This window comes from Streptomyces sp. NPDC090022, assembly GCF_044748145.1.
Taxonomy (GTDB): domain Bacteria; phylum Actinomycetota; class Actinomycetes; order Streptomycetales; family Streptomycetaceae; genus Streptomyces.
In genome coordinates this window covers 1-54,583 of record NZ_JBIVFN010000028.1, presented here as the reverse complement: position 1 = coordinate 54,583, position 54,583 = coordinate 1, and the positions used below count along the sequence as shown (strand labels likewise).

Genomic DNA, 54,583 nt, shown 5'->3' with positions numbered 1-54,583 from the left:
GGTCCGCCTGGTTCCCCCGGCTCTGCACGGCCGGGGGAACCAGGCGGTAACATCGCTGGCGCCATGGAGATGAATGCGTCTTACACCAGTTTCGTCGCGATCGGCGACTCGTTCACCGAGGGCATGTCCGACGCGCTGCCGGACGGCTCCTACCGGGGCTGGGCCGATCTGCTCGCCGCCCGCCTCGCGGCGCGCGAGCCGGGCTTCCGGTACGCGAACCTCGCCGTGCGCGGGAAGCTGATCGGACAGATCGTCGACGAGCAGGTGGACGCCGCGGCCGCGATGGGTGCCGACGTGGTGACCCTGGTGGGCGGGCTGAACGACACGCTGCGGCCCAAGGTCGACATGGGCCGGGTGCGCGCTCACCTGGAGGCGGCCGTGGAGCGGCTCGCGCCCAGCTGCAAGACGCTGGTCCTGATGCGCTCCCCCGGGCGCAACGGGCCGGTCATGGAGCGGTTCCGCCCGCGCATGGAGGAGCTCTTCGCCATCGTCGAGGAGCTCGCGGCGCGGCACGGCGCGCTGGTCGTCGACCTGTACGGGGCTCCGGTGCTCGCCGATCCCCGGCTGTGGGGCGTGGACCGGCTGCACCTGACGGACGAGGGCCACCGGCGGGTCGCCGAGGCCGTCTGGCAGACCCTGGGCCTGCCCGCGGCCGAGGACTGGCGGGCGCAGCTGCCGCCGGCGACGGCGCCCGGCTGGGCCGTACGCCGGGCCGACGACGTGAAGTTCGCCCGCGAGCACCTGCTGCCGTGGGTCGGACGACGGCTGACGGGCCGCTCCTCGGGGGACGGCCTCGACCCCAAGCGCCCGGAGCTGCTGCCGTACACGCCCTCGCACTCGTAGCAACGCACAACCTGGGGCGGGGCGCGGAGCTGCGTAAACGCACAGCCCGAGCGCAAGTAGAATCCCTACACGTGACAGCCAAGCCCCGCATCCCCAATGTCCTGGCCGGCCGCTACGCCTCCCCGGAGCTCGCCGTCCTGTGGTCCCCCGAGTACAAGGTGACGCTGGAGCGGCGGCTGTGGCTCGCCGTGCTGCGCGCCCAGAAGGACCTCGGAATCGAGGTCCCGGACGCGGCCCTCGCCGACTACGAGCGTGTCCTGGAGACCGTCGACCTGGCCTCCATCGCCGAGCGCGAGAAGGTCACCCGGCACGACGTGAAGGCCCGCATCGAGGAGTTCAACGCCCTCGCCGGCCACGAGCACGTCCACAAGGGCATGACCTCCCGGGACCTGACCGAGAACGTCGAGCAGCTCCAGATCCGGCTCTCGCTGGAGCTGGCCCGCGACCGTACGGTCGCGGTCCTGGCCCGGCTGGGCAAGCTGGCCGGCGAGCACGCCGAGCTCGTGATGGCCGGCCGCTCGCACAACGTCGCCGCCCAGGCCACCACCCTCGGCAAGCGTTTCGCGACCGCCGCCGACGAGCTGCTCGTCGCCTACGGCCGTCTGGAGGACCTACTGGGCCGCTACCCGCTGCGCGGCATCAAGGGTCCCGTCGGCACCGCCCAGGACATGCTCGACCTGCTCGGCGGCGACGCCGGCAAGCTCGCCGACCTGGAGCAGCGGATCGCCGCCCACCTGGGCTTCGGCCAGGCCTTCACCTCCGTCGGCCAGGTCTACCCGCGCTCGCTCGACTACGACGTGGTCACCGCCCTGGTGCAGCTGGCCGCCGCCCCGTCCTCGATCGCCAAGACCATCCGCCTGATGGCGGGCCACGAGCTGGTGACCGAGGGCTTCAAGCCGGGCCAGGTCGGCTCGTCCGCGATGCCGCACAAGATGAACACCCGCTCCTGCGAGCGCGTGAACGGCCTGATGGTCATCCTGCGCGGCTACGCCTCCATGACCGGCGAGCTGGCGGGCGACCAGTGGAACGAGGGCGACGTCTCCTGTTCCGTGGTGCGCCGCGTGGCCCTGCCGGACGCCTTCTTCGCCTTCGACGGTCTGCTCGAGACGTTCCTGACCGTCCTGGACGAGTTCGGCGCGTTCCCGGCGGTCGTGGCCCGCGAGCTGGACCGCTACCTGCCGTTCCTGGCGACCACGAAGGTCCTCATGGGCGCCGTCCGTGCCGGCGTCGGCCGTGAGGTGGCCCACGAGGTCATCAAGGAGCACGCGGTCGCCTCCGCCCTCGCCATGCGCGAGCAGGGTGCCGAGCGCAACGAGCTGCTGGACAAGCTCGCCGCGGACGAGCGCATCCCGCTGGACCGCGCCCAGCTCGACGCGCTGATGGCGGACAAGCTGTCCTTCACCGGCGCAGCGGGCGACCAGGTCGCCACCGTCGTCTCCCGCATCGAGGAGATCGCCAAGCGGCACCCGGAGGCGGCGGGCTACACGCCCGGCTCCATCCTCTGATCCCCTTGTGTCGTCGGGGCGCCGCCGTCCGGTGGCGCCCCGCCGCCGTTCCCGCCGCTGTTCCCGCCCTCCTTCGGTAGCCAGGTGAGGGTGACGGTGATGGCGGCCTTCGCCTCGCCGTCGGCCAGCACGGCCACGGCCTTGCCGGGCTTGACCGCCAGTTCTATCCCGAAGGTGGCGCTGATCTCGTCGGGTGCGGCGGCCTCGGCGGCCCGCAGCACCGCCGTACCGAGCCCGGTCACCAGCTCGCCCAGCTGGTCCACCCGCGCGGCGAGCTGGTCCAGCGCCCCGACGTCCTGGTGGCCCACGTCCTGGTAGCCGACGCGCTCCGGCTCCGGCAGGTCCTGCGGCGCGAGCACGCTGACCCGGGCCAGTACCTTCTGCCCGCCCGGCAGTTCGATCTCCTGGATCCTTCGTTCCATGGTCCCCCCAACCCTCGGCCCGCCCTCGGCCATTGTTCCCCTTACGGCGGATCGGTCACCGTGACCGCCGCCAGCAGCTGCGGCGAGTGGTCGGCCCCCCACCGGGCGGCGCACACGACGACCCACCGATCCTCCACCCGCCACACGTGCACGTGGTCGGTGACGCCGCTCAGCTCCCCCCACGGCTGCGCCACCTCCTGCGTGACCGCCCGCAGCCGCACACTGCCGAGGCTGAACACGTCGGCCGTCCCCCAGCGCTCGGTCAGCGCGTGCGTGAGCGCCTCGTACGCGGCGGATGTCCGCTCGGCCTCCTCGGCCCTGCCGACCGCGTCCTCGTCCCCGAACCAGCGGCTGTCGCCCAGCTCCGCGAGGTGATACCCGGGACCGCTGGTGCCCACATCGGACCTGCCCCGCACGTCGGGAAAGTCACGCGTCCGGAGCTGGTCGATGGTGTCGAGATGCTCTGCCGTGGTCATGCCGTCAGTATCCAGGGGACCACTGACAACTGGCCCTGCGTCACGCGTCCCGCCGGCGGACGGCGATCCAGCCGCAGGCCACCGCGGCCACCGCCCACAACGCCAGCACGCCCAGCCCGCCCCAGTGCCCGGGGTCGCCCTGCGCGGCACTGCGCATGACCGTCTGTCCCGCCCGGTCCGGCAGATAGGGAGCGATTCCCCCAGCGGTCGCACCGACGACGAAGGGGACGACCAGGACGAAGGGTATGAGCAGGCTCAGCACGGCCGTTCCGCTGCGGAGCAGAGCCGTGAGTCCGGCGGCGAACAGGGCCATGAGCACCAGGTAGCAGCCGCTGCCGAACACGGCCCGCACCGCCCCCGGGTCACCGATACCGATGGCGTGCTCCCCCATCAGCGCCTGACCGGCGAAGAACGTGACCACTCCGGTGACCTGCCCCGTCAGGAAGGCGAGCGCCCCGATCACCGCGACCTTCGACAGGTAGAACCGGGTGCGGCCCGGCACCGCGGAGAGCGTGGTGCGCAGTGCTCCATTGTGGAACTCGGCGGCGAACGCGCTGGTCCCGAAGGCGATGGCGGCTATCTGACCGAAGTTGATGCCGTAGAAGGCCGCGAGCAGCGGGTCGTCGCCCATGGCGCCTTCCTCGCCGGATCCGGTGAGCGCGGCCGTCAGCGTCTGTATGCCGACGGTGGCGACCAGGACCGCTATCAGTGCTCCGAAGGTGCCGCGCAGCGACCGTATCTTGATCCATTCCGACCGCAGGGCGGGTGCGGTGGGCAGAGCGGTGATCATGGTGGAGCCTCCTGGGTGACGGGTGGCAGGTGTGGGTGGCAGGTGTGGGTGGCTGGTGGTGGGTCAGCGGGTGGTGGCGGCGAACTGGGCGTGGTCCGCGGTGAGGTCGAGGTAGGCCTGTTCCAGCGAGGCACGTTCGTCGGAGAGCTCCAGCAGGGCGATGCTCTCGCGGGCCGCGATACCGCCGAGGTCGGCCGCCCGTATGCCGTCGATGCTCCAGCGCCCTTCCTCGGCCGCGGCCATCTCGAAGCCGTCGCGGGCCAGGGCCGCCCGGAGCCGGTCCGGGTCCGCGGTGCGCAGCAGCACCCGAGGCGTACTGCGGGCGTCGATGAATTCCTTCATGGAGGTGTCGGCGAGCAGCCGGCCCCTGCCGAGCACGACCAAGTGGTCGGCCAGGGCCGCTGTCTCGGACATCAGGTGGCTGGAGACGAGGACCGTCCGGCCCTCCGCGGCCAGGGTGCGCATCAGCTCGCGGATCCAGATGATGCCCTCGGGATCGAGGCCGTTGGTCGGCTCGTCCAGCAGGAGCACGCCCGGGTCGCCGAGCAGTGCGGCGGCTATGCCGAGCCGTTGGCGCATCCCGAGCGAGAAGGTCTTCACCCGCCGCCCGGCCGCCGAGGCGATGCCGGCCTGCTCCAGCACCTCGTCCACCCGTCGCGCCGGGATGCGGTTGCTGGCGGCGAGGACCCGCAGGTGGTCCCGTGCGGTGCGGCCGCCATGCGCCGCCTGTGCGTCGAGGAGCGCCCCGACCTGGCGCAGCGGCTCGGTGAAGTCGGTGAAGCGGCGCCCGCCCACGGTGGCCGTGCCCGACGTGGGCCGGTCCAGGCCGAGCAACAGGCGCATCGTGGTGGACTTCCCGGCGCCGTTCGGCCCGAGGAAGCCGGTCACCCGGCCGGGCAGGACGTCGAAGGTGAGGTGGTCCACCGCCCGGGCGGTGCCGTATTCCTTGGTCAGTTCGCAGATCTCGATGCGGTTCATGGCTCAAGACTCGGCCCCGGACCCACCCCTGCTCCTCCCCCGCGCGGGGGGATCGTCTCCCCCGTGCGGGGGAGACGGCGTCGAGGGGCCGGCTGCCAGGATGAGGACATGTACCGACTGCTCCGTTCCCCGCTCCAAGGGGTCACGTACACCCGCTGGTTGCACCTGCTGGTCCCTCTGCTGATCGTGGCCGTCTGGCTGTTCATAGCGCCGCACATGCCCTGGGTGCCGGCCCTGGTCGTGGCGCCCTTCGGGCTGCTTCCCTGGGTGCGGATGGCCGAGGGGGTCCAGGCACAGTTCCTGCTCACCCCCCATGAGCGGGGCCGTCACGACGGGGCGATCAGCACGGTGGCGTCGGCCCGATGGGGCGACCGCTGGCGGACGCTGCTGTGGCTGGAGATACGGCTGGGGCTGGCGGCGCTGGCGTGGTTGGCAACGGTGGGGCTGCTCGTCATGTCGGTGGAGCTGGTCCAGACGGCCGCCGGGTCCGTCCCCGAGTCGCTCAAGACGCTGCCCGTGACACCGCCCCGCTGGGCCGCCGCGCTGCTGGTCCCGGTGCCGCTGCTGCTCCTGATGGTGATCGTCGTGCTGCTCGGTGAGGCGGTCACCGCGATCGCCAGGCGCCTGCTGGGCCCGTCGACGGCCGAACGGCTGTCGGCCCTGGAGGTGCGGACGGAGCAGTTGCTGGAGCGCACCCGGATCGCCCGGGAACTGCACGACTCCATCGGACACGCGCTGACCGTGGCCGTCATGCAGGCGGGGGCCGCCCGGGCTTCGGGCAACGCGGAGTTCACCGAGCGGGCGCTGTGCGCGATCGAGGAGACGGGGCGCGCCGCTCTGGAGGATCTGGAGCGCGTGCTGGGGGTGCTGCGCGAGACGGGCCCGCGCCCCTCGCAGCGGCCGACGCTCGCGGAGGCGGACCGACTGCTGGAGTCGGCGCGGGCGTCGGGGGCGGCGGTCGACGCCGAGCTGTCCGGTCCACTGGAGCAGTTGCCGGGCCCGGTCACCCGTGAGGGGTACCGGATCCTGCAGGAGGCGCTCACCAATGTGCTGCGGCACTGCGGGCCCGTCCCGGTTCGGGTGCGGATCGAGATGGCGGTGGGGCTGCTGGAGCTCGAGGTGACCAATCCGCTGCCCGAGGGCCCGGCGTTCGGGTCCGGCTCGGGGAGCGGGCTGCGCGGGATGCGGGAGCGGGCCGCGCTGCTGGGCGGGAAGGCCGAGACGGGCCCGTACGAGGGCAGTTGGAGAGTGCGCGCCCGGCTTCCGCTGGAGCGAATACCCTGACCGGATGCCGGTCACCGTACTGCTCGTCGACGACGAGCCCCTGGTCCGCGCGGGTCTGCGCGCCGTCCTCGAGTCCCAGCCCGACATCGAGGTGGTCGGGGAGGCCGCCGACGGGGCCGCCGTGGTCCCCCTGGTGCGGCAACTGCGGCCGGACGTCGTGGCGATGGACGTGCGGATGCCGCTGCTCGACGGGATCGACGCCACGCGGGCCGTGCTGAAATCGGTCGACGATCCGCCGAAGATCCTCGTGGTGACGACGTTCGAGAACGACGAGTACGTGTACCGGGCGCTGCGGGCTGGTGCCGACGGGTTCCTTCTCAAGCGGGCCAGGCCGTCCGAGATCGTGCACGCGGTGCGGCTGGTCGCGGAGGGTGAGACGCTGCTCTTCCCCACCGCCCTGCGCTCGCTCGCCGCCGAGTACGGCAACCGGGAGGCGCGGGAGGCTCTGGAACAGGCGGCACTGACCGAGCGCGAGGAGGCGGTGCTCCGGCTGATGGCCAAGGGGCTGACGAACGCCGAGATCGCCGGTCAGCTGTATGTGGGGGCGGAGACGGTGAAGTCGCATGTGAGCGCCGTGCTCGCGAAGCTGGGGGCGCGGGACCGGACGCAGGCGGTGATCACGGCGTACGAGTCCGGATTCGTGTCCCCGGCCTGAGGGTGGAGGACGGATTCCGGCAGGTGGGGGCCGGTTCTCGCCGCCGCGGCGACTGGGCAGTACGATCCGGCTGACAGGCGCGCTAGCTGGGAGGACACACGTTGGGGCAGCTGACCGGCGGGGACCCCTCGCTGCTCCGGCGGATCAACTCCGCCGTGGTACTGCGTGCGCTGCGCGCGGCCGAATCGCCGACGCTCACCGATCTGACCCGGGTGACCGGGCTGTCGCGGCCCACCGTCGAGGGGGTCGTCGAGGGGCTGATGGGCACCGGGCTGGTGGTCGAGGCCGCCGCGGAGGAAGGGGCGCGCCGCCAGGGGCGGCCGGCCCGGCGGTTCCGGTTCCGGGCCGAGGCCGGTCATCTGCTCGGCGTCGAGATCGGCTCGCACCGGGTCGCGGCCCTGATCTCGGGGCTGGACGGGCGGGTCATCGGCGCAGGGACGAAGGAGGTCGCCGAGACGGCTTCCGCCGACGAGCGTCTGGAGAAGGTCCGGGCGTGCGTCGCCGACCTGCTGCGGCGGGCGGGGGTGCCGAGAGACTCACTGCGGGCCGTCGGGGTCGGCAGTCCCGGAATCGTCGAGGCCGACGGCACCGTACGGCTGGGCACGGCCCTGCCCGGCTGGACCGGGCTGCCGCTCGGTGAGCGGCTGCGGCGGTCGTTCCGGTGCCCGGTGCAGGTGGAGAACGACGCCAACGCGGCGGCGGTCGGCGAGCACTGGAAGGGGGCCGCTCAGGACACCGACGACATGGTGTTCGTGATGGCGGGCCTGAGTCCCGGTGCCGGGTCGCTGATCGGCGGGCGGCTGCACCGGGGCTACGGCGGGGCGGCGGGCGAGATCGGGGCGCTGCATCTGCTGGGCCGCGAGGCCACTCCGGAGAAGCTGCTGTCGACCACCGGGGAACCGTTGCACCCGCTGGACGAGCAGGCGGTGGCGGAGGTGTTCGCCATGGCCAAGCGCGGGGACGCGCGGGCGGTCGCCGCGCTGGACCGGTTCGTCCAGCGGCTGGTGCACGACGTGGCGGCGCTGGTGCTGGCGATGGATCCGGAGCTCGTGGTCGTCGGCGGGTGGGCCGCCGGGCTGGACGGGCTGCTGGACCCGCTGCGGCGCGAGCTGGAGCGGTACTGCCTCCGGCCGCCGCGGGTAGAGCTGTCCCGGCTGAGCGAGGCCGCGGTGGCCACCGGGGCGCTGCGGCTGGCGCTGGACCACGTCGAGGAGGAACTGTTCGCGGTGGAAAAGACGGTGACGGCCCGCCGCCGCTGACGCGGGGCTGCTGACGCGGGACCACCGGCACGGCCGGCTGCCACGGCCCGCCGGCAGGGCCACCGCGCGCGGCGCGGCCCCGGGCGCGGCCCGCTGGCATGGCCCGTGGCGTGCGGGTCGGCCTCCGGCCGGCTCGCACCGTACCGGGCGGGTCCGCGGCGGGCAGGGCCTGCCACCAGCACGACCCCGCCGGTGCGGCTCGCCGCCGCTGACGCGGGACCACCGGCACGGCTCGCTGGCACGGCCCGCACGCACGGCCGTCCGCGCGCGGGTCGGTCCTCGGTCGGCTCGCGCCGTACCGGGCGGGGCCGCCGGGGCGTCAGGAGGCCACGGGTTCTGCGGTGTCGTGGGTGATCTGGACGTCGCCCGAGTCGCCGAACGTCAGGCGGCAGGTGTCCGCACGGTAAGTGGCGACGGAGACCGCGGCCGTGCCCGCGGCCGTGAAGTAGCGGGTGGTGACGAGCAGGACCGGGGCGCCGGGGAGGCGGTCGAGTTCCTTGGCGTCGTCGGCGCGGGCCGAGCCGAGTTCGACGGAGCGGTCCTGGCCTTCGAGGACCAGGTGCCCCAGCTCACGCAGGATGGCGCGGGCACGGGCAGGGCCGGACGGGGCGTCGAGGGCGGACAAGCCCGGCACGGACGCGGCCGGGACGTAGAGGAGCTCGGCGGCGACGGCCTGCCCCTGGGTGACGCGGGTGCGGCGGACCGTGTGGACGGCCTGGTCGCTGCCCGTCCCGAGCAGCTTCGCGATCGCGGCGGCGGGCACGGTCTCGGTGGCGTTCACCAGCTGCCAGCCGTCGGTGGCCTCGCCGGGCCAGCCGTGCTGCGCGTCACGCACGGCGACACCGACGCGCGGCGGGGCGACCGTCGTGCCCACGCCGCGACGGCGCTGCAGCCGGCCCTCGAGTTCGAGCTGTTCCAGCGCCTGGCGCAGGGTCGCGCGGGCGACGCCGAAGCGGGCGGCGAGTTCACGCTCGTTCGGCAGGACCTCGCCCACCGCGAAGTCCTGGTCGAGCGCCTCGCTGAGCACGGTCTTGAGGTGCCAGTACTTCGGCTCCGGCACCGTTTCGAGCTGCGTGGTCCCCACCCTGACTCCTCCTGCTGCCCTCGCTGCAATCGCCGTGTTCCAGCGGCAGTTCCGCGCCTTTGTTTATTAAAGGTTCCTGCACTATCCCTGCGACGATAGGACGGCGGCACCCCTTGGTCAAGACCAATCCTCGGCCCTTTGCCGGGCAGATCGGGCATACGTATCAAGCCGTTCACGGGATGTTCGCGGGCTGCTCGGCGGCTCAAAGGCTTGTGGTGGCGAGCTACCCGGCGGTAGTCATTACTGACAGCGAGTCTCACAGGTCCGCACCGACGTGACGCCGAGGAGCAGCATGACCACCACGGTCTCCTTCACCATCGACTCCCCCCTCGGGCCCCGGCCCGCGACCGTCGCCTACGAACGCAAGGGCGCGGGCGAGCCGCTCCTGCTGCTCCACGGCATCGGGCACCACCTCCGGGCCTGGCACCCGGTGACCGACATCCTCGCCGCCGACCACGACGTGATCGCCGTCGACCTCCCGGGCTTCGGGGCCTCCGACCCCCTCCCCGAGGGCGTCCCGTACGACCTCGGGACGGTAGCCGCCGCCCTCGGCGCGCTCTGCGCCACCCTCGGCGTCGAGCGCCCGCACGTCGCCGGCAACTCCCTCGGCGGACTGCTCGCCCTCGAGATGGGCCGCGAGCGGCTCGTGGCGTCCGTGACCGCGCTCTCCCCCGCCGGTTTCTGGTCGCAGGCCGAGCGCCGCTACGCGTTCGGCGCGCTGCGCGCACTGCGCACGGGCGCCCGGGCCCTGCCGTACGCCGCCGTGCGCGGCCTCGCCGGCTCCGCCGCCGGACGGGCCGCGCTGACCGGCGCCATCTACGCCCGCCCCGCGCGCCGTTCGCCCGAGGCCGTGATCGCCGAGACCCTCGCGCTGCGCGACGCCACCGGTTTCGAGCAGACGCTGGCCGCGGGCGGCTCCGTACGGTTCACCGACGACGTGCCCGGCCTGCCCGTGACCATCGCCTGGGGCGCGCGCGACCGGTTGCTGCTGCCCCGGCAGGGCGTCCGGGCCAAGCACACCGTGCCCGGCGCCCGGCTCGTCCGGCTGCCCGGCTGCGGCCACGTCCCGATGAACGACGATCCCGCCCTCGTCGCCCGGGTCATCCGCGACACGACCATGCGCCGCCCGCCGGCAACGGCAACGGCAAGGTCCACGGCCATGACCACGACCACGACCACCGCGTGACAGCACCACTCCCACCCACGGCACCACACCCCGAAGGGAGCGACCACGATGAGCACGTCTGAAAGGGCCGGAGGAGACACGGTCGACTACGACGTCGTCGTCTGCGGAGCCAGCCTCGCCGGCAGCGCCGCGGCGATCCTGCTCGCCCGGCGCGGTGCCCGCGTCGCACTGCTGGAACGCCGCTCCGACCCCGCCGCGTTCAAGGTGCTGTGCACCCACTCCCTGACGGCCAACGCCTACCCGGTACTGGACGAACTCGGCCTCGTCCCCGCCCTGGAGGAGGCCGGCGCCGTCCGCAACCACGCCCGCTGGTACACCCGTTGGGGATGGATCGAGCCGAGGGCGGCGCCGCAGGGCCCCGCGCTGCCGTACGGGTACAACATCCGGCGCAGCACCCTCGACCCGTTGCTCCGCTCCCGTGCGGCGCGGACGCCCGGTGTCGATCTGCTCCTCGGTCACCAGGTGACCGGGCTGGTCCGGGAAGCCGGGCGCACCGCGGGGGTGCGCGCGACGACACCGGCCGGGGAGCATGAGCTCCGGGCCCGCCTGGTGGTCGGCGCCGACGGCAAGGACTCGGCGGTGGCGAGGTTCGCCGGCACGCCCACCCGGCGGTACGAGAACGAGCGGTTCGGCTATCTCGCGCACTTCCGCGGCCTTCCGCTGCCCGACGGGATCAGTCACGCCTGGTTCCTGGAGCCGGACATGGCCTACGCGTTCCCGAACGACGACGGGGTGACGGTCCTCACGGTGCTCCCGGACAAGAAGCGGCTGCCCGCCTTCCGGGAGGATCTGGAGGGCAGCTTCGCCGCGTTCGTCCGCGCCCTGCCCGATGCGCCGCCCATCGACGCCGCCAAGCGCGTCTCGAAGATCATCGGCCTGGTCGACTACCCGCTGCTCAGCCGCAGGCCCACCGCGCCGGGCCTCGCGCTCATCGGCGACGCCGCCCTGACGAGTGATCCTCTGTGGGGCGTGGGATGCGGGTGGGCCCTGGAGTCCGCGCAGTGGCTGACCGAGGCGGTCGCCCCCGCGCTGGCCGGCGGGGGCGAGCTCGACAGGTCCCTTCTCGCGTACGCGCGCACGCACCGGCGGCGGCTGAGCGGCCATCAGTTCATGGCCGCCGACTTCGCCAGGGCCCGCCCGTTCAACCCGGTGCAGCGGCTGGTGTTCTCGGCGGCGGCGCGCGACACGTCGGTGGCCCGGCACATGCACCGCTTCTCCCAGCGCCTGATCGGTCCGGCGCGCTTCCTGAGCCCCGCCGCGCTGGCCCGGGCCTCGGCCGTCAACCTCAGGCACCGCGGGGCGAGCGTGCCTCCCGTGCCCCTGTCACCCGCGGGCCGATAACCCCGTTCCGCACCTCTTGACAAGGGGGCTGCGGGGTGTATGCACGAGTGTCTGGCGGCTGTTCACCGGCGGTTCGCGCGCCCGACGCGGAGGACCGGTGTGCCCTCGGCACACTGGTCCGACCCGTCTCTGGAGGCCCTCCGATGCCCCTCGTCCGCCCCGACCGCAGGTCCCTGCTGCGCGGCTCCCTCGCCGTGTCCGCCGCCCTCGCCGCACCGACCGCGCTGGCCGCCCCGGCCTTCGCCCGCTCAGGCCGCCCGAGCGCGCCGTGGGGCGTCCAGTCCGGCGAGATCACCCCGTTCTCCGCCACCGTCTGGACGCGCTCCGACCGGCCCGCCCGGATGTACGTCGAGACCTCGCCCAGCGAGTCGTTCCGCTACGCCGTACGCCGCCACCACGGCCCCTACCTCGGTCCGGCGACCGACTACACCGGCACCGCCGTGCTGCGGGGGCTGCCGCCCGGCCAGCAGATCCACTACCGCGTGGTGCTCGCCGACCCGGACAACCCGCGCCGCACCGGCGAGCCCGTGTGCGGCACCTTCCGCACCACGCCCGTCAGCCGCCGCTCCGGCGTCCGCTTCGTGTGGTCCGGCGACCTCGCCGGCCAGGGCTGGGGCATCAACCCCGACCTCGGCGGCTACCGCGTCTTCGAGGAGATGCGCCGGCGCGACCCCGACTTCTTCCTGTTCAGCGGGGACACCGTCTACGCCGACGGCCCGATCCAGGCGACCGTGGCGCGCCCCGACGGCAGCGTGTGGCGCAACCTCACCACCGAGGAGAAGTCCAAGGTCGCCGAGACCCTGGCCGAGTTCCGCGGGAACTTCCGCTACAACCTGCTCGACCACAACCTGCGCGGCTTCAACGCCCAGGTCCCGGTCATCGCCCAGTGGGACGACCACGAGGTGCGCAACAACTGGTACCCGGGCCAGCTGCTGGAGGACCCCCGCTACACGGTCAAGGAGGTGGACGTGCTCGCCGGCCGCGCCAAGCAGGCCTTCTCCGAGTACTTCCCCGTCACCGACCTGCGCGGTGGCCGCACCGAGGGCCGGATGTACCGCGTGGTCCACCACGGGCCGCTGCTGGACGTGTTCGTGCTCGACATGCGCACCCACCGCAACGCCAACTCCCCCGGCCGGCAGAGCGACGACACCGTCGGCATCCTGGGCGCCGAGCAGCTGGACTGGCTGCGGCGCGAGCTGTCCCGCTCCCGCGCCACGTGGAAGGTGATCGCCGCCGACATGCCGCTCGGCATCGTGGTCCCCGACGGTTCGGCGAACTTCGAGGCGGTCGCCCAGGGCGACCCGGGTGCCCCGCTGGGCCGCGAGCTCCAGATCGCCGAGCTCCTGCGCCACATCAAGCACCGGCGCATCACCGGCACCGTGTGGCTCACCGCCGACGTGCACTACACCGCCGCCAACCACTACGCCCCCGAGCGGGCCGCGTTCAGCGACTTCGCGCCGTTCTGGGAGTTCGTCTCGGGTCCGGTCGGTGCGGGCGGCTTCCCGCACGGCGCGCTCGACGCGACCTTCGGCCCGCGGACGGCGTTCGTCCAGTCGGCCCCGGTGGCCAACATGTCGCCGGCGGAGAACCCGCCGTACTACGGCGAGGTCGACATCGACGGCGGCAGCGGTGAGCTCACCGTCCGGCTGCGGCGCGAGGGCGGCGGCGTGCTCTTCACGCGGACGCTCCAGCCGGGCCGGGTCGGCCAGTAACCGGGGGAAACCGCCGCACGGGCGGGGCCGTGGCACAAGCGAGGCCGCGGCAGGGGCGGGGCCGCCGCACCGGCTCCGCCCAGCCTCGGGACACGGAAAACTGGGCGAAATCGACCAGATGGATCCTTAACCAGTCGGTCACAGATCGTTCGTGATCACGCAACACCCCTTCGGCAGGGTGGTGTCATGACTGAACGTGACCCCGCCCCCGCACAGCGTCCCCTCCACCGCCACCACTGGCGCCGTGACCTCGTCGAACTGGCCGCCCTGTTCTGCGCGGTCGCGGTCGCCGACGGCATCGCCAATCTCGTCGTGCACGGTCCGCGCGGCCCCGTGCTGCTGGTCGCCTCGGCCGTCGCGCTCCTGGTCACGGCCGCCTTCCACACCTGGTGGGCACGGCGCCACAGCCATGCGCCGCCGCCGGAGCCGACGGCCCCTTCCGATACCGGGGCCCGCACGGCGACCGGTTCCGCCGCGCTGTGGCGGATGCGGACCACCGTACGGGACGAGCCCGGCAGCCTGGCCGCGCTGTGCACGGCGCTCGCGCGGCACGACGTGGACATCCTGACCCTGCAGACCCACCCGCTGGCGGAGGGCGGCACGGTCGACGAGTTCCTGGTGCGCGCCCCGCAGACGCTGCCCGCGGCCGACCTGATCCGGGCCGTCGCGCAGGCCGGCGGCCGGAGCACGTGGATCGAGCGCGCCGACGCCCACGACCTGGTCGACACCCCGACCCGGGTCCTGGGCCTGGCCACCCGCACCGCCCTGGACGCCGCCGAGCTCCCGCTCGCGCTGCGCCAGCTGCTCGGCCGCTGCACGATCCACTCGGTCCCCGCGACCACCCTGACCGGCCGTCCCAACCACGCCGCCGACGCCCCCGTCGAGGGGGTCCTGGAGGCCACCGTGATGCGGCTGCGCGACCCGGCCGGCGGTGCGATCACCGTGGAGCGGCCCTACCTGCCCTTCACCCCGACCGAGTTCGCGCGGGCCCGGGCCCTGGTCGAGCTCGACGCCCGCCTCGGCCCGCGCGTCCCGCGCGGCCGTGACGTGCTGACCCTGCCCGAGGGCAACGAGATCACCGTGCGCCGGGCGGACGGCTCCGACCTAGCCGCCGCCCGCGCCATGCACGACCGCTGCTCCGAGCGCACCCTGGGGCTGCGCTACCACGGCCCGGTCGCCGACGCCGACCGCTACCTCGGCCACCTGCTGAGCCCGCGCTTCGGCCGGACGCTCGCCGCGACCACCGCCTCCGGCAAGCTGGTCGCCCTCGGCCATCTGCTGTGGGACGGCGACGAGACCGAGGTGGCACTGCTCATCGAGGACGAGTGGCAGCGCCGCGGCGTCGGCTCGGAGCTGCTGCGCCGGCTGATCGCGCTCGCCGTCGAGGCCGGCTGCGACAGCGTCTACGCCGTGACCCGGGCCGCCAACACCGGCATGGTCGCCGCGATGCGCGGCCTCGGCCTGCCGCTGGACTACCAGATCGAGGAAGGCACGCTGGTGATCACAGCGCGCCTGGAGGCATCCGCGGTCAACTCGCCTCTGCCGTACGAACTCCCGCGCGAGCGCCCGTACCGGCAGAGCTGAACTGCCGCGCCGCAGCAGGGCCGTGGCCGTGCCGGGAGCGCCCGGCACGGCCCGCCCGCGCCCGCGGCGCCCGTCGCCCGCGCGTCAGGAGGCCGACAGCGAACGGTGGTGACGCGAGCGGGTCCGCCGTACGAAGATGTCCGCATGTCAGACACCCTCCACAGCAGCCGGCTGCCGCGCCGGATCGCCGATGACTACGTCGACGAGCTCATCGTCCTCGACCCGATCACCGGTACCTACCTCGGAGTCGCCGCCAGTTACGGCAGGCTCCCCGACTTCTCCCCGGCCGGCGCCGCAGCCCTGGCCGGACTCGCCCGCACCACCCTCGCCGCGCTCGACGCGGCCGAGCAGCTGCCCGGCGCGGACACCGACGCCGAGCGGCGGTGCGCCCGGCTGCTGCGCGAGCGCCTGACCGCCGAACTCGCCGTCCACGACGCCGACGAGCACCTGCGCGCGGTGAGCAACATCCACTCCCCCGTGCACGGTGTCCGCGAGGCCTTCAGCGTGACCCCGACGGAGACCGACGAGGACTGGGCGGCCATCGCCCAGCGGCTGCGCGCCGTCCCGGCCGCCTTCGCGGGCTACCGCGAGAGCCTCGGACTGGGCCTGGAGCGCGGCCTGTACGGCGGCCCGCGCCCGACCGCCACGTTCGTCGAACAGCTGACGACCTGGGCGGGCGAGGACGGCGAGGGGCCGGGGTTCTTCACCGGCTTCGCGCAGCGCGGCCCCGAGGGCCTGCGCGCCGAGCTGGCGGAGGCCGCGGCCCTTGCCACCGCCGCCACCGCCGAGCTGCGCGACTGGATGCGGGACGTGTACGCGCCGGCCGTCGAGGGGCAGCCGGACACGGTCGGGCGCGAGCGGTACGCCCGCTGGGCCCGCTACTTCAACGGCACCGACCTGGACCTGGACGAGGCCTACGCGTACGGCTGGTCGGAGTACCACCGCCTGCTGGGCGAGATGAAGACGGAGGCCGCCAAGATCCTGCCGGGCGCGGGCCCCTGGGAGGCGCTGGCGCACCTGGACGAGCACGGCACCCACATCGAGGGCGTGGACGAGGTCCGCGCGTGGCTGCAGGGCCTCATGGACGAGGCCATCGAGAACCTCGACGGCACCCACTTCGAACTCGCCGAACGGGTGCGGAAGGTGGAGTCGATGATCGCCCCGCCCGGCGGCGCCGCGGCCCCGTACTACACCAGTCCCTCGGAGGACTTCTCGCGGCCGGGCCGGACCTGGCTGCCGACCATGGGCCAGACCCGGTTCCCCGTCTACGACCTGGTCTCCACCTGGTACCACGAGGGTGTGCCCGGCCACCACCTCCAGCTCGCGCAGTGGACGCACGTCGCGGACCAGCTCTCCCGCTACCAGGCCACGGTCGGCATCGTCAGCGCGAACGCCGAGGGCTGGGCGCTGTACGCGGAGCGGCTGATGGACGAGCTGGGCTACCTCAAGGACGCCGAGCAGCGCCTGGGGTACCTGGACTGCCAGATGATGCGCGCCGCGCGGGTCATCGTGGACATCGGCATGCACCTGGAGCTGGAGATCCCGGCGGACTCGCCGTTCCACCCGGGCGAGCGCTGGACGCCCGAGCTGGCGCAGGAGTTCTTCGGCATGCACAGCGGCCGGCCGGCCGACTTCATCGTCAGCGAGCTGACGCGCTACATGTCGATGCCGGGCCAGGCGATCGGCTACAAGCTGGGCGAGCGCGCCTGGCTGCTGGGCCGGGACAACGCCCGCGCCGCGCACGGCGACTCCTTCGACCTGAAGGCCTGGCACATGGCCGCGCTGTCGCAGGGTTCGCTGGGCCTGGACGACCTGGTGGACGAGCTGTCCAAGCTCTGACCGCGTGCCGAGGAGCCCCGACCGGGCCACTCGCCCTCCCCCGTGGGGCGGGCGGCCCGGTCGTCCGCGCCGGACGAACGGACGAACGGACGACCGGGCGGGCGCATGGCCGGCCTCAGCAGCCGCAGTCGTCCGAGTCGGTCGGCGCGGTCAGCGGGTCGGCCTCGGCGCGCCGCTCCCTGCCCTGCCAGGTCTCGACCTCGAAGCCCTCGCGGATCCAGTACTCGATGCCGCCGAGCATCTCCTTGACCTGGAAGCCGAGTTCGGCGAGCGCGAGGGCGGAGCGGGCGCCACCGTTGCAGCCGGGGCCCCAGCAGTACGTCACGACGGGCACGTTCTTGTCCAGCAGCCGCTCGGCCTGCTCGGGGATCAGCGCGGTCGGCAGGTGGACCGCGCCGGGTACGTGGGCCTGGTCCCAGGACGGGGTGGAGCGCGAGTCGACCAGCTGGAAGCCGAGGTCGGCGCCCTGCTCGCGGTGCGCGGTGAAGGCGGCGGCGACATCGGAGACGTCCGCGTGGAAGGCGAGACTGGCCGCGAAGTAGGCGGCGGCCGCGGCGGGGCCGGCCGGCGGGACCCGCAGGACGGGGTTGGCGGTGGCGGGGGCGGCGGGGTTCTGCGTCGTCGTCATGGCCAGAAATCTACGGCGGGTGATCATCTCCAGAAAGGGACTTTCCCCGGCGTATCACTTGTTGGACCGGGGATTCCCCTGATATCCCTCCCCCCATGACCGACTATTCCCCGGACGCCACCGACTGGAAGATCCTCGCCGCCCTGCAGGACAACGGCCGCGCCGGATTCGCCGAGCTCGCCCGCACCGTGTCGATGTCCGCCAGCGCGGTCACCGAGCGGGTGCGCCGCCTGGAGGAGGCGGGAGTGATCACCGGGTACACGGCCGTCGTCGACCCGGAGCGGCTCGGCAAGACCATCCTCGCCCTGGTCCGGCTGCGCTATCCGCACGGCAACTACAAGCCGTTCCACGACCTCCTGGAGACCACGACGGACATCCTGGAGGCGCACCACGTCACCGGTGACGACTGTTTCGTGCTCAAGGTCGCCGCCCGCTCGATGCGGCACCTGGAGGAGATCACCGGCCGGATCGCCGGGCTGGGCGCGGTGACCACGAGCATCGTCTACTCCTCACCACTGCCCCGCCGCCCGCTCAGCCCGTGAGGCGGCGCGGCCCGTGAGGCGGCGCGGCCGGTGAGGCGGCGCGGCCGGTGAGGCGGCGCGGCCGGTGACCTTCCCCCGTCGGACCGCCCGACCGGCCGCCGGCGCGTCCAGGCGCTGCCGCACGAATGATCAAGGAACGCTGCACGCATGGCACAGCATGCGACGGCAGCGCTTCGTACGGTGGTTCGGCATGTCTTGACCACATCGTGAAGGGCCGGCCCCAGTGTCGTTCTCCACCCTTGCCGCCGGCTCGCTCGCCGCCGCACAACAACGGCCAGAGCGGCATGTACTGGCGCTGATCCGCCACCGGCCCGCACGCCCCGCGGCGTTCCGCTCGTGTGCGGCATGCACACGACGGGCACCGGTGCGGCGGCTCAGCCCGTGTGATCCGCTCAGTCCGTCAGGCTCCCCGTGCGGTGGCGGACCACCGAGCCGCCGCGTCGCTTGACGACCTCCAGCTGGGCCTGGACACGGGTGCGCAGGTCCGCGACGTGGCTGACGATGCCGACGCTGCGGTCCCGTTCGCGCAGCGAGTCCAGGACGTCGAGCACCTCGTCCAGGGCCGCCTCGTCCAGGCTGCCGAAGCCCTCGTCGATGAAGAGGGTGTCCAGGCGCGTCCCGCCGGCCTCGTCGGTGACCACGTCGGCCAGGCCCAGCGCGAGGGCGAGCGAGGCGAAGAAGGTCTCGCCGCCGGACAGGGTCGCGGTGTCGCGCTCGCTGCCGGTCCAGGCGTCTACCACGTGCAGCCCGAGCCCGGAACGCCCGCGTCCGGTGGCCTTCGCGTCGGAGTGGACGAGGGTGTAGCGGCCGCCGGACATGCGCAGCAGCCGCAGCGTGGCGGCCGCGGCGACCTGCTCCAGCCGTGCGGCCAAGACGTACGCCTCCAGCCGCATCTTGCGTTCGTTGTCGGCGGAGGTGCCGGCGGTCAGCGCGGCCATCCTGGCCACCCGGTCGTACGCCTCGCGCAGCGGCCCGAGCGCCCGCAGCTCGCCGTCGGCCTGCCGCGAGAGCCGGTCCACCTCGGCGCACCGCAGCCGGGCCGCGTCGAGGGCCGAGGAAGCCGCGCGCAGCCCGGCGGCGGCCCGTTCGGCGTGCGCCTCGGCGGCTTCGGGGTCGGCCGGGGGCCGGGCCGCGGCGGCGGCCGTGTCGGCCTCGGCGAGCCGGTCGGCCAGCGCCGCCTCCTCGGCCTGCCAGCCGTCCGCCCGGCGTTGCAGCGCGGCGTGCTCGTACTCCGGCAGGACGGCCCGCGCGGCGTCGTCGGTGGTGTCGAAGCCCGCCGTGAAGGCGGCGTCGGCGAGGCGGTCGTCCGCCTCCTTGAGCCGCTCGGCGGCCGCCGCGGCCCGGCGCAGCGCCTCGGCGGCGCCCGTCACTAGGGCGACGCGCCGCTCCAGCAGCCGGGCCCGGTCGGCGACGCTCGGCGCACCGCCGCGCACCTGCGCCAGTTCCGCCTCCAGGCCGCGCTGTTCGTCGTCCAGTGCCTCGCGGCGCGAGGCGCGGGCGGCGGCGCGCGCCTCGGCGTCCCGGCGCGCCTCACTGCGGGCGGTGTACTCGCGCTCGGCGCCCGCCAGCGCCTCCCGGGCGGCGTGCAGGGCGGCGGCCGCGGTGTGCGCGGCGGTGTGCCGCCGCGTCAGGTCGGCGGTCAGGGCCAGCAGTTCGGCGGTCGCGGTGTCCCCGGCGGCCGTCGCGGCCTCCGCACGGGCCTCGGTGACGGCGGCCAGCCGGCGCTCGGCGGCCGCCCGCCGCTCCTCGGCCGCCTCCAGGTCGGCGTGGGCCGCGTCCTCGGCGGCCCGGTCCACGTGTCCGGGCGCCGGGCGGGCCGGAGCGGGGTGCTCCGGCGAACCGCACACCGCGCACGGCTCCCCGGCGGCCAGCGCCGCGGCGAGCTCGGCCGCGATGCCCCGCAGCCGGGCCTCCTTGAGCTCCAGCCAGCGTTCCTTGGCGGCCGCCGACTCCTCCCGTACGGACAGCAGCGCGCCCTCGACGGCCGCCGCCTCGGCGGTCAGGGCGTCCCGGCGCTGGGCGGCGGCCAGTTGGAGGCGCGCGGGTTCCAGGCGGCCGGCGAGCTGCTCGGCCAGGGTCGCGGCCTGCTGGGCGGCTTCCACCCGGTCGCGCAGGGCGGTCCGGGCGGGCTCCCAGCGGGCCAGCCAGTCGGTGGTCTCGCGCAGCAGCTCGTCGGCGGCGCGGGCCTCCCGGTCCAGGGCGGCCCGCTCGCGGCCGATTTCGGCGCTGCGCGCCTCGCTGCGGTGCGCGGCGCCGAGGGCGCCGAGATCCTCGCGCAGCCGCTGCTCGACACCCGCGAGCTGTTCGGTCCCGGCCTCGGCGAGCGGCGGCGGCAGTTCGGCGCGGGCGGCGGCCTCGGCGCGCGTGGCCGACCCGTGGGCACGGGCGGCGGCCTCGCGCAGTTCCAGGGCGGGCGCGATCAGCGCGGCGCGCCGGGCCCGGTCCAGCAGCAGGCGTACCCGCTCGCGCTCGGGTGCGGCCTCGGCCAGCAGGGCGGCGCGGCGCCGGCCCTCGGCGTGCCGGCGCTGCAGCCGGTCGAGTTCGCGGGCGTCCTCGGCCGCGCGGCGGGCGGCGGCGTGCCGGCTCTCGGCGGCGGCCAGGGCATACTCGGCGACGACCCGCCGCTCCCGGGTGGCGCAGCGGGCGACGGCGGCCCAGGCCCGTACCGCCTCGGCGAGACCGGGATCGCCGGGCTGGTGCGCGGGCATCCGCCAGGCGCGCAGGTCGGGGCTGTCGCCGGCGGCCTGGGCGAGCCGCTGGGCGGTGCCGAGCACCTTCTCGTCGCCGGCCCGCACCTTGGCCTCGGCGTCGCGGCGGCGCTCGGCGAGCAGGGTCTCGACGGCGGCGAACCGACGGGTGTCGAAGAGCCGGCCCAGCAGCCGCCCGCGCGCCTCGGCGTCGGCGCGCAGGAACCGGGCGAACTCGCCCTGTGGCAGCAGCACCACCTGGCAGAACTGCTCGCGGCTCATACCGAGGAGCTGCTCGATCTCCTCGCCGATCTCCTGGTGCGAGCGGGACAGGGACCGCCAGCCGTCGTCCCCGTCCCCCGCGGCGGCGCTATCGCCCGTCCGCTCGCGCAGCCAGCTCTGCGCCTTGTCCTTGGTGGTGCCCTTGCCGCGCTTCTTGGGCCGGTCCTGTTCGGGGCGTCGGGTCAGCTCCAGGCGCCGCCCGCCGAGCGTGAGTTCGAGGGTGACCTCGGTGGGGGTGTCCGGGCTGGCGTGGTCGCTGCGCAGGGAGGCGCCGGGGGCCTGGCGGGCGCCGGGCACGGAGCCGTACAGGGCGTAGCAGACGGCGTCGAGGACGGAGGTCTTGCCGGCGCCGGTGGGACCGTGCAGCAGGAAGATCCCGGCGCCGGACAGGGCGTCGAAGTCGATCTCCTGGGGCTCGGCGAACGGCCCGAAGGCGGTGACCTCGAGCCGGTGCAGCCTCATCGCGCGCGCTCCTGGCGGGTGTCGTCGGAACGGACGTCGTCGAACGCGGCCCGCAGCACGGCGCGTTCGGCATCGCTGGCGGCGCCGCCGCCGCGCACGTGGGCGACGAAGTCCTCGGCGATCTCCTGGTCGCTGCGGCCCCTGAGGCGCTGGGCGTAGGAGCCGGCGGTCTCCTCCTCGCGGCCCTCGGGCGCGAAGACGAGGCTGAGGGCGTGCGGGAAGCGGGCGGTGAGGCGGGCCATCGGGTCCTCGGGCCGGACGGGGTCGGTGAGGGTGGCCTCGACCCAGGACTGTTCGTGCCCGGCGAGGGCGGGGTCCGTCAGCAGGGTGTCGAGGGGGCCGCGGATCCGGGCGAGCGGGCGCGGTACGGGGGTGTCGACGCGTTCGGCGGTGACGGCGCCGGCCGCGTCGAGCTCGACCAGCCACATGGACTTGCGGTGGCCGGCCTCGGAGAAGGAGTACGCGAGCGGGGAACCGGAGTAGCGGACCCGTTCGTTGATCGTCTGGCAGCCGTGGAGGTGCCCGAGGGCCACGTAGTCGACGCCCTCGAAGACGGCGGCGGGGACGGCCGCGACCCCGCCGACGGTGATGTCGCGTTCGCTGTCGCTGGTCTGTCCGCCGGTGACGAAGGCGTGCGCGAGCACGACGGAGCGGGTGCCGGGCGCCCGCGCGGCGAGGTCGGCGCGCACCCGGTCCATGGCGGCCCCGAGCACGGCCTCGTGGCTGACGCGACCGGCGGCGAACTCGTCCTTGACCAGCGCCGGCTCCAGGTAGGGCAGCCCGTAGAGGGCGACGTCGCCGTGTACGTCGGCCAGCACCACCGGGTCGGCGCAGCCGGCGGGGTCGGTGCGCAGGTGGATCCCGGCCCGGCCGATGAGCGCGGCGCCGAAGCCGAGCCGGCGGGCGGAGTCGTGGTTGCCGGAGATCATCACGGTGGGTACGCCGATATCGGCCAGACGGTGCAGGGCCCGGTCGTAGAGCTCGACGGCGGGCAGCGGGGGCACGGCCCGGTCGTAGATGTCGCCGGCGACGAGGACGGCGTCGACCTCGTGCTCGCGCACGGCCTCGACGAGGTGGTCGACGAAGGCGGCCTGGGCGCCGAGCAGGCCGACCCGGTGGAAGGACCGGCCCAGGTGCCAGTCGGAGGTGTGCAGGAACCTCATCGCGCCGCTGCGCCCCCGTCCGCCCCGCCGCGCACGCCGGTCCCCCCGCCTTCCGTGATGTTCCGGTTGTCCCTCTGCCCCTGTGGCCCCTCTACGCTAACGCCTGTCCGGGTGGGTCCGGGTGCGTCCGGGCTCACGGGGCGTAGGTCTCCCCGCCCAGGGCGAGGGTGGCGGTGCCGGCGGTGGAGTCGGCGAGCCAGGCCTCGAAGGCGGGCAGGTCGGCCTCGGGGAGGGCGATCTCGATCTCGACGGCGGCGCCGTAGCGCAGGTCGACGACGGTCCGGCCGGTGGCGCGCAGGTCGTTCTGGATCTTGCCGGCCCGCTGGTGGTCGACGGTGACGGTGGCCAGCCGGTAGCGGTGGCGGGTGACGGTGCCGAGGGCGTCGAGGGCCTCGCCGACCACCCCTCCGTAGGCGCGGATCAGGCCGCCCGCGCCGAGTTTCACCCCGCCGTAGTAGCGGGTGACGACGGCGACGGTGTAGCGGACGTCGCGGCGCATGAGCATCTGCAGCATGGGGACGCCGGCGGTGCCGCCGGGTTCGCCGTCGTCGCTGGCCTTCTGGACGGAGGCGTCGGCGCCGATGACGTAGGCGAAGCAGTTGTGCGTGGCGGTGGGGTGCTCCTTGCGGACACGGGCCACGAAGTCCTGGGCCTCCTGCTCGGTGGCCGCCGGTGCGAGCGCGCACAGGAAGCGGGAGCGGTTGATCTCGGACTCGTGCACGCCCTCGCGGGCCACCGTCGCGTAACTGTCTGCCTTCACCCTCTCCACCCTAAGGGGGCGTTCCTGGGAATCGGACCCGTGTCCGCACCGTTGATCCGGTGTGCGGGCCGGCAGCGGGCCGGCCCCGCGACGAGCAGGAGGCGGGCGCGTGTACGGCGACCGGGAGACCATCCGCAGGATCCTCACCCAGCACGGCGACACCTGGGCCGTGGTGGGCCTGTCCAACAACCGGGACCGGGCGGCGTACGGGGTGGCGCGGGTCCTGCAGCAGTTCGGCAAGCGGGTCGTCCCGGTGCACCCGAAGGCCGAGACGGTCCACGGCGAGCAGGGCTACCCGTCGCTGGAGGCCATCCCGTTCAAGGTCGACGTGGTCGACGTCTTCGTCAACAGCGAGCTGGCGGGCGCGGTGGCCGACCAGGCCGCGGCGGCCGGGGCCGACGCGGTCTGGTTCCAGCTCGGGGTGATCGACCCGGCGGCGTACGAGCGGACCCGCGCGGCCGGCCTGGACATGGTGATGGACCGCTGCCCGGCTATCGAGATCCCGGCTCTGTGACGCCGGCCGCCGGCGGGACGGCCGAGGCCACCGGCGGGATGGAGACCGCCATGGTCATCTCCATGGGGCCGGGGCCCTCGTTGCGGTAGGTGTGCGGGGCGTTCGCCTCGAAGGAGACGGCGCCGCCCGCCGGGACCGCGTACGTCCGGTCCGCGACGACCAGGGTGAGCTCCCCGGCCGTGACGTGCAGCATCTCGAACGTCCCGGCCGGGTGCGGGTCCGAGGCCGTGCCCTCGCCCGGCTCCAGGCGGTAGGTCCACATCTCCAGGGGACCCCGCCGGTCGTCGCCGAGGAGCATCTGGGCGGCGCTGCCGCCCTCGGTGCTCCACATGCGCACCCCCTGCCCCGGCAGAACCACCTTCACCTGCGGGGTGCGGTCGTGGTCGAGCAGGGTGGTGATGCTGACGCCGAGTGCGTCGGCCAGTTTGACCGTGGTGCCGACGCTGGGGTTCGTACGGGCCTGCTCGATCTGGATGATCATCCCGCGGCTGACCCCCGCGCGGGCCGCCAGTGCGTCCAGCGTGAATCCGCGCTCACCGCGCCACCGCTTGAGGTTGCGGGCGAGCGCCTGGGTGAGCTCTTCGAGGTCCGACACATTCCGTCCAGTATTTTGGATGACAGAGTTCAATGGACTGCACTAACGTGCGCTGCACTCAATCGTTCATCACACTGTACTGCGAGGCCTCGCCATGACCACACTGTTCGCCCTGGCCACAGCCCTGCTGTGGGGCCTCGCCGACTTCGGGGGCGGACTCCTCACACGCCGTGTCCCGGCGCTGACCGTGGTCGTCGCCTCCCAGACGCTGGCCGTCGTCGTGCTCGGCGTGATCGTCGTGGGCACCGGCGGCTGGAGCGAGGCGGGCCCGCAGCTGTGGTGCGCGGTGGCCGCCGGTGTGGTCGGGCCGGTCGCGATGCTGAGCTTCTACAAGGCGCTGGCGCTCGGGCCGATGGGCGTGGTCTCGCCGCTCGGCTCGGTGGGGGTCGTCGTACCGGTCGCGGTCGGGCTGGCACTGGGCGAGCGGCCGGGTCCCGGCCAGTTCGCCGGCATCGCCGTGGCCGTCGCCGGCATCGTCCTGGCGGGCGGGCCGGAGCTGCGCGGGGCGCCGGTGCAGCGGCAGGCCGTGGTGCTGACCCTGGTCGCCGCCTTCGGCTTCGGCGCGGTCATGGCCCTGATCGCGGAGGCGTCCACCACGCTGACCGGGCTCTTCCTCGCCCTGTTCGTGCAGCGCGTGACCAACGTGGCCGTGGGCGGCGCCGCGCTGTGGGTCCAGGTCCGCCGCGGCAACCCGGCCCTGCCGGAGGGCGCCGGCCTCGGTCTCCTGTGGGGCATGGTGCCCGCACTCGCCTTCGTGGGCCTGGCCGATGTCGCGGCCAACGGCACGTACTCGCTCGCCGCCCAGAACGGCCCGGTCACCGTCGCCGCCGTGCTCTCCTCGCTCTACCCGGTGGTCACCGCACTGGCGGCCTTCGTGATGCTCAAGGAACGGCTGCGCGCCGTACAGGCAGCGGGCGCGGGCCTGGCCCTGGCGGGCACGGTCCTGCTGGCCGCAGGCTAGCCGCCTCTTCCGGATCCCGCTCCCCCGGCTACGGCTGCACGTGGCGGCCCATTGTCGACCCGCGGGCGAGGGCGGGGGCCGAGCCGGCGTCGGCCGCCGACCCGACTCCGAGCCCTTCACGTCCGGCCAGCTCCGCAACCGGCCGATCGAAGGTCGGACTGCGGCGGCCCTGTGCCTAGGCCGGGTCCGGCTCGGTCAGTTCGGTCAGGTCGCCCAGCTCCGCCAGCGCGCGCAGCTGCTGCGGGGTGACGCCGTCCGGGATGGGCCGGGGCGCGGGCGTGCGCAGCGGCGGCTGCCAGCCGGTCTCGGGCGTCCAGCGGCGTACGACCCGCGCGGGGGCGCCCGCGACCACGCTGTGGTCGGGCACCTCGCCCCGTACGACGGCCCCCGCGGCCACCACCACGTTGCGGCCGATCCGGGCTCCGGGCAGGATCACCGCGCCCGTGCCCAGCCAGCACCCCGGGCCGATCTCGACGGGTGCGCTGCGCGGCCACTGGCGGCCGACCGGCTCGTGCGGGTCGTCGTAGCTGTGGTTGGTGGAGGTGATGTAGACCCCCGGCCCGCAGAAGACGTCGTTGCCGATGGAGATCCGGGTGTCGGCGATGACGTGGCTGCCCCGGCCGAGAACCACCCCGTCGCCCAGGACCAGCATGGGGTCGGGGCCGAGGTCCAGATCGGGCATCATCCCGGCGGTCAGGGTGACCTGCTCGCCGATGATGCAGTGGGCGCCCATGTGGATCCAGCGCTCGCCGAAGACCGTGCCCTGCGGGAAGGCCAGGCGCGTGCCGTGGCCGATGGCGCCGAAGCGCAGCCGCCCGGGGGTCTGCGCGGTGACCGCGCCCGCCTGCTGCATCCAGCGCCAGCCGGCGTGCACGGCACGGTTGGCGAGGCGGCGGCGCAGCGCGCCCAGAGATGAGAACGTGTTTCTGTTCTTCGGCACCCGGCCACGGTAGTGGGCCGGGCCTCCGGCGTCGCATCGCGGCCCTGTGATCTTTACCCCATCGCCCGCCCGGGGCGGCGCGTGTTCTACCGTGCGGGAAGCGCGGCAACCTCACCCGAGACAAGAGGAACAGACCATGACGCACCAGGCCGGCCAGGCACTCGTCGCAGGCGTGGGCGGGAAGCACCCGCAGATCGACCCCGGGGCCTTCACGGCGCCCACCTCCGTGGTGATCGGCGAGGTCACCCTGGCCGCCGGGACGAGCGTCTGGTACTCGGCGGTGCTGCGCGCCGACTGCGGGCCGATCACGCTCGGCGCCGACAGCAACGTCCAGGACAACTGCACGCTGCACACCGACCCGGGTTTCCCCGTCTCCATCGGCGAGCGGGTCTCCATCGGTCACAACGCGGTGGTCCACGGCTGCACGGTCGAGGACGACTGCCTGATCGGCATGGGGGCGACCGTGCTCAACGGCGCGGTCATCGGCGCGGGCTCGCTCGTCGCCGCGCAGGCGCTGGTGCCGCAGGGCATGGTGGTCCCGCCCGGCTCGCTGGTCGCGGGCGTCCCGGCGAAGGTGCGCCGGGAGCTGAGCGAGGAGGAGCGCGAGGGCATCCGCGTCAACGCCGCCATGTACACCGAGCTGGCCGGGCAGCACCGGGCCTCGGTGACGGGCGCTGACGCGTGACGCACACCGCGTGACCTGCGACGGTCACGCGCCCCCGCGCGAACCGGCCGCCGTACGGGATCCCCGGGCCCCGTACGGCGCGTACGGCGCGTACGGCGTGTGACGTCCGTACCGCTGGTCAGTCGCGGACCGCGGCCGCCGGCTCCGGCTCCGGCTGCGCCGGGAGCGCGGCCGCCGCGGCCGCGGCGCCCTCGGCGCGGGCCTTCTTCGCCCGGGCGCGCAGCACCAGCATCGTGGTCACGCCGATCAGCACGGCGAGCACCAGCCCCAGCCACGAGAACCGCTTGAGCCAGGCCTCCGCGACGATGCCGACGTAGTAGATGACGGCCGTCGTCCCGCCGGCCCACAGGATCCCGCCGAAGACGTTGGCGATGGCGAACTTCCAGTACGGCATGTGCAGCACGCCGGCCAGCGGCCCCGCGAAGATCCGCAGGAGCGCCACGAACCGTCCGAAGAAGACGGCCCACATGCCCCACTTCTCGAAGGACCGCTCCGCCATGGCGATGTTGGCCTCGCCGAAGTGCCTCGGGAAGCGCCGGCCCAGCCGTTGCAGCAGCGGCTTGCCGCCCCTGCGGCCGATGGCGTAGCCGATCGAGTCGCCCACGATGGCGCCGGTGCTCGCGCAGATGCCCAGCACCAGCGGGTCGACGTCCCCGTGCTGTGAGGCCAGCAGCGCCGAGCTCACCAGGATGATCTCCCCCGGCAGCGGGATGCCCAGGCTCTCCAGTCCGATGACCACCCCCACCAGGAGGTAGATACTCACCGCCGGCACGGTCTCGAGCCATTCCTGGATGTGCACCGGTGCGTCCTCCCGCGTCCCAGGCGCGTCCCCTGTGACGCACCGACCGGGCAGCCTACCCTCTGCCGATCACCTGACCACGGCTCTGGCCCGCAGCGGCAGGTCCCGCGAGGACCGGCCCACGGCCACCTCGCGCAGCCCCTTCCCCACCACCCACGCGTGCTGCGCGGGGTCCCAGGAGGACAACGTGCGCGCGTCGAGGTCGAGGGTGACCCGCTGGGACTGCCCGGGGGCCACGGTCAGCCGCCGGTAGCCGGCCAACGCCCGCACCGGCTGGTCGAGCCGCAGCTCCGGCGAAGGGCCAAGGTACACCTGGGCCACCTCCGTGCCCTTGCGGCGTCCGGTGTTGCGTACGGTGAACTCCACGCGCAGGCCACCGCGTTCGGGCCGGACGGTCAGCCTCTCGTAGCTCCAGGTGGTGTACGACAGCCCGTGGCCGAAGGCGAACAGCGGCGTCACGCCCTGCGCGTCGTACCAGCGGTGGCCGACCTGGATCCCCTCGCTGTACTCCTGGCGGCCCCCGACGCCCGGATAGCGGGCCGGGTCCCCGCCGGCCGGGTGGGAGGAGTCGTCGGCCGGGAAGGTCTGGGTGAGCCGCCCGCCGGGGTCGACGTCACCGAAGAGCACGGAGGCGGTGGCGGCGGCGCCCTCCTGGCCCGGGTAGTACATCTGGAGCACGGCGCCCGTACGGGCCAGCCACGGCATGGCGACCCCGCCCGGGGTGTTGAGCACCACCGTGGTGCGCGGGTTGACGGCGGTGACCGCCTCGATCAGCCGCGCCTGGCCGCCGGGCAGGGCGAGGCCGGTGCGGTCGGTGCCCTCGGTGGCGTCCTCGTAGGCGAACAGCACCACGGAACGCGAGGCCCGGGCGGCCTTGACGGCCTCGGCGAGGTCGGCGGCGCGGCTGGCCCGCGTGGTGTGGCGCAGCCGGAAGCGCTGGCCCGCGGCCCCGCCCTCGGCGGCGACGGAGAGCCGGTGGGTGCCGGCCTTCAGGGCAACGGTGCGACGGCGGACGGCGAGCCCGTCGGGCGCGGTGCCGAGCAGCCCGCCCGCGTACCGCTCGGCGACGCCCTGCCGTACGGGGAACAGCGGTTCGTCGTCGACGCGCACGTCGGGCCGCTTGCCGCTGTAGTGGACGAGCACGGTCCACTCGTCGTCCTCGGCGAGGGTGAACTCCGCCTGGTGGCTGAAGCCGCGCCCCGCCTGCACCGTGCGGTTCTCCAGGTCGGCGGGCGGGGTGAGCAGGCCACGGGGCAGCGGCTTGCCGTAGACGTCCTCGCCGAGGGCGTAGCGGACGGTGGCCGTGCGCCCGGCCCGCTCGCGGATCGCCGTGTACGGGCTGACGGCCCGTTCGGGCACCACCTGGGCGCTGCCGCCGCCGCCGACGAAGGGCACCCCGCCGGTGGGGCCGACGACGGCGACGGAGCGGGCCGCGGCGTCGGCCAGGGGCAGCGTGCCCTGCTCGTTGCGCAGCAGGACGGCGCCGGCGACGGCGACCCTGCGGGCGAGCCGGGCGCCGGCGGCCGCGTCACGGGCGGGCCGGGCGGCGGGGCGGGGGTCGAGCAGACCGAAGCGGTCCATGGTGGTGAGCACACGGCGTACGGCGAGGTCGACGGCGGATTCGGGGAGTGAGCCGCCGCGGACCGCCTCGCGCAGCGGGGCGCCGAAGTGGGTGCCGCCGGGCATCTCCATGTCGAGTCCGGCGCCCAGGGCGGCGACGGTGCTGCGGGCGGCGTCCCAGTCGGACATCACCCAGCCGTCGAACCCCCAGTCGCCGCGCAGCAGTTCGTCCAGCAGTTGCTTGTGCTCGCACGCCCAGGTGCCGTTGACCTTGTTGGAGGCGCCCATGACGGCGCCGGCTCCGGCGGCGACGGCGGCCTCGAAGCCGCGCAGTTCGGTCTCGCGCAGGGTCTGTTCGGCGGCGACGACGTCGATCGTCTCGCGGGCACGCTCCTGGTTGTTGAGGGCGAAGTGCTTGACGGTGGCGACCAGCCCCTCGTCCTGGATGCCGCGGACCACCTCGGCGACCAGGTCGGCGGTGAGCTTGGGGTCCTCGGCGAAGGTCTCGAAGTTGCGGCCGGCGAACGGGGTGCGGATGAGGTTGACCATCGGCGAGAGCAGGACGTCCTGGCCCAGCGCCCGGCCCTCGCGGCCCAGGACGCGGCCGTACGCGCGGGCCAGCGCCGGGTCGAAGGCGGAGGCCAGCAGGACGGGCGCGGGCAGGGCGGTGGCCGGTTCCGCCACCCGGACGCCGGCGGATCCGTCGGCCAGCCGCAGCGGGGGGATGCCCAGGCGTGGGACGCCGGGCACGTATCCGGCCTGGCCGAGGGGGGCGGGGTCCTTGCCGCCGTGCAGCAGGGCGGTCTTCTCGTCGAGGGTGAGCCGTTCCAGCAGGGCGTCGACGCGCGCGGCGCGGCCGGGTCTGGGCGCCACCGGAGCCGGGGCCGCCCGGGGGGTCGTCCGTACGCCCGCGCCCGGCGGGACGGTGGCCACGCAGCCACCGGCCCCGGAAGCGGCGGCCGCGGCGGCGAGCAGCCGGATCGCGGCGCGGCGGGAGAGGGCGGGTCCGGCGGACGCCGTGGGGGCGACGGACCCGGCGTCACCGGCCGCACCGGCTCCGGTCGCGTCGCTGGCCTCGCTCATGGGCGCTCCCTGCAGGTCGGCGGCGGGGGCGGCCCGCGCCGGGCCGCCCCCGGCCCACTGTGCGGCCCCGTACGCCCGTGGCCCCGTCAGACGCGCAGACGGGGGCCGCCGGTTCAGCCCTGCGGCGGGCGGGGCGGCGGCCCGCCGGGTCGGCCGGAGGTGCCCCGCCGCTGGTCAGAGCGGTCCGCTTTGACAGCTCCCCGGGGAGAGGGGAGGGTGGAAATGACCCAGATGTCTCATTGGCAAGCAATTGCCGGGAGGTGTATGGAAATGCGCCGGAGGATCATGGCGGCAGTCGTCGCGGGGGCCGCAGGTATGACCCTGGGCCTTATGCCCGTGAGCGGAGCTTTCGCCGCTGACGGACACACAGGCCGGCACTGCTCGGACAACACGCACAACTGGCGCGGCGACAACCGGTCGGACTGGTGCGATGACGACGGATACGGCGGCAACGGCTACCGTCATGCCTACTGGAACGGCGACGACCGGGGCGGCTACGGCGGCTACGGCGGCAACGGCTGGCACGACGACGACCACGACGGCTGGGGCGGCCGGGGTGGCTACAACGACGGCTGGGACGGCCGCGGTGGCGGCTGGGGCGGTCACGGTGGTGACGGCTGGGGCGGCGGCGGCCACGACGACGGCTGGGGCGGCGGCTGGGGCGGCCACGACGGTGGCGGCCACGGCGGCTGGCACTGACCGGCCGACGCGTACGGCAGGAGCGTGACCCCTCACCGGGGGGTCACGCTCCTTCGCCGTCCGGGCCCCGGCCCGGCCGGACACGCCCCGGGCCCCGCCGTCCTAGGAGTTGGGACGCAGGGTCCACACGACGGTCATCTCGCCCGTCACGGCCTCGTCCTCGCGCTGGATGGCTACGGCGACCGGGAACTCCGGGCGGCCGCCCGCGTCGAGCTCGGCGACCACCTCGGCCGCGGGGCGGCCCAGGGTGGCGGTGGCCGTCACGACGCCCTTGGCGAGCTTCTTGTAGCCGATCTCGGCCTTGACCGCCAGCGGGACAGCGCGCGAGAGCTGCTCGCCGAAGGCCGCCAGCACGATGGCGCCGCTCGCCGACTCGGCGAGGGTGAACATGGCGCCGGCGTGCGGGCCGCCGACGTGGTTGTGGTAGTCGGGCTGGTCGGGCAGCCGGACGACCGCGCGCTCCGGGGTGGTCTCCAGGAACTCGAGGTTCAGGGTGCGGGCCATCGGCACCGTCGCGGCGAGCAGTTCGCCCACGTTCATCTGTTCTGCGCTCATGCAACGCGATGTTACCCGCGAGTAGATGAGCTTGACCAGACCCGTCGGGGGACCGGACGTGGCCGCCGCCGCGCGCTCCCACTATCGTTACCGGCCATGTGGCCAGGACAGCAGCAGCAGCCCGGGGGCGAGCAGAACCCGCAGGACGCGCACCAGAACCCGTACCAGCAGCAACCGGGGCAGCAGCCGAACCCCTACCAGCAGCCGGCCTACGGCCAGCCGCAGCCGGGGTACGGCCAGCCGCAGCCCGGGTACGGCCAGCAACAGCCCGGCTACGGATACCCGCAGCAGCAGGGGTACGAGCAGCAGCCGGCCACGCAGCCGTGGGCCCAGCCGCCCATGCCGCCGCAGCCGCCCCACGTGCCCCAGGGCTCCGGGGGCAGCGGCAGCTCGGCCTCCACCAAGACCATCGCGATCATCGCGGCCTCGGCCGTGGTGGCCGCCGCGGCCGTCACCGCGGCCTTCGTCCTGACCAAGGACGACGACAAGGGCGACCCGCAGGCCAACGACAAGCCCGAGACCGGCGCCTCCGCACCCGCCTCGACGCCGCCCGCCACCTCCGCCGCCCCGGCCGCCCCGAGCGACAACCCGCGCGCCGGCGGCCAGCTCCAGCCGACGGTCCCCGGCTGGAAGGTGGTCTTCAACCCCAACTACGGCGTGGCCTTCGACGTCCCGCCGGAGTGGGCGGTGGCCTCGTCCGGCCTGTCGACCGGCTACGGCGACGACTCCAAGTCGGACGGCTCCCCACTGATCATGATGTCGGCACCGGCCTACCTCAAGGAGGACTGGTGCAAGGTCGACTCCGACAAGAACGGCAAGGAGGAGAGCTACCCGCTGGGCACCACCGGCACCAAGGGCGGCCAAGGCGGCACGGACACCGCCTCGAACTCCCGTGACAACGCCGGTTCCTGGGTGTACGCGGCGTACTCGCAGAAGCAGCCCAAGGAAATGGTCAAGATCACGACCCCGAAGGAGTTCACCACCGCCTCCGGGATCAAGGGCCACACCGCCACCGCCACCGTGAACGGGCTGCCCAAGACCCACAAGTGCTCGGTCACCGACGCCAAGTCGGTCTCCTTCAGCTTCCGCAACGCCAAGGGCGACTTCGCGAACTGGGTGATGTTCGGTCCGACCGGCGTCGCCGAGGAGATCAAGCCCGAGGTCTACGAGAAGGTCATGGGCTCGATCCGGCTCTCCGGCTGAGCGCCGACGCCGCCCTTTCCCCTCCCGGGCCGGAAACCGGTTTGGCTTCCCGGCCCGGGGCGGGGATAGTCCCTGGGTGACCCTTCCTGCCCCGGCCCCGCGCAGCCGCCTCGCGCGCCGCCGCCCCGCCTGGGCGGGACGCAACTACAGCCTGCTGACGGGCGCCGCCGTGGTCACCAACCTCGGCAGCCACGGCGCGCTCATCGCCGCCGCCTTCGCCGTCCTGGAGGCGGGCGGCTCCAGCGGTGACGTCGGTCTCGTCGCGGCTGCGCGCACGCTCCCGCTCGTCCTCTTCCTCCTCGTCGGCGGGGCGCTCGCCGACCGGCTGCCGCGTCACCGCGTGATGGTGGCCGCCAACGCCCTCAACTGTGTGTCCCAGGCCGCCTTCGCCGCGCTGGTCCTGCTGGGCGAACCGCGTCTGTGGCAGATGATGCTGCTGACCGCGCTGTGCGGCACCGGCACCGCCTTCTTCAACCCGGCCGCCGAGGGCATGCTGCTCTCCAGCGTCTCGGGCGAGCACGCGAACCGCGCGTTCGCCCTCTTCCGGATGGCCATGAACGGCGCCGGCATCGGCGGCGCCGCGCTCGGCGGGGCCATGGTCGCGGCGCTCGGGCCCGGCTGGGTCCTCGCCGTCGACGCGGCCGCCTTCGCCTTCGCAGGCGCGCTGCGGGCCTTCCTCGACGTCGGTGACGTCGCCGCGCGGGCGCCCGGCGGCGGGCTGCTGGCCGATCTGCGCGAGGGCTGGGCGGAATTCCGCAGCCGGCCGTGGCTGTGGGGCATCGTGCTGCAGTTCGCCGTCGTGGTCGCCGTCGTCGGCGCGGCCGAGGCGGTCTACGGTCCGCTGGTCGCCCGGGACCACCTGGGCGGGCCCGCGCCCTGGGGCTACGCGATGGGCGCCTTCGGCCTGGGCACCCTCGCCGGCGCGCTGCTGATGATGCGCTGGAAGCCGCGCCGGCTGCTGCTGGTGGGCACGCTGTGCGTGTTCCCGCTGGCCCTGCCCTCGGCGGCGCTGGCCGTTCCGCTGCCCGCGTGGGGGCTGTGCGCGGTGATGTTCCTGACCGGCACGGCGATCGAGGTGTTCGGGGTGAACTGGATGACGACGCTGCACCAGGAGATCCCTGAGGACAAGTTCTCCCGGGTCTCCGCGTACGACTGGTTCGGGTCGGTGTCGATGCTCCCGCTGGCCACCGCGCTGGCAGGCCCGGCCGAGTCCGCGTTCGGCCGCTCCGGCGCGCTGTGGGGCTGCGCGGGGCTGGTGGTGCTGGCCACGGCGCTGGTCCTGCTCGTCCCGGACGTCCGGAGGATCACGCGCCGCCCGGTGGACCCCACGACGAGCCCGGTCGAGGAAGCACAGGTACCCGCCAAGGTCACCCCAGGCTGAACGCCCCGTCCGGCGGCCGCGGCGAGGGTACGGCGTCCACGTCGGCCACCGGCCGGGCGTCGCCGATGAGCCGGGCCAGCGCCGGGCCCTCGACCACGCGGGCCGGGAAGGCGTCACCGGCGCAGCGCCGCGCGAGCGCCGCGGTGGGCAGCCCGGCGTCCGAGGCCAGCAGCACCACGTTGCCGAAGCGGCGGCCGCGCAGCACCGAGGGCTCGGCGAGCAGGGCGAGCTCGGCGAAGTGGGCGCGGAAGCCGGCCAGCTGGGCGCGCAGGAAGCCGAAGGGGGCGCCGTCGGCGAGGTTGGCGGCGTAGAGGCCACCGGGGCGCAGCACCCGGGCCGCCTCGTGCGCGTACTCCACCGACGTCAGCGCGGCCGGCACCCGCGAGCCGCCGAAGACGTCGGCGAACAGCACGTCGGCGGTGGCGGCGGGCGCCTGTTCCAGCCAGCTCCGGGCGTCGGCGGCGTGCAGGGCCACGTCGGCGCCGGCCGGCAGCGGCAGGTGCGCGGCGACGAGGTCGAGCAGCGCGCCGTCGAACTCGACGACCCGCTGGCGCGAGCCCGGCCGGGTGGCGGCGGCGTAACGGGGCAGGGTCAGCGCTCCCCCGCCCAGGTGGAGCAGGTCCAGCGGGACGCCGGGATCCGCCGCGCAGTCCAGGACGTGCGCGAGCCGGCGGACGTACTCGAACTCCAGGTGTTCGGGGTCGTCGAGGTCGACGTACGACTGCGGGGCCCCGTCGACCGTCAGCAACCAGGCCCGCTCCCGGTCCACGTCGGGCATCAGCTTGGCGACGCCCTGGTCCACGTCCCGCACCACCGGAATCTGCTCACCACTCACCCCACCATTCTCCGCCGCCCCCCCACCCCCACCCGACCCCGGCCCGCCCCCAGAACCCCGGACCCTGGACCCGGGGGCTCAGGAACCCGGGGGCTCGGGGTTCAGGGCCCGCCAGAGGGCTCAGGAACACGGAGGTCAGGGCCCGGGGGGCAGGGCCCGGGGGTCAGGGGGACCAGACCTGGGTGACCTCGGCCACGTGGGACGGGGCCTGGGCGAGGCCTGCGCGGGCCGCCGGGGCCCGCCGCGCCGGGTCCAGCACGTTGCGCCCGAAGGCCTGGCGCGCCTGCCGGGACGGGTGGATCACGGCCACCTCCGCGCCCGCCGCGCGCAGCGCCGCGGCCTGCGTCAGCGGTGCGGGGATGTGGCCGGCGCCCAGCGTCATCGGGGCGATGATCACCACACGCCGGTAGCCGGCCGCGAGGTCGGCGTTGGCACTGGAGCGGATGCCGCCGTCGATGTAGCGGCGCTCGCCCACGGTGGCCGGCGGCCACACCCGCGGCACCGCGCAGCTGGCGCAGACCGCGTCGACCAACTGGGCCCCGCTCTCCCGGTCGAAGGCCTTGAGCTCACCGGTCAGGGCGTCCACGGCGGTGACCACCAGGCGTCGCTCGGGCCACTCGTGCGAGACCAGGCGCGCCGCCAGTACGGTGCGCCGCGCCGCCTCGTCGCCGGTGTCCGCGGCCAGCGCCAGCGCGCCGATCCGGCGCCGGTAGCCGCGCGCGTCCGTGGAGCGCAGCATGGTCAGGGCGTACCGGGCGAGGACCCCGGCGCCCAGGCGCGCCACGTCCTCGCCGGCCGGGTCGGCGAGCTGGCGCTCGTACAGCTCGCGCGGGCCGAGCAGCCCGGAGGTGAGCTGCGCGCCGACCACGGAGCCGGCGGAGGTGCCCACGACGAGGTCGGCGCCGGACAGGTCCACGCCCGCCTCGGCGAGGCCGCACAGGATCCCGGCCTCCCAGCCGATGCCGGTCAGTCCCCCGCCGCCGAGCACCAGTGCCCGCTCGCCGCCGCCCGTCGCCGCCATCGCCGCCCCCGTCCTGGAATGTGTGGTGACGGCAGTGTGGCAGTGCCGCACTGCCGTCACCAGGCCGGGGCCGGGCCTGGCCGGCGCCTCGGCCGAGGGCGCGGGCGGCGCCCTCAGCCGAGGACGGCGGTCACCGTGCCCGCGCCGACCGTGCGCCCGCCCTCGCGGATCGCGAAGCCGAGCCCGGCCTCCAGCGGGACGTCCCGGCCGAGCTCCACGGTCATGGTGACCGTCTCGCCGGGCCGGGCGACCGCGCGGTCGCCGAGGTCCACGTCGCCGACGACGTCCGCCGTCCGTACGTAGAACTGCGGGCGGTAGCCGGAGGTCAGCGGTGTGCTGCGGCCGCCCTCGCGGGCGGAGAGCACGTACACCCGGGCGGTGAACCGGCGGCTGGGGGTGACGCTGCCGGGCGCGGCGACCACGTGGCCGCGGCGCGCCTGCTCGCGGTGCAGCCCGCGCAGCAGCAGCGCCACGTTGTCGCCCGCCTCGGCGGACTCCATCGGCTTGCCGAAGGTCTCCAGGCCCGTCACGACCGTCTCCACCGGCTCGCCCTCGCCGCCGAGCAGCGCGATCCGGTCGCCGAGGGCCACCCGGCCGCGCTCGACGGCGCCGGTGACGACCGTGCCGCGGCCGGTGATGGTCAGCACGTTCTCGACCGGCAGCAGGAACGGGGCGTCCGTGTAGCGCACCGGCATGGGTACGTACGTGTCCACCGCGTCCAGCAGCGCACCGATCGCCGCGGTCCACCGTGGGTCGCCCTCCAGCGCCCGCAGCCCGGAGACCCGGATGACGGGCACGCTGTCGCCGCCGTAGCCGTGCTGCGCGAGCAGGTCGCGGACCTCCAGCTCGACGAGGTCGGTGAGCTCGGGGTCGCCGGCGTCGGCCTTGTTGAGGGCGACGACGATGTGCTCGACGCCCACCTGCCGACTGTCCGGGAAGGGTCAGCTTCGTGCGCCGTCGAACGCATCGATCAGGAAGACGGCAGCCTTCGGCGCGTCCGCGACTGCGGACGGCGCTGCGGGGAAGGCGTACCGGGACATGCGGCCGATGGTGCCAGGCGGCCCGCGCTCGCGTCGAGCGAATTACCCCGCGCGTGCAGGGCCTTGGGGCGCGCTCCCGCCCCTCATGCCGTACCGGCGGACGCCCCCGCACCGGGCTCCGGCCACGACGGCAACTCAGTCCCACGGCTCCGGCCCCGGCCCCGGCCCCGGCCCACGACTACGGCCCCGGTCCACGACGACCGGCTTCGGCCGGATGAGACCCAGATGACGGCGCGATGCCGGATACGTCGGTTAGTCTCCCCGGATGTCCCTCCTCCTCACGCCGTGGACGCGGCTGTCGCTGCTCGTCGTGCTGCTCGTCGCGGCCGGCGGGTGCGTCCTGCTCTACGAGCCCCAGCGGCTGCTGTCGCAAGGGTGGACCCCCGGCATTCCGGCCGGCCTCGCGGCCGTGCTCTATGCGCTCGTGTACGGCCTGTGCACGGCCGCGCTCGTGCCACGGCCGCTGCTGAACCTGGGCGCGGGGGCGCTGTTCGGAACGGCCCTGGGGCTGCCGGCCGCGCTCGCGGGGACCGTGCTCGGCGCGGGCATCGCGTTCGGACTGGGCCGGGCCCTGGGCCAGGACGCGCTGCGGCCGCTGCTGAAGGGGCGGCGCTGGCTGGAGGCGGCCGACGGACAGCTCAGCCGCCACGGGTTCCGGTCGATGCTGGCGGTGCGGATCTTCCCCGGAGTGCCCTTCCAGGTGGCCAACTACTGCGCCGCGGTGTCCCGGTGCCGGCCACTGCCGTTCCTGCTCGCGACCGCGCTCGGTACCATCCCCAACACGGCCGCGTACGTGGTCGCGGGGGCCAACGCCGCCTCCCCGACCTCGCCCGTCTTCCTCGTCTCGTTCGGTTTCATCGCCCTCTCCCTGCTCCTCGCGGGGACGGTCGCGTGGCGCAAGCGGCACCGTGTCCGGGAGTCGTTGGACGTTCAAGGGACCCCTGTGGTCAGCGGTGCCTCGCACGGGCCCTAGCATCGGACCCGAACTGCCCGACGATCACAAGGACGAGCGCACCCCGACATGAGCTGGTTCGAATCTCTAATCCTCGGTCTCGTCCAGGGGCTTACGGAGTTCCTCCCGATCTCCTCGAGCGCCCACCTGCGGCTGACCGCGGCGTTCGCCAACTGGGAGGACCCCGGGGCGGCCTTCACCGCGATCACGCAGATCGGGACCGAGGCCGCGGTGCTGATCTACTTCCGCAAGGACATCGCACGGATCATCTCCGCCTGGTTCCGCTCGCTCACGAACAAGTCGTTGCGCTCGGACCACGACGCCCAGATGGGCTGGCTGGTCATCGTCGGCTCGATCCCGATCGGTGTCCTCGGCATCACGCTCAAGGACGCCATCGAGGGCCCCTTCCGCGACCTGCGGCTGATCGCCACCATGCTGATCGTAATGGGCATCGTGCTCGGCATCGCCGACCGGCTGGCGGCCCGCGACGAGACCGGTGGCCGGCACCGGGCGATCCGGGAGCGCAAGACGCTCAAGGAGCTCGGCGTCCGGGACGGTCTGATCTTCGGTCTCTGCCAGGCCATGGCGCTGATCCCGGGTGTGTCCCGGTCGGGTGCGACGATCTCCGGCGGTCTGCTGATGGGCTACACCCGTGAGGCGGCGGCCCGCTACTCCTTCCTTCTGGCCATTCCGGCCGTGCTGGCCTCGGGCCTGTTCGAGCTGAAGGACGCGGGCGAGGGGCACGTGTCCTGGGGTCCGACGATCTTCGCGACGGTGATCGCCTTCTTCGTCGGCTACGCCGTGATCGCGTGGTTCATGAAGTTCATCACCACCAAGAGCTTCATGCCGTTCGTGATCTACCGGATCCTGCTGGGCATCGTGCTGTTCGTGCTGGTCGGCACCGACGTGCTGAGCCCCCACGCGGGCGAGTCCGGACACTGATCCACGGCGCGCCCGGCGCGCCGCGACGTCGCGAGGGCCGCACGGGAACGTTCCCGTGCGGCTCTCGCGTCGTTGTGCCTAGGAGACCTGAAAGGCGAGGAAGCAGGGGGTGTCCCATGGGGCGAGTGGTGCTGGAGCGTTTTCCGGCGGGCAGTCCGAGGGGAAGCTGGCCGGCCGAGGAGTACGCGGCCCAGCGGATGCGCGAGGGGGTGCCGGCCGAGGTGGTGATGGACCTGGCCACGGACGCTTTCCTGGTCGTCGTACGGCAGCGGGAGGCCGTTTCCGGCCACTGAGCGCCCGCCCGCCCGATCCCGTGCCCGTATGCCCCTTGGCCTCACGGGTCCGCTGATCCACACTGACCCGATGACGCAGCGTGTGGATCTCGCGAGGGTAATGGACCGGATGGCGATCGACGCCGTGGTCACCGGGTACGCGCTCGCCGTGGACGACGGGGACTGGGTGGCGTACCGGGCGCTGTTCACCCCCGCCGGACGCGCCGACTACACCTCGGCGGGCGGTATCGAGGGGCCCGCGGGCGAGGTCGCCGCATGGCTGGCGCAGACCATGGAACTGTTCCCGGTGCGCCAGCACCTGATCTGCAACCGGCTCGTCGAGCTGGAGGACGACGCGGGCGGGCCGGGCGACCGGGCGCGGGTGCGCGCGGACTTCGTCAATCCGATGCGGCTGGCGGGCACCGACCACGACGGGAGCGTGACCTCCCCCAATTTCGTGGCCGCCGGACGGTACTCCTTCGCGCTCGCCCGTACCCCCGACGGCTGGCGGCTCACCGGTGTGACGGTCCACGAGAAGTGGCGGCACATGTCGGCCTGAAGCAGGGTGGGACCGGGCCACACTGGAGGGGAGGCGTCAGATGCAGTCCGACCGGACCCGGTGGTGGTGGCGTGCCGTCGCGGCGCCGGTCGCCGGCGCGCTGCCGGCGCTCGCCTTCCCGGCGCCCGCCCTGTGGTGGTGGGCGTACGTCGCCCTGGTGCCCTGGATGCTGCTGCTGCGGACGGCGCCGAGCGCACGGCGGGCGGCCCTGGAGGGCTGGCTCGGCGGCCTCGGCCTGATCCTGGCGGTCCACCACTGGCTGCTGCCCAGCCTGCACGTGTTCCTGCTCCCGCTGGCCGCGCTGCTGGGGCTGCTGTGGATCCCCTGGGCGCTGCTGGTGCGGCGGCTGCTGGGCGGGGTCCCGCCGCCCGGCCGGGCCGCGGCCGCGCTGGTCCTCGTACCGGCGGGGTGGCTGCTGCCGGAGCTGGCGCGGTCCTGGCAGGGGCTGGGCGGGCCGTGGGGGCTGCTGGGGGCCAGCCAGTGGCAGGTCCCGGCGGCGCTGCGGGTGGCGTCCGTGGGCGGGGTGTGGCTGGTGAGCCTGCTGGTGGTGGCGGTGAACTGTGCGGTGGTGATGCTGGTCGCCGTACGCCCGGCCCGTGCCCCGGCGCTGGCCGGGCTGACGGGGTGCGCCGTGCTGACGGCGGCGGTGTGGTGGTGGGCGCCGCAGCCCGAGGTCTCGGGCGGGCTGCGGGTGGCGGTCGTGCAGCCCGGCCTGGTGGCCGGTCCGCAGAGCGTGGAGCAGCGCTTCGCGGTCGGGGAGCGGCTGACCCGGGAGCTGGCGGGGCAGCGCCCGGACCTGGTGGTGTGGGGCGAGTCCAGCGTGGGGGCGGACCTGGCGGCCCGCCCGGACCTGGCGCGGCGGCTGGCGGCGCTCTCGGCGGAGGTGTCGGCTCCGCTGCTGGTCAATGTGGACGCGCGCCGCTCGGACCGGCCGGGGATATACAAGTCCTCCGTGCTCGTCGGCCCGCAGGGCCCGACCGGTGACCGGTACGACAAGATGCGTCTGGTCCCCTTCGGCGAGTACATACCGGCGCGCGCGGCGCTCGGCTGGGTGACCTCGGTCGGCAAGGCGGCGGGCGAGGACCGCCACCGCGGCGAGGCCCCCGTGCTGATGACCCTGCCGGGGGACGGGCGGGGGCGGATCGGCCCGCTGGTCTGTTTCGAATCGGCCTTCCCCGACATGAGCCGGCACCTCGTGCGCGAGGGCGCCGACCTGCTGGTCGCGCAGTCGGCGACGTCCACCTTCCAGAACAGCTGGGCGCCCGCCCAGCACGCCTCCCTGGCGGCGCTGCGGGCCGCCGAGAACGGCCGCCCGATGGTCCATGCCACCCTCACCGGCACCAGCGCCGTGTACGGCCCCGCGGGCGAGCGCCTGGCGGCCCCGCTGGCCGCCTCGGCGAGCACGGCGGCCGTGTACGACGTGCCGCTGGCGCACGGCACCACGCTCTACACCCGCTTCGGCGACTGGCCGGTGGCCGCAGCCCTGGCGGCCCTGGCCGGCTACGGCGCGTACCGCTGGGCGGGGGCGGCGGGGGCGGCCGGGGCGGCGCGCCGGCTCAGGAAGCCTGCTCCAGCGCCGTCAGCACGATCCGCTCGCACAGCTCGTGGCTGGCCAGCGCGTCCCGGGCGCTGAGCGCCTTGCCCACCTGCACGGCCTCCAGGAAGTGGTCCACGGCCTGCTCGATCCCGCGCTGGCGGGCGACCGGCACCCAGTCCCCGCGCCGCCGTACCGTCGGCTGGCCCTTGTGGTCGATGACCTCGGCCAGGTTGACGACCTGCCGCTTGGAGTCCTGCCCGGAGACCTCCAGGATCTCCTCGGTGGAGCCGGAGAGCCGGTTCATGATCCCCAGCGCCGTGAAGCCGTCGCCGGACATCTGGAGCACCACCTGCTCCATCAGCCCCTCGCGCACCCGGGCGCGCACGTCGATGTGGTCGGCCTCGCCGGGCAGCAGGAAGCGCAGGGTGTCGACGACGTGGATGAAGTCGTCCAGCACCAGCGTGCGCGGGTCCTCGGGCAGCCCGACCCGGTTCTTCTGCATCACGATCAGTTCGCGCGGATGGTCGGCGCACTGGGCGTAGCCGGGCGCGTGGCGGCGGTTGAAGCCGACGGCGAGGCTGACGCCGCGCTGCTCCGCCAGCTCCACCAGCCGCCGGGACTCGGCGAACTCGTAGGCCAGCGGCTTGTCCACGTAGGTCGCGACGCCCGCCTCCAGCAGCCGCGAGACGATCTCGGGGTGGGCGGGGGTGGGCGCGTGCACGAACGCCGCGTCCGGGCGCTGCTCCAGCAGCGCGTCGAGGTCGGCGTGCCGGCGGCCGGCCGGGATGTGGTGGAGCTCCCCGATCCGCTCCAGCGTGGCGGGGGTGCGGGTCTGCAGGTGCAGTTCGATACCCGGGCGGGCCGTGAGGACGGGCAGGTACGCCTTCTGCGCGATGTCACCGAGTCCGATACACGCGACCTTCACCGAAAGCCTCCCGAGGGTGCCGTGCGACTGCCGCGCGACTGTCGTGCGACTGCCGGGGACAGCTTAATCCCTGGTCGGCGCAACCGCGTTCGACGAGGATGAGGCCCATGACGTCATCCGAGACCACGGTCACGACCGTACGCACCGAGCCCTCCACCACCGCCGCCGAGCGGGAGATGCTGGAGGGCTGGCTCGACTACCACCGGGCCACGCTCGCCCTGAAGTGCGAGGGCCTGACCGAGGAACAGCTGCGGCAGGCCTCGCTGCCGCCGTCGGAGCTGACCCTGCTGGGGCTCGTACGGCATCTCGCGGAGGTCGAGCGGTGGTGGTTCCGCGAGATCACCCACGGCGCCGAACTGCCCGATCTGTACTGCACCGAGGCCGACCGGGACGGCGACTTCCACTTCGGGGAGGCGGACACGTTCGCCGAGGCGCGCGAGACGTGGGAGCGGGAGATCGAACTGGCCCGGCAGGCCGCGGCCGGCCGCTCGCTGGACGAGGTCTCGGTACGCAGCAGCCGCACCGGCGAGCACTTCAGCCTCCGCTGGGTGTACACCCACATGATCGAGGAGTACGCGCGCCACAACGGGCACGCGGACCTGCTGCGCGAGCAGCTCGACGGGGCAACCGGCGAGTAGCCGTCACTCATGCGGGGTCAATATGGCCTCCGGGTTTTCGCAACCGGGTCCTGGCACAGCAGAGTTGCGCGAGTGCATCCATCCCGAACCACGACAACCCTGCTGCTCGGAGTCGCCGCGGCCGTCTCGGCCGTCTCCGGTTGTGTGAACGTGACCCCGGCCCCGCTCCAGCCGGCGGCAGCCCCGTCGGCGCAGCCGCCGCAGCACGCCCCGCGGGGCGGCGGGGCCGCGCCGGTGGTCGTCCAGGCGCCCGCCCTGGAGGCCCTGGAGGCCGTCCCGGAGCGCGCCCCGGCCGCCGTTCCGGGCGCGCCGGCCCGCACCGCGCGCGAGGCGGCCCGGCCGCAGGAGCGCGCCGCCGTGCCCGAGGAGGTCCCGCCGCCGGTGCCGGACGTCGTCGCGGCGCCCGGGGCGAGCGCCGCTCCCCCGGGCGAGCGGCGCCGGCGCGGCGGCCGGCACGACCGGCAGGACCGGCAGGACGGCGAGGTGCCGCGCCGGCTGGTCCAGAAACTGCCGGTGCGCCCGGCCGACGTGTGCGCGCTGGGCCGCAAGCACGGCTCGTGGAGCCCGGACAGCCCCGAGGCCCGCATCTGCGCGCACGTACGGGAGGACTGAGCCCGGGGCCCCGGCCGGCCGCTCCGGCCCAGGGCCCGCTCCGCCCCGGCCCGCCCCGGTCACCGCCGGGACGTCCGGCCCTCCCCCGGACGCCCGCTACGGGTGCTGACCGGGGAAGGGGCCCGGGCGCGGGTCCTCGCCCGGCCCGGCGGCCAGCTGCCGCTCCAGCCGGGCGAGGGCCGCCCGTACGCCGTCGCCGTAGCCGTCGTCGGACAGGGCCGCGGTGGCGGCGCGGGCGCGGGCCAGGTGGATCCGGGCCGCCTCCGGCCGCTGGAGCTTGAGGTAGTCGGCGGCCAGGTTCAGGTGCAGGGACGGGTAGAAGGCGCGTACGGCCACGGGAGGCTCGTACGGCTCGGGGCGCGCCCCCGGAAACGCCCCCCGCGCCTCCCCGGCGCCCGCGGCCGCGTCGCCAGCCGCCGCGTCGCCGCCCGCCGCCCCGTCGCCCGCCGCCCCGTCGTCCAGTTCCCCGGCGAGCCCCTCGGCGGCGGTCAGCGCGCGCAGGTCCCAGGCCAGTTCGTCGACGGGGTCGTCCTGGGCGTCGGCCATGTAGTGGGCCAGGGTGCAGCGGTGCAGCGCGGCTCCGTCCTCGCCGATCTCGGCCCAGATCGCGCCGAGCCGGTTGCGGGCCTCCTCACGGTCGCCGGCGTGCAGCAGGATGACCGCCTGGCCGATCCTGGTCATGACGGCGTCCTCCGACGCCTCCCGCTGCTGCTCCCTCAATGCGGCCTCCGGCTGCGTCCGCCGGACCCCGTCCGGTCCGGTCCGATCATCAAGACGCTAGCCGGAGGCACCGGCATTGCCGCGCAAGGCGCGGTGCGGCGTCAGCCCAGGTCCGGGATCGTCCAGTCGATCGGCTCATGCCCCTGGGCGGCCACGGCCTCGTTGATCTGCGTGAAGGGCCGGGAGCCGAAGAACTTCTTCGCCGACAGCGGGGAGGGGTGGGCGCCCTTGACGACGACGTGGCGGCTCTCGTCGATCAGGGGCAGCTTCTTCTGCGCGTACGCGCCCCACAGCACGAAGACGGCCGGGTCCGGGCGCCCCGCCACGGCACGGATCACCGCGTCGGTGAACTTCTCCCAGCCCTTGCCCTTGTGCGAGTTGGGCTCGGCCTCGCGCACCGTGAGCACCGCGTTGAGCAGCAGGACGCCCTGCTCGGCCCACGGCATCAGGTACCCGTTGTCGGGGATGGGCGTGCCGAGCTCGGCGTGCATCTCCTTGTAGATGTTGCGCAGGGACGGCGGGGTCTTGACCCCGGGCCGCACCGAGAAGCACAGGCCGTGCCCCTGGCCCGCGCCGTGGTACGGGTCCTGGCCGAGCACCAGGACCTTCACCTTGTCGAAGGGGGTCGCCTCCAGGGCCGCGAAGACCTGCTCGCGGGGCGGGTAGACCGGCCCGTTCGCCCGTTCCTTCTCGACGAACTCGGTGAGCTCCTTGAAGTAGGGCTGCTCCAGCTCCCCACCGAGGACGGGGAGCCAGGACTCGGGCAGCATCTGGGTCACGTCGACAACCTCCGGTACGTGTTCGTGCAACTGCTCCGAACCTACCGGGGACCACTGACAACGGCACCGTCCGGCCCCGCGGGGCCGGACGGTGCCGGACCCGGGGCCGGACGAGGGGGCCGGACGAGAGGGCCGCTACCAGCTGGTCTTGCGGTACAGCTCCCACATCTGCATGGCCGTCTGCGGGTCCAGGGCCCGCTCCGCGCCGGCGATGTCGTCGCGCGCGCCGACGTAGAGCTTGCCCTGCCACAGCGGGAGCAGCCGGACGTCCTCGGCGAAGATCGCCTGCGCCCGCTCGAACTCGCGGGCGACGACCGAGCGGTCGCCCTCGCGGCGGGACTTGGGCAGCAGGTCGGTGAGGATCTCGGCGTTCTCGTACGGGGTACCGACCGCGTTCTCCTTGCCGACGAACGGCGCGATGAAGTTGTCGGGGTCCGGGAAGTCGGGGAACCAGCCACGGCCGAAGACCGGGTACTCGCCGTTCTTGTAGCCCTCCTGGTAGGTCTTCCAGGGCTGGTTGCGCAGGGTGATCCGGAACAGGCCGCTCTCGTCGAGCTGGCGCTTGAGCTCGGCGAACTCGGCCGCCGTGGAGGCGCCGTACCGGTCGGTGGTGTACCAGAAGGTCAGGTCCACCGGCTGGGTGATCCCGGCGTCCTTGAGGATCTTCCGGGCCTTGGTGACGTCGGGGGTGCCGAAGCGGTCGTAGAACGGCGTCTTGTGGCCGGCGACGCCCTTGGGGACCATCGAGTACAGCGGCTCGGCGGTGCCCTGGTAGACCTTCGAGACGATCGCGCCGCGGTCGACGATCTGGGCGATCGCCTGGCGGACCGCCGGCTTGTTTGCGGCCGGGTCCTTGGGGTTGAAGACGAGGTAGCGGATCTCGGCGCCGACGTTCTCGACGACCTGGACGCCCTGGCCGTTCGAGGCGGGGCTCTGGAGGTCCTTGATCTCCGCGGCCGACAGGCCGCGGTAGGTGGCGTCGATCTCCTTGCCCTTGAGCGCGCCGACCATCTTCGCGGAGTCCGTGAAGTAGCGGATGGTGACGGCGTCGTTACGGCGCTGCGCGAAGCCCTGGTAGTCGTTGTAGCCGCCGAGGACGGCCTCGTCGCCCTCCTTGTAGGAGTTCAGGACGTACGGGCCGGAGCCGGTCACCTTGCTGCCCTCGCGGACCCGGTCGGCCGGGTACTCCTTGGGCGCGACGAGCGAGGCGGCGGGCGAGCCGAGGACGAAGGGGAAGGTCGCGTCGGGCGTCTTCAGGTGGAAGACGACGACCAGCGGCTCGGGGGTCTCGATCTTCTCCAGGCTGCCGAAGAGGTCCTTGGGGCCGACCTTGGAGCCGATGGTGCGGATCCGGTCGATGGAGTGCTTGACGGCCTTGGCGTCGAGGGGCTCGCCGTTGGAGAACTTCAGGCCCTTCTTCAGCGTGCACCGGTAGGACTCGTTCGCGGCGTCGGTGAACTCGCAGCTCTGGGCCGCGTCGGGCTGCGGCTTGGTGCTTCCGGTCGGAAAGGCGAGAAGGGTTTGGTAAACGTTCCGGTACAGCTCCCAGGAACCGTCCCAGGCCGCCGCGGGATCAAGGGTGCTCGGCGCGCTGGTGGTGCCCACGACTATGGGCTTCGCGTCCTTTCCGGCATCGTCCGAAAGCAGCCCGCAGCCGGCGAGCAGGGATATGGACGCAAGGGCCGCAAGTGTCTGCAGGCATCTGGTCCGGTTGAACACGTGCACGCTCCTCGATCAGCCAGGGGTGCGGCAGACCCTACCGCAGTGCCCCACGAATCCAATGGGGTGGTTCCGTGAGGCACTTGACCGGTTCCGTGCATATTAGGGATGCATTTGGCACCTCAATACACCCCGTTGCGTCCGATTATCGGTCACCCGACTCCGGCATTGAGAAAGATTCCGCCATCGACCACCAGAGTTTGCCCGGTGATCCATTCCGCTTGCGCCGAAGTGAGAAATGCCGCAGCCCCTCCGATGTCCGCCGGAACGCCGAGCCGGCCCAGCGGGTAGGCCGCGGCCGCCTCCGCCTCGCGGCCCTCGTAGAGCGACTGCGCGAACCTGGTCTTGACCACGGCGGGGGCGATCGCGTTGACCCGCACCCCGGGCGCCATCTCGTGGGCGAGCTGGAGGGTCAGGTTGATCATGGCGGCCTTGCTCATCCCGTACGCCCCGATGAAGGGCGAGGCGGAGAGGCCGGCGATGGACGCGATGTTCACGATCGCGCCGCCGTTGTCCTTCTGCCAGGCGTGCCAGGTGCGCTGGGCGAAGCCGAGCGCGGAGATCACGTTGGTCTCGAAGACCTTGCGGGCCACGCCGAGGTCCAGGTCCGCCAGGGGGCCGAAGACCGGGTTGGTGCCCGCGTTGTTGATCAGGAAGTCCACCCGGCCGAAGGCCTCCATCGTGCCCGCGACGGCGGCCTCCTGGTGGACCTCGTCGTGCGCCTTCCCGGCGATGCCGATGACCCGGTCGGCGCCGAGCTGCTCGACGGCCTCCTTGAGCGTGTCCTCGTTGCGCCCGGTGATGCAGACCCGGTCGCCGCGCGCGACCAGGGCCTCGGCCACGCCGTAGCCGATGCCCCGGCTGCCGCCGGTGATCAGCGCGACCTTGCCGCTGTCGGTGCCTTCGTACGCCATGACGTACGCCCTCCCCTTCGTCAGTTGAGCGGGCCGCCGGCCACGTACAGGACCTGGCCGGAGACGAAGCCGGTGTCGTCGCCGGTGAAGAAGGCGATGGCGCCGGCGACGTCCTCGGGGCGGCCGACCCGCTGGACCGGGATCTGGGTGGCGGCCGCGGCCTGGAAGTCCTCGAAGTCCATGCCGACGCGGGCGGCGGTGGCGGCCGTCATCTCCGTGGCGATGAAGCCGGGCGCGACGGCGTTGGCGGTGACGCCGAACTTGCCGAGCTCGATGGCCAGGGTCTTGGTGAAGCCCTGCAGGCCCGCCTTGGCGGCGGAGTAGTTGAGCTGCCCGCGGTTGCCGAGCGCGGAACTGCTGGAGAGGTTGACGATCCGGCCGAACTTGGCGTCCACCATGTACTTCTGACAGGCCCGCGCCATCAGGAACGCACCGCGCAGGTGCACGTTCATGACGGTGTCCCAGTCGGTGTCGCTCATCTTGAACAGCAGGTTGTCGCGCAGCACACCGGCGTTGTTGACCAGGATCGTCGGAGCACCGAGGGCAGCCGCGACCCGCTCGACGGCGGCCTCGACCTGCGCGCTGTCCGAGACGTCGCAGCCGATGGCGACGGCCTTGCCGCCGGCCGCCGTGATCGCCTCCACGGTGTCCTTGCAGGCGGCCTCGTCGAGGTCGAGTACGGCGACGGCGCGGCCCTCGGCGGCCAGCCGGACGGCGGTGGCGGCGCCGATGCCCCGGGCCGCCCCGGTCACGATGGCGACGCGCTGCTCGGTGGTGGACATGCTGGTTCTCCTCGCCCTTGGACACGGCCGCCCTGAGGTGAGCAACCGCTTAGTAGCTTCAGCTGAGGAGACGCTAGGAGCCCTGGCACCCGGTGTCAACGGCGCCGGGCGGCAGGGCTCCTGAGTCGGCCGGTCAGCGGACCAGCAGGTCGAGCAGCCGTTCCACCTCGGCCTCGGGATCGACCGTCAGACCGGTGTGCACCGGGCCGGGCTGCACGACCGTGCTGCGCGGCGCGATCAGCCAGCGGAAGCGCCGCCCGGCGTCGTCCCCGGCCGCCTGGCCGGCCCGCTCGCCCCCCGCGCACACGCCCTCGACCCCGCGCAGGGCCGCCCGTACACCGGCCACGTCGGCCTTCGGGTCCAGGGCCAGGAGCTTGGCCTCGTCGAGGTGGACACGGGCGGCGACGTACGAGCGCGCCCGGCAGTAGACGATCACCCCGGCGTTGAAGCACTCGCCGCGCTCCACGCGCGGCACCACGCGCACCAGCGCGTACTCGAACACGTCCCGCTTCGTCACCGGCTGTCGCTCTTCTTCTTGGTCGGGTGGGGCCATTCGGGCAGATGATCGGTGAGCCATCCCGGCGGTGCCTGCGGGGCCCTGGCCGGGGCCTCCAGCGAGATCCGCTCGTGGATCGTGGCGGCGCGCGGCAGCAGCGCCGCCACATACGCCCGGCGCAGCGCGTCGGTGGAGTCGAAACCGGGCTCGTCGACCAGCCACTCGTCGGGCACGTCGGCGGCGACCTCGGTCAGCAGTTCCTCCGTCACCAGCGGCGCCAGTTCGGCGGCGGCCTCGGCGATGCGCGGGCCCACGGGGGCCAGGACGTGGTCGGAGGCGTTGTACGGCTTGGCGGCGGCGGCCGTGGCGGTGGGCCAGTTGTGGTGCCAGATCATGGTGGCGCCGTGGTCGATGAGCCACAGCTCGCCGTGCCAGACCAGCATGTTGGGGTTGCGCCAGGACCGGTCGACGTTGTTGATCAGTGCGTCGAACCAGACCACCCGGCCGGCCTCGACGGGGTCCACCTGGTAGGCGAGCGGGTCGAAACCGATCGAGCCGGGCAGGTAGTCCATGCCGAGGTTGAGCCCGCCGCTCGCCTTGAGCAGCTCCTGGACCTCCTGATCGGGCTCGGCGAGCCCGATGACGGGGTCCAGCTGGATCTGCACCAGCTCGGGGACGCGCAGCCCCAGCCGCTGGGCCAGGCGCCCGCAGATGACTTCGGCGACCAGGGTCTTGCGGCCCTGACCGGCTCCCGTGAACTTCATGACGTACGTACCGAGATCGTCGGCCTCGACGATCCCGGGGAGCGAGCCGCCCTCACGCAGGGGCGTGACATAGCGGGTCGCTACGACCTCTTGCAACACTTTCCCAGGCCACCCATCTCTTCAGCCTTGCAATCCACGGACGACCTCTCCGGGGTGCAGAGGCACGAATCGGCGGTCAACGATGCTGGGGAGAATCTGGGGAGTTTCGGTCGGCGAGCCCGTCTCCCCGCTTTCCAAGCAGACCGTCGATGGTGCCACGCCCCTTGCTGCCCGCTTCCGGCATGAAGTGAGCATAGTAACCGAGGGTGATCGCCGGCGAGGAGTGTCCGAGCCACCGAGCCAGGGTCACAACGGACTCCCCGGCTTCCAACATGATCGAGGCGTACGTGTGGCGAAGCACGTGGAAACCGTCCTTCGGGGCCGCCGCCCACTGCCAGGATTTCGCCCCCTCGGCACGTGGGGGGATGACGCCGGCCTTCGCCAAGGCTGGCTTCCAGGTGTAGGTGTTCCATGTGTTCACCGCGACGGCGTTGCCGAAGCGCGTGGTGAGGAGCAGGGAGAACTCCCCCTCTCCCCCTCCGGCTTCCCCCACGGCAGCTCCACCTCCACCGGCGGGAACGCTGCGATGTGACGCTTCAGTTCGTCGGCCACCGAGGGGGGCAGATCCACCGCGCGGATCTTCTTCCCCTTCGGAAGGGCGAAGTACAGCCTTCCGAGGATGGCCTGCACTTGGCGCCGAACGTGAAGCAGGCCGCGTTCATAGTCGATGCCCTCCGGGCTCAGCCCGAACACCTCGCCCTGACGGAGGCCGCAGCCCAGGCCGACTACGACGGCGATCCTGTTGCGCTCGCTGATGGCATCACGTACTCGCAGTGCAGCACCCATCGGCCACGCGTGGCGCTGCTCCCGCGGCGACTTGGGCCACCTCACAGATTTCGTTACGCCACTCCGCGGGACGCCATCCGGGGACGGAGCCCGGGAGGTCCAGGAAATGGTTTGCCGGCCCGGTGGCTGTGTGTCACCGTTCGGCCTGGACCGGCAGTTGATCACCGGCGGTCGGTCTACGTCGGCATGCCGGCAGCCTCTTCGGGCTCCACCGAAGAGGTGGCGAAACGATGGGAAACGGTGCCGTGGGGAACAGTTACGAGGACAAGTGCCGCCGGTCGTTGGCCGAGGAGCAGGCGAAGAGCCTGGCCGAAACCAACGACTGGGAGCACGTGGACAGGGAGCAGGTCCACCAGGACTGGGACGTCCTGTACCGGGAGATCACGGCTTCCCTGAACGCCGGCTCCCTGCCCGGGGACCAGCAGATCCAGGAGCTCGTCCGCAGGCACTTCGACATCGCCTGCCGGTTCTACACCCCCTCCAGGGAGGCTTACGTCGGCATGTCGCTCTTCTACGCCGAGGACGAGGCCATGAGGGCGTTTCACGATTCCTACCACCCCGGGCTGGTGGAGTTTCTGGGCGCCGCGATCAAGGTATACGCCGAGCAGGGGAGCGGGTTCGCCCCCAGCGCAGGGGTCGAGGCTTCGGCGTAGTCGGGCGACACGGGCCAGTGTCCACGGCGGCGTTCGCTTGTGGCCACGGCACGGTGCCTTTTGAGGCGATTGATGCCGAAGTCGACCGCGTGGCGGGCCTTGTAGAGGATGTCTCACGTGGTGTGATGTCTGTGCGGCATGATGCTGGTCGTGGGTGCTGATCTGTCGCAGCGGCTGGTTCCTGATGGTCTGTGGGAACTGGTCGCCCCGTTGCTGCCGTCGTTCACGTCCCGTCCGCAGGGCGGCGGGACTGCTCCGCGTGACGAGCGGGCTGTGTTCACGGCGGTGGTGTACGTGCTGACCAGCGGGTGTGCCTGGCGGCATCTTCCGGAGACGTTCGGTGTCTCGCCCGCCACCGCGCACCGCCGGTTCACCGTGTGAACGAGAACGGGGCTGTGGCGTCATCTGCACCAGGCGGTCCTGGACGAGCTCGGCGCCCGGGGCGCTGGACTGGACCTCCGCGATCGTCGACGCGGCGTCGGTGCGGGCGAAAAGGGGGGTTCGCCGACCGGGCCGAACCCGGTCGATCGCGGCAAGAAGGGCAGCAAGCTGCACGTACTGTCCGAGGCCCGGGGTATCCCGCTGGCCGTCGCCGTGTCCGCGGCGAACACCCACGACAGCCTCGCCCTCAAGCCGCTGATCCGCGGGATACCCGCCATCCGCTCCCGCCGCGGACCACGCCGACGCCGCCCCGGCAAGCTCCGCGCCGACAAGGCGTACTTCTCCGCCGACCACCTCGCCTGGCTACGCGGACGTGGCCTCATTCCGCGTATCGCCCGCCCGGGCATCGAGTCGAGCGAACGGCTCGGCCGGCACCGCTGGAAGATCGAAAGGTCGATCGCCTGACTGTTCGGCTACCGCCGCCTCACCGTCCGATACGAGCGGAAGGCCTCACACTTCCTCGCCTTCCTCGGCCTCGCAGCCGCTCTCACCTGCTACAAGAAGCTGGCAAAACTCACCACGTAAGACATCCTCTCAATGTGGACCTGGCCGTTCGCGCAGGACGGCGGGCCATGAGACCTGGCCCACGGACGATCGGCCTGCGTCTCGCCGTCAGCCAAGGACGGCCGGTGGACGCCCAGTGGAGGGCCTCGCGAAGCAACCGGCGGCATTGGAAATCCATCGAGCGTAACGGAACGTCACTGACGAGAGATGCGCGGGCGGGCACCGGTCACCGACTCGGTACTCGATAGCCCGCCCCTCCGAAGGTGACCGCGCCACCTGGCCGACGCCCGCCCAGTGGCCACAGAATCACACATGATGACCCATCAGAAACCGTGCCATTCGTGCGTCAAACGAGCGTCACGAGCGTCGACCTGCGTCACGGGGCATCTTGCCGTTCCGGTGAGCCACCGTCCGGCAGCAGCTCATCCAGGCTGACGGAAACAAGCACGGCGCCGCTGGCCACAGCCCAGAGAGAGTGTGGCCAGCGAGCCGAGAAACGTGGTGTACGAGGTGGACGGGCATCCTGCCGCCACCAGCTGAGAGCTCCGGTCGCTGGACTCGACGTGGACGTGGCCCCACTCGAACGATCAGCTCGGGCTCACGTCCCATCCGCCACCCGGACCTCGGAGCCTCGACGCCCGCACACACTGGCACTGCCCCGACCCGGCCCGACTGACCGACTGGCGGCCCGGGATCGGCGTACTGGCGTCACACACCCTCACCAGCCTTCCTGGTCCCCTGCTGGCCGAACTACCGCTCATCTAGCAGCAGATGAAGTCCGCGATCGCCGCGCAACGCCTCCCCCAGGCCGAGGGCTACCGGCTCAACCTGCTCCGCCTTCCCTGACAGCCGGCGTGACGCTCCCGGGGGGAGTTGTCGGCCGTGACCCCACCGAGTCACGGCCGGCAGCGCCGCCCGTCATGCGAGCGGCACGGCTACCAGGACGACTTGGTCACGCCGGGAAGGAAGCCGGCGTGGGCCTGCTCACGCACACGCACCCGGGACAGGCCGAACTTCCGCAGGTGGCCTCGCGGCCGCCCGTCCACGCTGTCCCGGTTCCGCACCCGGGTCGCGCTCGCGTTACGGGGCTGATGGCGCAACTCCGCGGCCGCAGCCTGGCGTTCGGCGTCGGTGGAGGACGGCCGGCGGATGATCTCCTTCAGCTCCGCACGGCGGGCCGCGTACCGCTCGACGGTCGCCTTGCGCTTCTCGTTCTGCGCGATCTTGCTCTTCTTGGCCATCAGATCTTCCCCCCTCGGGCGCGGATACGGGCCACGGCGGCCTCGATGCCGATGCTGTCGACGGTCTTGATCGCCTTCGCGCTCAGCGCCAGCCGGACATACCGCCCCTCGCTGGGCGGCCAGTAGCGCTTGCGCTGGATGTTGGGATCGAAACGGCGCGAAGTGCGCCGGTGCGAGTGGGAGATGGTGTTGCCGAATCCCGGCTGGGCACCGGTCAGTTGGCAGTGGGCGGACAAGGTCTACCTACCTCTCGGCTCGCAACGAGGTACGCCCGATCATCAAGCTCCGCTCCACCGCGGGAACCGGCTACACGTACGTCACCCGCAAGAACCGCCGCAACGACCCCGACCGCATGGTCCTGCGCAAGTACGACCCGATCGCCCGGCGCCACGTCGACTTCCGCGAGGAACGCTGACCCACTGCCGCTCCACCCCCGTCGCCTCGACCTCAAGGACACGCCGTCAGCCACCCCTTCTACACAGGAACCGCCCGCGTCCTGGACACCGCCGGACGCGTCGAGCGCTTCGAGCGCCGATACGGCCGGCGCGGGGCGAACTGATGCAGGCCGAGGCCCGAATGCCCGTCGTCACCGTCCCGTAACCCTGCGCCACCCCCACTCACCGCAGAAGGAACAGCACCATGGGCACGCGCCGCAACGGCCCCCGCAAGCCGCTGAAGTCCCGCCCCAACCCACTCGACGCGGCCGGCATCACCTACATCGACTACAAGGACACCGACCTGCTGCGGAAGTTCATCTCCGACCGCGGCAAGATCCGCAGCCGCCGCGTCACCCGTGTCACCAGGGGCATTGCATGTTCGAGATCGGTCCGGTTCGCCGGTCTTGTGATGTGATGTCATGTCTCGTTCTGGGGATGGTTGTTCCCCGGAACGCAGT

The 54,583-nt window shown here is 73.4% G+C and carries 54 protein-coding genes and 4 pseudogenes; 29 read left to right on the top strand and 29 right to left on the bottom strand.

The window, feature by feature from the left end:
* The first annotated feature begins 63 nt into the window (after positions 1-63).
* Positions 64-843, top strand: a complete 780-nt coding sequence (locus ACIPXB_RS31885; protein ID WP_401455541.1) for an SGNH/GDSL hydrolase family protein — start codon at positions 64-66, stop codon at positions 841-843.
* A gap of 71 nt (positions 844-914) precedes the next feature.
* Positions 915-2,348 (top strand): adenylosuccinate lyase, encoded by a 1,434-nt coding sequence (purB, locus tag ACIPXB_RS31880; RefSeq protein ID WP_401455540.1) that lies wholly within the window; start codon positions 915-917, stop codon positions 2,346-2,348.
* On the opposite strand, the gene ACIPXB_RS31875 is transcribed toward purB, so the two are convergent.
* The 4 genes from ACIPXB_RS31875 to ACIPXB_RS31860 form a co-directional block, all read right to left on the bottom strand.
* Complete coding sequence (locus tag ACIPXB_RS31875) at positions 2,324-2,770, bottom strand: CU044_2847 family protein (protein WP_401455537.1); 447 nt, start codon at positions 2,768-2,770, stop codon at positions 2,324-2,326. The genes purB and ACIPXB_RS31875 overlap by 25 nt on opposite strands.
* A gap of 41 nt (positions 2,771-2,811) precedes the next feature.
* Positions 2,812-3,246, bottom strand: a complete 435-nt coding sequence (locus tag ACIPXB_RS31870; RefSeq protein WP_401455535.1) for a hypothetical protein — start codon at positions 3,244-3,246, stop codon at positions 2,812-2,814.
* A 40-nt stretch (positions 3,247-3,286) separates the two neighbouring features.
* Positions 3,287-4,036, bottom strand: a complete 750-nt coding sequence (locus tag ACIPXB_RS31865; RefSeq protein WP_401455532.1) for an ABC transporter permease — start codon at positions 4,034-4,036, stop codon at positions 3,287-3,289.
* A gap of 63 nt (positions 4,037-4,099) precedes the next feature.
* Positions 4,100-5,014, bottom strand: coding sequence for an ATP-binding cassette domain-containing protein (locus ACIPXB_RS31860; RefSeq protein ID WP_401455531.1), 915 nt, complete (start codon positions 5,012-5,014; stop codon positions 4,100-4,102).
* Positions 5,015-5,122: 108 nt separating this feature from the next.
* Here ACIPXB_RS31860 and ACIPXB_RS31855 point away from each other — a divergent pair, with 108 nt between their 5' ends.
* From ACIPXB_RS31855 to ACIPXB_RS31845, 3 genes are all read left to right on the top strand, one after another.
* Entirely contained in the window at positions 5,123-6,298 is a 1,176-nt protein-coding gene (locus ACIPXB_RS31855; protein ID WP_401455529.1) for a sensor histidine kinase, read from the top strand.
* Between the two features lie 4 nt (positions 6,299-6,302).
* Entirely contained in the window at positions 6,303-6,953 is a 651-nt protein-coding gene (locus tag ACIPXB_RS31850; RefSeq protein WP_401455527.1) for a response regulator, read from the top strand.
* A 101-nt stretch (positions 6,954-7,054) separates the two neighbouring features.
* Entirely contained in the window at positions 7,055-8,212 is a 1,158-nt protein-coding gene (locus ACIPXB_RS31845) for an ROK family transcriptional regulator (protein WP_401455524.1), read from the top strand.
* Between the two features lie 319 nt (positions 8,213-8,531).
* Here the strand turns inward: ACIPXB_RS31845 and ACIPXB_RS31840 are convergent, their stop codons facing one another.
* A complete protein-coding gene (locus ACIPXB_RS31840; protein WP_401455522.1) occupies positions 8,532-9,296 on the bottom strand; it encodes a GntR family transcriptional regulator in 765 nt (254 codons plus the stop codon).
* 292 nt (positions 9,297-9,588) lie between these two features.
* Here ACIPXB_RS31840 and ACIPXB_RS31835 point away from each other — a divergent pair, with 292 nt between their 5' ends.
* The 5 genes from ACIPXB_RS31835 (at position 9,589) to ACIPXB_RS31815 (ending at position 16,958) form a co-directional block, all read left to right on the top strand.
* Complete coding sequence (locus ACIPXB_RS31835; protein WP_401455519.1) at positions 9,589-10,482, top strand: alpha/beta fold hydrolase; 894 nt, start codon at positions 9,589-9,591, stop codon at positions 10,480-10,482.
* Positions 10,483-10,530: 48 nt separating this feature from the next.
* A complete protein-coding gene (locus ACIPXB_RS31830; RefSeq protein WP_401455517.1) occupies positions 10,531-11,823 on the top strand; it encodes an NAD(P)/FAD-dependent oxidoreductase in 1,293 nt (430 codons plus the stop codon).
* A 143-nt stretch (positions 11,824-11,966) separates the two neighbouring features.
* Positions 11,967-13,535 carry an alkaline phosphatase D family protein gene (locus tag ACIPXB_RS31825; RefSeq protein ID WP_401455515.1) on the top strand — a complete coding sequence of 523 codons (1,569 nt, stop codon included), beginning with the start codon at positions 11,967-11,969 and terminating at the stop codon, positions 13,533-13,535.
* 186 nt (positions 13,536-13,721) lie between these two features.
* Positions 13,722-15,119 carry a GNAT family N-acetyltransferase gene (locus ACIPXB_RS31820; protein WP_401455513.1) on the top strand — a complete coding sequence of 466 codons (1,398 nt, stop codon included), beginning with the start codon at positions 13,722-13,724 and terminating at the stop codon, positions 15,117-15,119.
* Between the two features lie 144 nt (positions 15,120-15,263).
* On the top strand, positions 15,264-16,958 hold the full coding sequence (locus ACIPXB_RS31815; RefSeq protein WP_401455511.1) for a DUF885 domain-containing protein: 1,695 nt from the start codon (positions 15,264-15,266) through the stop codon (positions 16,956-16,958).
* 115 nt (positions 16,959-17,073) lie between these two features.
* Here the strand turns inward: ACIPXB_RS31815 and ACIPXB_RS31810 are convergent, their stop codons facing one another.
* A complete protein-coding gene (locus tag ACIPXB_RS31810) occupies positions 17,074-17,586 on the bottom strand; it encodes a rhodanese-like domain-containing protein (RefSeq protein WP_401455509.1) in 513 nt (170 codons plus the stop codon).
* A 95-nt stretch (positions 17,587-17,681) separates the two neighbouring features.
* On the opposite strand from ACIPXB_RS31810, the gene ACIPXB_RS31805 reads away from it, so the two are divergent.
* Positions 17,682-18,128 carry an Lrp/AsnC family transcriptional regulator gene (locus ACIPXB_RS31805; RefSeq protein WP_401455507.1) on the top strand — a complete coding sequence of 149 codons (447 nt, stop codon included), beginning with the start codon at positions 17,682-17,684 and terminating at the stop codon, positions 18,126-18,128.
* 392 nt (positions 18,129-18,520) lie between these two features.
* Here the strand turns inward: ACIPXB_RS31805 and ACIPXB_RS31800 are convergent, their stop codons facing one another.
* The 3 genes from ACIPXB_RS31800 to ACIPXB_RS31790 form a co-directional block, all read right to left on the bottom strand.
* Entirely contained in the window at positions 18,521-21,559 is a 3,039-nt protein-coding gene (locus ACIPXB_RS31800; protein ID WP_401455504.1) for an AAA family ATPase, read from the bottom strand.
* A complete protein-coding gene (locus ACIPXB_RS31795) occupies positions 21,556-22,722 on the bottom strand; it encodes an exonuclease SbcCD subunit D (RefSeq protein ID WP_401455502.1) in 1,167 nt (388 codons plus the stop codon). The genes ACIPXB_RS31800 and ACIPXB_RS31795 overlap by 4 nt, the downstream gene beginning before the upstream one ends.
* Positions 22,723-22,855: 133 nt before the next feature.
* On the bottom strand, positions 22,856-23,482 hold the full coding sequence (locus ACIPXB_RS31790; protein ID WP_401455500.1) for a YigZ family protein: 627 nt from the start codon (positions 23,480-23,482) through the stop codon (positions 22,856-22,858).
* Positions 23,483-23,591: 109 nt separating this feature from the next.
* Between ACIPXB_RS31790 and ACIPXB_RS31785 the strand changes: the two genes are divergently transcribed.
* Positions 23,592-23,996 carry a CoA-binding protein gene (locus ACIPXB_RS31785; RefSeq protein ID WP_401455499.1) on the top strand — a complete coding sequence of 135 codons (405 nt, stop codon included), beginning with the start codon at positions 23,592-23,594 and terminating at the stop codon, positions 23,994-23,996.
* Here the strand turns inward: ACIPXB_RS31785 and ACIPXB_RS31780 are convergent.
* Positions 23,974-24,591, bottom strand: coding sequence for a helix-turn-helix domain-containing protein (locus tag ACIPXB_RS31780; protein WP_401455496.1), 618 nt, complete (start codon positions 24,589-24,591; stop codon positions 23,974-23,976). The genes ACIPXB_RS31785 and ACIPXB_RS31780 overlap by 23 nt on opposite strands.
* Positions 24,592-24,685: 94 nt before the next feature.
* Between ACIPXB_RS31780 and ACIPXB_RS31775 the strand changes: the two genes are divergently transcribed.
* Positions 24,686-25,552: an EamA family transporter gene (locus ACIPXB_RS31775; protein ID WP_401455494.1), complete on the top strand. Its 867-nt coding sequence runs from the start codon at positions 24,686-24,688 to the stop codon at positions 25,550-25,552.
* Between the two features lie 175 nt (positions 25,553-25,727).
* Here ACIPXB_RS31775 and ACIPXB_RS31770 read toward each other — a convergent pair whose 3' ends face one another.
* Positions 25,728-26,492 carry an acyltransferase gene (locus ACIPXB_RS31770; protein ID WP_401455491.1) on the bottom strand — a complete coding sequence of 255 codons (765 nt, stop codon included), beginning with the start codon at positions 26,490-26,492 and terminating at the stop codon, positions 25,728-25,730.
* Between the two features lie 136 nt (positions 26,493-26,628).
* On the opposite strand from ACIPXB_RS31770, the gene ACIPXB_RS31765 reads away from it, so the two are divergent.
* Positions 26,629-27,177, top strand: coding sequence for a gamma carbonic anhydrase family protein (locus ACIPXB_RS31765; RefSeq protein WP_401455490.1), 549 nt, complete (start codon positions 26,629-26,631; stop codon positions 27,175-27,177).
* Between the two features lie 118 nt (positions 27,178-27,295).
* On the opposite strand, the gene ACIPXB_RS31760 is transcribed toward ACIPXB_RS31765, so the two are convergent.
* Both ACIPXB_RS31760 and ACIPXB_RS31755 read right to left on the bottom strand, forming a co-directional pair.
* Positions 27,296-27,976, bottom strand: a complete 681-nt coding sequence (locus tag ACIPXB_RS31760; protein WP_401455488.1) for a DedA family protein — start codon at positions 27,974-27,976, stop codon at positions 27,296-27,298.
* A 69-nt stretch (positions 27,977-28,045) separates the two neighbouring features.
* Entirely contained in the window at positions 28,046-30,619 is a 2,574-nt protein-coding gene (locus ACIPXB_RS31755) for a beta-glucosidase (RefSeq protein WP_401455486.1), read from the bottom strand.
* A gap of 336 nt (positions 30,620-30,955) precedes the next feature.
* On the opposite strand from ACIPXB_RS31755, the gene ACIPXB_RS31750 reads away from it, so the two are divergent.
* Complete coding sequence (locus ACIPXB_RS31750) at positions 30,956-31,318, top strand: hypothetical protein (RefSeq protein WP_401455484.1); 363 nt, start codon at positions 30,956-30,958, stop codon at positions 31,316-31,318.
* Between the two features lie 102 nt (positions 31,319-31,420).
* On the opposite strand, the gene ACIPXB_RS31745 is transcribed toward ACIPXB_RS31750, so the two are convergent.
* Positions 31,421-31,873, bottom strand: coding sequence for a DUF4442 domain-containing protein (locus tag ACIPXB_RS31745; RefSeq protein WP_401455482.1), 453 nt, complete (start codon positions 31,871-31,873; stop codon positions 31,421-31,423).
* Between the two features lie 96 nt (positions 31,874-31,969).
* Between ACIPXB_RS31745 and ACIPXB_RS31740 the strand changes: the two genes are divergently transcribed.
* Both ACIPXB_RS31740 and ACIPXB_RS31735 read left to right on the top strand, forming a co-directional pair.
* The gene (locus ACIPXB_RS31740; RefSeq protein ID WP_401455479.1) at positions 31,970-33,076 is read left to right on the top strand and encodes a hypothetical protein; all 1,107 of its coding nucleotides are present in this window, start codon (positions 31,970-31,972) and stop codon (positions 33,074-33,076) included.
* A 76-nt stretch (positions 33,077-33,152) separates the two neighbouring features.
* Complete coding sequence (locus ACIPXB_RS31735; RefSeq protein WP_401455477.1) at positions 33,153-34,457, top strand: MFS transporter; 1,305 nt, start codon at positions 33,153-33,155, stop codon at positions 34,455-34,457.
* Here ACIPXB_RS31735 and ACIPXB_RS31730 read toward each other — a convergent pair.
* From ACIPXB_RS31730 to ACIPXB_RS31720, 3 genes and pseudogenes are all read right to left on the bottom strand, one after another.
* Entirely contained in the window at positions 34,444-35,235 is a 792-nt protein-coding gene (locus ACIPXB_RS31730; protein WP_401455609.1) for a spermidine synthase, read from the bottom strand. The two genes, ACIPXB_RS31735 and ACIPXB_RS31730, sit on opposite strands and share 14 nt — an antisense overlap.
* Positions 35,236-35,455: 220 nt before the next feature.
* Entirely contained in the window at positions 35,456-36,313 is an 858-nt protein-coding gene (locus tag ACIPXB_RS31725) for a patatin-like phospholipase family protein (protein ID WP_401455475.1), read from the bottom strand.
* 113 nt (positions 36,314-36,426) lie between these two features.
* Positions 36,427-37,242 (bottom strand): annotated as a pseudogene (locus ACIPXB_RS31720) (EF-Tu/IF-2/RF-3 family GTPase); the annotation flags it as partial.
* Positions 37,243-37,618: 376 nt separating this feature from the next.
* On the opposite strand from ACIPXB_RS31720, the gene ACIPXB_RS31715 reads away from it, so the two are divergent.
* The 5 genes from ACIPXB_RS31715 to lnt all read left to right on the top strand — a co-directional run bounded on the left by ACIPXB_RS31715 (position 37,619) and on the right by lnt (position 41,711).
* Positions 37,619-38,326, top strand: coding sequence for a TVP38/TMEM64 family protein (locus tag ACIPXB_RS31715; RefSeq protein ID WP_401455474.1), 708 nt, complete (start codon positions 37,619-37,621; stop codon positions 38,324-38,326).
* A gap of 48 nt (positions 38,327-38,374) precedes the next feature.
* A complete protein-coding gene (locus ACIPXB_RS31710; protein WP_401455473.1) occupies positions 38,375-39,247 on the top strand; it encodes an undecaprenyl-diphosphate phosphatase in 873 nt (290 codons plus the stop codon).
* Positions 39,248-39,363: 116 nt separating this feature from the next.
* Positions 39,364-39,540 (top strand): hypothetical protein, encoded by a 177-nt coding sequence (locus tag ACIPXB_RS31705; protein WP_401455471.1) that lies wholly within the window; start codon positions 39,364-39,366, stop codon positions 39,538-39,540.
* Between the two features lie 70 nt (positions 39,541-39,610).
* The gene (locus ACIPXB_RS31700) at positions 39,611-40,078 is read left to right on the top strand and encodes a nuclear transport factor 2 family protein (RefSeq protein WP_401455468.1); all 468 of its coding nucleotides are present in this window, start codon (positions 39,611-39,613) and stop codon (positions 40,076-40,078) included.
* A 40-nt stretch (positions 40,079-40,118) separates the two neighbouring features.
* Entirely contained in the window at positions 40,119-41,711 is a 1,593-nt protein-coding gene (gene lnt / locus ACIPXB_RS31695) for an apolipoprotein N-acyltransferase (protein ID WP_401455467.1), read from the top strand.
* Here lnt and ACIPXB_RS31690 read toward each other — a convergent pair.
* Positions 41,635-42,540, bottom strand: coding sequence for a Gfo/Idh/MocA family protein (locus tag ACIPXB_RS31690; RefSeq protein WP_401455465.1), 906 nt, complete (start codon positions 42,538-42,540; stop codon positions 41,635-41,637). The two genes, lnt and ACIPXB_RS31690, sit on opposite strands and share 77 nt — an antisense overlap.
* Positions 42,541-42,638: 98 nt before the next feature.
* On the opposite strand from ACIPXB_RS31690, the gene ACIPXB_RS31685 reads away from it, so the two are divergent.
* Positions 42,639-43,178: a DinB family protein gene (locus ACIPXB_RS31685; protein WP_401455464.1), complete on the top strand. Its 540-nt coding sequence runs from the start codon at positions 42,639-42,641 to the stop codon at positions 43,176-43,178.
* Between the two features lie 72 nt (positions 43,179-43,250).
* On the top strand, positions 43,251-43,790 hold the full coding sequence (locus ACIPXB_RS31680) for a hypothetical protein (protein ID WP_401455463.1): 540 nt from the start codon (positions 43,251-43,253) through the stop codon (positions 43,788-43,790).
* Between the two features lie 96 nt (positions 43,791-43,886).
* Here the strand turns inward: ACIPXB_RS31680 and ACIPXB_RS31675 are convergent, their stop codons facing one another.
* The 9 genes from ACIPXB_RS31675 to ACIPXB_RS31635 all read right to left on the bottom strand — a co-directional run bounded on the left by ACIPXB_RS31675 (position 43,887) and on the right by ACIPXB_RS31635 (position 50,849).
* On the bottom strand, positions 43,887-44,471 hold the full coding sequence (locus ACIPXB_RS31675; RefSeq protein ID WP_401455461.1) for a hypothetical protein: 585 nt from the start codon (positions 44,469-44,471) through the stop codon (positions 43,887-43,889).
* A 140-nt stretch (positions 44,472-44,611) separates the two neighbouring features.
* Positions 44,612-45,280, bottom strand: a complete 669-nt coding sequence (locus ACIPXB_RS31670; protein ID WP_401455608.1) for a uracil-DNA glycosylase — start codon at positions 45,278-45,280, stop codon at positions 44,612-44,614.
* 144 nt (positions 45,281-45,424) lie between these two features.
* Complete coding sequence (locus ACIPXB_RS31665; RefSeq protein WP_401455458.1) at positions 45,425-47,008, bottom strand: ABC transporter substrate-binding protein; 1,584 nt, start codon at positions 47,006-47,008, stop codon at positions 45,425-45,427.
* 152 nt (positions 47,009-47,160) lie between these two features.
* Entirely contained in the window at positions 47,161-47,922 is a 762-nt protein-coding gene (locus ACIPXB_RS31660; RefSeq protein WP_401455457.1) for an SDR family oxidoreductase, read from the bottom strand.
* Positions 47,923-47,942: 20 nt separating this feature from the next.
* Complete coding sequence (gene fabG / locus ACIPXB_RS31655; protein WP_401455456.1) at positions 47,943-48,704, bottom strand: 3-oxoacyl-ACP reductase FabG; 762 nt, start codon at positions 48,702-48,704, stop codon at positions 47,943-47,945.
* Between the two features lie 133 nt (positions 48,705-48,837).
* Positions 48,838-49,221 carry a DUF3037 domain-containing protein gene (locus ACIPXB_RS31650; protein ID WP_401455454.1) on the bottom strand — a complete coding sequence of 128 codons (384 nt, stop codon included), beginning with the start codon at positions 49,219-49,221 and terminating at the stop codon, positions 48,838-48,840.
* Positions 49,218-50,063, bottom strand: a complete 846-nt coding sequence (locus tag ACIPXB_RS31645) for a HipA family kinase (protein ID WP_401455452.1) — start codon at positions 50,061-50,063, stop codon at positions 49,218-49,220. The genes ACIPXB_RS31650 and ACIPXB_RS31645 overlap by 4 nt, the downstream gene beginning before the upstream one ends.
* A gap of 76 nt (positions 50,064-50,139) precedes the next feature.
* Positions 50,140-50,484, bottom strand: a complete 345-nt coding sequence (locus tag ACIPXB_RS31640; RefSeq protein ID WP_401455449.1) for a tyrosine-type recombinase/integrase — start codon at positions 50,482-50,484, stop codon at positions 50,140-50,142.
* Positions 50,481-50,849, bottom strand: coding sequence for a hypothetical protein (locus ACIPXB_RS31635; RefSeq protein ID WP_401455447.1), 369 nt, complete (start codon positions 50,847-50,849; stop codon positions 50,481-50,483). The genes ACIPXB_RS31640 and ACIPXB_RS31635 overlap by 4 nt, the downstream gene beginning before the upstream one ends.
* Positions 50,850-51,079: 230 nt before the next feature.
* On the opposite strand from ACIPXB_RS31635, the gene ACIPXB_RS31630 reads away from it, so the two are divergent.
* Positions 51,080-51,502, top strand: coding sequence for a TipAS antibiotic-recognition domain-containing protein (locus tag ACIPXB_RS31630; RefSeq protein ID WP_401455445.1), 423 nt, complete (start codon positions 51,080-51,082; stop codon positions 51,500-51,502).
* A 162-nt stretch (positions 51,503-51,664) separates the two neighbouring features.
* A pseudogene (locus ACIPXB_RS31625) lies at positions 51,665-52,468 on the top strand (IS5 family transposase).
* 914 nt (positions 52,469-53,382) lie between these two features.
* Here the strand turns inward: ACIPXB_RS31625 and rpsN are convergent.
* Both rpsN and rpmB read right to left on the bottom strand, forming a co-directional pair.
* Positions 53,383-53,688: a 30S ribosomal protein S14 gene (rpsN, locus tag ACIPXB_RS31620; protein WP_401455444.1), complete on the bottom strand. Its 306-nt coding sequence runs from the start codon at positions 53,686-53,688 to the stop codon at positions 53,383-53,385.
* Positions 53,688-53,924, bottom strand: coding sequence for a 50S ribosomal protein L28 (gene rpmB, locus ACIPXB_RS31615; protein ID WP_401455442.1), 237 nt, complete (start codon positions 53,922-53,924; stop codon positions 53,688-53,690). The genes rpsN and rpmB overlap by 1 nt, the downstream gene beginning before the upstream one ends.
* A 17-nt stretch (positions 53,925-53,941) precedes the next feature.
* Between rpmB and rpmG the strand changes: the two are divergent.
* The 3 genes and pseudogenes from rpmG to rpsR form a co-directional block, all read left to right on the top strand.
* Positions 53,942-54,103, top strand: a pseudogene (rpmG, locus tag ACIPXB_RS31610) (50S ribosomal protein L33); the annotation flags it as partial.
* A gap of 45 nt (positions 54,104-54,148) precedes the next feature.
* Positions 54,149-54,247 (top strand): annotated as a pseudogene (rpmE, locus tag ACIPXB_RS31605) (50S ribosomal protein L31); the annotation flags it as partial.
* A gap of 80 nt (positions 54,248-54,327) precedes the next feature.
* Positions 54,328-54,540, top strand: coding sequence for a 30S ribosomal protein S18 (rpsR, locus tag ACIPXB_RS31600; RefSeq protein ID WP_401455441.1), 213 nt, complete (start codon positions 54,328-54,330; stop codon positions 54,538-54,540).
* Positions 54,541-54,583: the final 43 nt, after the last annotated feature.

Coding starts and splice junctions, on each gene's coding strand:
- ACIPXB_RS31875 (WP_401455537.1), bottom strand. CDS start 2,770: ATGGAACGAAGGATCCAGGAGATCGAACTGCCGGGCGGGCAGAAGGTA.
- ACIPXB_RS31670 (WP_401455608.1), bottom strand. CDS start 45,280: ATGCTGCCCGAGTCCTGGCTCCCCGTCCTCGGTGGGGAGCTGGAGCAG.
- ACIPXB_RS31740 (WP_401455479.1), top strand. CDS start 31,970: ATGTGGCCAGGACAGCAGCAGCAGCCCGGGGGCGAGCAGAACCCGCAG.
- ACIPXB_RS31675 (WP_401455461.1), bottom strand. CDS start 44,471: ATGACCAGGATCGGCCAGGCGGTCATCCTGCTGCACGCCGGCGACCGT.
- ACIPXB_RS31865 (WP_401455532.1), bottom strand. CDS start 4,036: ATGATCACCGCTCTGCCCACCGCACCCGCCCTGCGGTCGGAATGGATC.
- ACIPXB_RS31745 (WP_401455482.1), bottom strand. CDS start 31,873: ATGAGCGCAGAACAGATGAACGTGGGCGAACTGCTCGCCGCGACGGTG.
- ACIPXB_RS31825 (WP_401455515.1), top strand. CDS start 11,967: ATGCCCCTCGTCCGCCCCGACCGCAGGTCCCTGCTGCGCGGCTCCCTC.
- ACIPXB_RS31725 (WP_401455475.1), bottom strand. CDS start 36,313: ATGGCGGCGACGGGCGGCGGCGAGCGGGCACTGGTGCTCGGCGGCGGG.
- rpsN (WP_401455444.1), bottom strand. CDS start 53,688: ATGGCCAAGAAGAGCAAGATCGCGCAGAACGAGAAGCGCAAGGCGACC.
- ACIPXB_RS31885 (WP_401455541.1), top strand. CDS start 64: ATGGAGATGAATGCGTCTTACACCAGTTTCGTCGCGATCGGCGACTCG.
- ACIPXB_RS31685 (WP_401455464.1), top strand. CDS start 42,639: ATGAGGCCCATGACGTCATCCGAGACCACGGTCACGACCGTACGCACC.
- ACIPXB_RS31755 (WP_401455486.1), bottom strand. CDS start 30,619: ATGAGCGAGGCCAGCGACGCGACCGGAGCCGGTGCGGCCGGTGACGCC.
- ACIPXB_RS31835 (WP_401455519.1), top strand. CDS start 9,589: ATGACCACCACGGTCTCCTTCACCATCGACTCCCCCCTCGGGCCCCGG.
- ACIPXB_RS31805 (WP_401455507.1), top strand. CDS start 17,682: ATGACCGACTATTCCCCGGACGCCACCGACTGGAAGATCCTCGCCGCC.
- ACIPXB_RS31795 (WP_401455502.1), bottom strand. CDS start 22,722: ATGAGGTTCCTGCACACCTCCGACTGGCACCTGGGCCGGTCCTTCCAC.
- ACIPXB_RS31700 (WP_401455468.1), top strand. CDS start 39,611: ATGACGCAGCGTGTGGATCTCGCGAGGGTAATGGACCGGATGGCGATC.
- ACIPXB_RS31710 (WP_401455473.1), top strand. CDS start 38,375: ATGAGCTGGTTCGAATCTCTAATCCTCGGTCTCGTCCAGGGGCTTACG.
- rpsR (WP_401455441.1), top strand. CDS start 54,328: ATGGGCACGCGCCGCAACGGCCCCCGCAAGCCGCTGAAGTCCCGCCCC.
- ACIPXB_RS31850 (WP_401455527.1), top strand. CDS start 6,303: ATGCCGGTCACCGTACTGCTCGTCGACGACGAGCCCCTGGTCCGCGCG.
- ACIPXB_RS31730 (WP_401455609.1), bottom strand. CDS start 35,235: ATGCCCGACGTGGACCGGGAGCGGGCCTGGTTGCTGACGGTCGACGGG.
- ACIPXB_RS31870 (WP_401455535.1), bottom strand. CDS start 3,246: ATGACCACGGCAGAGCATCTCGACACCATCGACCAGCTCCGGACGCGT.
- ACIPXB_RS31630 (WP_401455445.1), top strand. CDS start 51,080: ATGGGAAACGGTGCCGTGGGGAACAGTTACGAGGACAAGTGCCGCCGG.
- ACIPXB_RS31775 (WP_401455494.1), top strand. CDS start 24,686: ATGACCACACTGTTCGCCCTGGCCACAGCCCTGCTGTGGGGCCTCGCC.
- ACIPXB_RS31635 (WP_401455447.1), bottom strand. CDS start 50,849: ATGGGTGCTGCACTGCGAGTACGTGATGCCATCAGCGAGCGCAACAGG.
- ACIPXB_RS31705 (WP_401455471.1), top strand. CDS start 39,364: ATGGGGCGAGTGGTGCTGGAGCGTTTTCCGGCGGGCAGTCCGAGGGGA.
- ACIPXB_RS31765 (WP_401455490.1), top strand. CDS start 26,629: ATGACGCACCAGGCCGGCCAGGCACTCGTCGCAGGCGTGGGCGGGAAG.
- lnt (WP_401455467.1), top strand. CDS start 40,119: ATGCAGTCCGACCGGACCCGGTGGTGGTGGCGTGCCGTCGCGGCGCCG.
- ACIPXB_RS31830 (WP_401455517.1), top strand. CDS start 10,531: ATGAGCACGTCTGAAAGGGCCGGAGGAGACACGGTCGACTACGACGTC.
- ACIPXB_RS31800 (WP_401455504.1), bottom strand. CDS start 21,559: ATGAGGCTGCACCGGCTCGAGGTCACCGCCTTCGGGCCGTTCGCCGAG.
- fabG (WP_401455456.1), bottom strand. CDS start 48,704: ATGTCCACCACCGAGCAGCGCGTCGCCATCGTGACCGGGGCGGCCCGG.
- ACIPXB_RS31715 (WP_401455474.1), top strand. CDS start 37,619: ATGTCCCTCCTCCTCACGCCGTGGACGCGGCTGTCGCTGCTCGTCGTG.
- ACIPXB_RS31815 (WP_401455511.1), top strand. CDS start 15,264: ATGTCAGACACCCTCCACAGCAGCCGGCTGCCGCGCCGGATCGCCGAT.
- ACIPXB_RS31820 (WP_401455513.1), top strand. CDS start 13,722: ATGACTGAACGTGACCCCGCCCCCGCACAGCGTCCCCTCCACCGCCAC.
- ACIPXB_RS31660 (WP_401455457.1), bottom strand. CDS start 47,922: ATGGCGTACGAAGGCACCGACAGCGGCAAGGTCGCGCTGATCACCGGC.
- ACIPXB_RS31810 (WP_401455509.1), bottom strand. CDS start 17,586: ATGACGACGACGCAGAACCCCGCCGCCCCCGCCACCGCCAACCCCGTC.
- ACIPXB_RS31855 (WP_401455529.1), top strand. CDS start 5,123: ATGTACCGACTGCTCCGTTCCCCGCTCCAAGGGGTCACGTACACCCGC.
- ACIPXB_RS31860 (WP_401455531.1), bottom strand. CDS start 5,014: ATGAACCGCATCGAGATCTGCGAACTGACCAAGGAATACGGCACCGCC.